Origin of the sequence: Pseudarthrobacter sp. AB1 (genome assembly GCF_014926485.1) — a bacterium.
In the GTDB taxonomy this organism is placed as follows: Bacteria; Actinomycetota; Actinomycetes; order Actinomycetales; family Micrococcaceae; genus Arthrobacter.
In genome coordinates this window covers 1-56,944 of sequence record NZ_PZKO01000042.1, presented here as the reverse complement: position 1 = coordinate 56,944, position 56,944 = coordinate 1, and the positions used below count along the sequence as shown (strand labels likewise).

Sequence of the window (56,944 nt, the reverse complement as noted above, 5' to 3'; positions counted from 1 at the left end):
CGGCCTGCATGACGAGGGCGTCTTCGGCTTCAAGTGCTTCCTGCTGCACTCCGGCGTGGACGAATTCCCGCACCTCGAAGCGGACGAGATGGAGGAGGACATGGCCGAGCTCAAGTCCTTCGACTCCCTGATGATCGTCCACGCCGAGGACTCCCACGCGATCGACCGCGCCCCGCACCCCGGCGGCGACCACTACGAAACGTTCCTGGCCTCCCGCCCGCGCGGTGCCGAGAACAAGGCCATCGCCGAGGTCATCGAGCGCGCCCGCTGGACCGGCGCCCGCGCCCACATCCTGCACCTCTCGTCCTCCGATGCGCTGCCCATGATCGCGAGTGCAAAGCGCGACGGCGTCCACCTCACCGTGGAGACCTGCCCGCACTACCTCACCCTGATGGCCGAGGAAATCCCCGACGGCGCCACCGCCTACAAGTGCTGCCCGCCGATCCGTGAGGCCTCCAACCGCGAGCTGCTCTGGAAGGGCCTGCAGGACGGCACCATCGACTGCATCGTCTCGGACCACTCCCCCTCCACCCTGGACCTGAAAGACCTGGAAAACGGCGACTTCGCCGTGGCCTGGGGCGGCGTCTCATCGCTGCAGCTGGGGCTGTCCCTGATCTGGACCGAGGCCCGGCACCGCGGCATCACCCTTGAACAGGTGGTGTCCTGGATGGCGGAGAAGCCGGCCGCGCTGGCCCGCCTGCACAACAAGGGCCAGCTTGCCCTCGGTTACGACGCGGACTTCTCCATCTTCGCGCCGGACGACGCTTTCGTCGTCGACGTCACCAAGCTCAAGCACAAGAACCCCATCACGCCCTACGACGGCAAGGCGCTCTCCGGCGTCGTCCGCAAAACGTTCCTTCGCGGCAACGAGATCGACGGCCGCACGCCCAGCGGCAAGCTGATCCGCCGCGGCGGCGTCTGAGGCGCAGCGCGATGGCCGTAAACGTCCACGCCCCCTACCCGCGGCCGCGCGCCGGCGCCCGCGTCGGTTTCAGTCCGGGAGCTCGTCCCGGCCTCCAGCCAGGGCTTCACCCGCGTGGCCTGGCGGTGTGGCTCCAGCCGTGCGAAGGCCAGGAGATCGACCCGGCGGTCTGGGCCCAGGCTGCCCAAGCGGTCCTGGCACGTGCCCGGCAGCTCGCTCCGGCAGCCGGAATCCACCTGTGGACCGCGGCCGCAACCGGAACGCCCGGCGTCGAAGGTTCGGATGCTCCCGCCGCTGCCGACCGTTCAGCCGTCTTCGACGGCGCTGGCGTTTCGGGAACGGCGTCCGACGCCGGAAACGGTCCCGCCGCCGTCGCCGCACCGCTGGTCTCCACGCCGGTCGCCCCGCCAGTCTCCCTGGCCGGGAGGCGCAGCGTCGTGGCTGTGGATCTGGCTGCGGACACCGTCCTGCTGGACGGTGTCCCGGTCAGCCTGACCTTCATGGAATTCAGCCTCCTGCGGTACCTCGTGGAGAACCAGTCGCGGCCGATTAAACGTGAAGAACTGCAACGCGTTCTCGAGTTGCTGGACTGCCCCGGCGCCGCATTCCGCTCCATCGACGTGTATGTTGGCCGCGTCCGGCGCAAGCTGGGCTCCGCCCGCCACGCAATCGCCACGGTGCGCGGTGGCGGCTATCAGTTTGTGCCCGGACCGGGCAGCACTGTCCGCGGACCCGCGGAATACTGCATCTAGGCAAAGCGTTGCACCCATAGATTTGATCGCCGGCCACGGCGGTCGCCCCACAAGTCAAGGATCCTCACATGACCCAGAAACTCCTCGCCGGAACACAGGCCCCCGATTTCGCACTGCTCAACGCAGACGGCCACAAGGTCTCCCTCTCCGATTACCGCGGACGCAACGTCATTGTGTACTTCTACCCGGCAGCCGCCACCCCCGGCTGCACCACCGAGGCCTGCGACTTCCGCGACAACCTCGCCAGCCTGCAGTCCTCCGGCTACGAGGTCTTGGGTATCTCCCCGGACGCGCCTGAGAAGCTGGCGGCCTTCACCGGCGACTTCGCCCTGACGTTCCCGCTGCTCTCCGACCAGGACCACGCCGTGGCGCTGGCCTACGGCGCCTGGGGCGAGAAGCTGGTGAACGGCGAAGTGGTTGACGGCCTGGTCCGTTCCACAGTGGTGCTTGACGCCGAAGGCAAGGTCACGCTCACCCAGTACCAGATCCAGGCGCAGGGCCACGTCGCAGCGCTCAAGGCAGAGCTCGGCCTCTAAGCTTCGCCGACCTGACACGCGCATGGCCCCAGCCGAGCGGCTACGACGCCGGGACTTCCCGGCGTCGTAGCCGCTTTTTGGGGACTATTTGTTTCGTCCGCGTGCGGCCACGTGCCAGCGGTCCACGATTTTGCCGCCGCTGACCACGGTGACGTCGTCGACGAGGTTCATGGCGATGCAGACGTGATTGGGGACCACACGCAGCCGGTCTCCGAGAGCCGGCAGCGTTGCCTCTTCCGGCCATACAACGGTGGCGTGGTGTTCTGACAGTGCGGTGATCCGGGCTTCCGGGTGATCCAGGAGCCGCCCGAATCCGGTGGTCCAACCGGGCCGGTCCCCGCCGAGGATCTTGCTGCCGGAGTCCAGGATGACCCTCCGCGGCATGAGGTCAGTGCCTTCATGGCGGCTGACAACAGTTGCGGCGATGGTCAGTGCGATGTCTTCGGCCGCACAGCGTTCCAGTTCCAGTTGTTGGGCGTCTCCGAAAACGTAGACGCCGGGCCGGACCTCCGTGGCTCCGGAGTCGCCGGCGGTGAGGGTGGCGGTGGGAGTGGATCCGCCGCTGCGTTGGGCGATGGGGAAACCTGCCGCGGTGAGCAGGCCTGCGGCTTCGCCGAGGGCCAGCCGTTCCTCGTCCATAGCCTTCAACGGCATGCCCGGAGCATAGCTGTGCCCTGGAAACGTGAAAATCCCCGTAACGCGCAGCCCACCCCGTGCTGCGGCCTGGGCGACGCCGACGACGGCGTCGGGTGCTATCCCGCTGCGGTGATGGCCGCTGTCGATCTCCAGCACCACTTCAATCTCCCCGACCGCACCGCCCAGCGACGCGGCCATGGTTCCGGCTGCTTCCCGTGAGTCCAGTCCAACCGCGATCCTGGCTTTTGCGGCAAGGCGCCGCAGCCGTTCAGCCTGCCGGGGACCGACCCAGAGAGGATACGCGATGAAGATATCTTTGGCCCCGTGCTCTGCAAAGACTTCGGCCTCTCCGAGGGTGGCCACTGTCAGCCCGACGGCTCCGGCAGCCAGCTGCATTTCAGCGATTTCGGGGACTTTGTGCGTCTTGACATGCGGCCGAAGGTGCAGGCCCTTTGCACGGACGGCGGTTGCCATGCGGTCGATATTTCGCTGCAGCACGTCCCGGTCAATGATGATCTCAGGTGTGTCGATTTCGGCTGGGATGGTCATCTTGACACTCTAGTGGAAAGAGTCATCGCATACTTTCTGTATACAGACTGACCGTCGTTGCGGACTGCAGAACTTGTAATGCGCAAACCAGAGCTGGAGTTCCTCCCGCCGCCGTCAGCTGACGTTTAGCTGGGCCCCGGATTTTTCGGCGTACCTATTGCCTCGGGGCAGGGGCTTCAGGCACACTGACTACAGATCCGCAGGAACAAATGCTTCCGCAGATCCAGCCCGCCGGACAATTCGGCCGGCCACCGCCCCATCAGAGATGCCGGGCAACCCCTCCTGGAACCACCGCTTTCCGCTACCCCGGGTGCACCCGGCCCCGGAAGCCTGTGCGAACCCCAGAGTCCCGGGATCCCGCCGAGAAAGAGACCACCATGATCAAGCGCCACTCTGACCTTGTCCTGGCAATCACAGCCCACGATCCTGACACCGTCGAAAACGACCTCAACACCGCCGTGGAAATGGCCCGCGAACACGCCATGACTGAAAGCCGCCACGGCATCCTGGTCACACAGCACAGCTTCACCAGCTACACCGTCGCCGTCAGCCGCGATGTCCCGTACGGGCAGACACACGAAAGGCGCGAACAGGCCCGGCAATAAGGCGAGCGGACGACGGCGGGACCTCCCGCCGTCGTCCGTTTGCGTTTAGGGCCGTTCCTCCGGTGCCGACCGGCCGGCCTCGGAGGGCGGTAGCTTGGTGGCATGACGGAAAGCTACCGCTACGACGTGGAGGTCCTGCATCTGCTGGTTTCGCCGGCGCATGCGTACTTCGGCCGGGCCCGCGAGGGTGCCGCGGAGGTCCCCACCACGGATGCCGCGCGAGCCGAACTAGTGGCGGGCAAGGGCATCGTGGGTGACCGGTTCTTCGGCAAGGCCGCGCACATGGACGCGACAGTCACGCTGTTTGCCATTGAGTCCCTCGAAGCCATCGCAGCAGAGCTGGGAACGGGGCCGTTTGACCCGCTCCTGACGCGGCGCAACGTTGTGCTCCGAGGGGCCCATCTGGCCCCGTTGCTGGGACACGACTTCACCCTGGAATCCCAAGGTGACCTGGTGCGCCTGACGGCCGGGCGGCCCGCACACCCTTGCGTCTGGATGGATGAGATGCTCGCCCCGGGCGCGCACAAAGCAATGCGCGGGCGCGGCGGCGTGCGGTGCCGGGTAATTTCCGACGGCGTCCTGCACCGCGGGCCGGCGGTGCTGGTCAGCCCCGTGCCGCTCGAGCCCGGGCGCGCCGGCGAGGCCACGGTTTTGCGGGCGTCGCGGCTGCCCTAGCTTAACGGCACCCTGGTGAGAGAGTGGGCCGCCGGCAGGTCAGACGTGCTGATCAACGAGCACCGGATTACCGTCGGGATCCACAACGATGAAACTGCCCGGCCCGGTTGTAGCTTCATCGGCCTCAGAAACGAACTCCGCGCCCTGTGCCTTGAGTTCCCGCTGGAGGTCGCGCACATCAGTGAAGGAATCCAGTGCTTCCGCGTTCTGGCTCCAGCCCGGGTTGAACGTCAGCATATTCTTCTCAAACATCCCCTGGAAGAGGCCAATAACGGTCTCGCCGTTCTTGAGGATCAGCCAGTTCTGCGTGATGTCGCCGCCAAAACTCGTGAAGCCGAGTTTCTCGTAGAACGCAGCCGACGCCGCGATGTCCTTAACGGTGAGGCTGATCGAAAAGGCGCCGAGCTGCATGGGTAACTCCACTCATAGAGGGACGGATGCTCCGATGATACCGACAGGCGCACGCGGACGACGGCGGGCGGTCCCGCCGTCGTCCGCGTACGTTAAGCAGCGCTCCCCCGCATTATTTCTCCTCTGTGGGTCCTTCGCCCTCGGTGGTCAGTGGACCCGCCTCCTCGGACTCAGGCACCGCATCGTGGTGCGGATCGTCTCTGTGGCGGGCTTGCTCGAGGTGCTGCTCTAATTTTTCCTCCGACTGCCGGCGGCGTTGACCTACGGTCCGCATTTGTTGCGTTGTCGGCGCGGCGTGGGCGTGCTGGTGCGGGCCGTGCTCCTGCGGGCCGTCAGCGATTTTCTCACTCATACTGAAATCGTCCCACCGCGAGTCAGTGTCGGGAAGACGCCACTTCATGTCCAACCGAACGACATGTCCAACCGAATGACGGCGGGAGGTCCCGCCTGCGTCCGCTTGTCCATGGCGCACCGCGGATTGCCGGGCTCCGGGGTTGCGATCACCGGCGGCAGAAACCCAGAGGCAGACTGAGGCCAGCACTGTGCAGGGTGCAGGGTGCAGGGTGCAGGCGAACGCTGGTCTTGGGCACCCCGTCAGGCGGTGGAGTGGAGGAACCGCTCCACCCCGTCCTCTCCCAGAGACAGCCCGGTGTGAACAAAATCCGGATCGCCGCTACCTTCACGCCGTGCTGGGAGCTGGCGCCCGTTCCCGCACGCTCCCGGGTTTGGTTCCGTGGGCCAATGTGGCGGTTCCCAGTCCTGGTGTTCACTCTTGTAGTGCCGGCCAGTGGGTGATATCCAGCCAGGTGGTTCGTTCTTGGTGCCTGGTGTGGGTTTCCAGGCGCTCGTGTGTCTCAAGCGGTGATGTTTGGGGCAGGGCTGACCCAAATTCGACACGCCGGTGGTTCCGCCCTTGGCCCAGGCAAGGAGGTGATCTGCTTCGTTGTCCAGTGAATGGTTGGAACATCCAGGGAAGGGGCACTTGCCGTCACGTAGCCGGAGCCAGTTCCGCATGGCCTTGGTGGGACGGTAGTTGGCGCGGCCGATCTCGAGAGGCGCCCCGTCGCGCGGGTCAACAAGGACCCGGTAGAACGAATCGGCCCCGTTCGCCACGAGGGCCCTGGCCATCGACGCCGGGATAGGACCGTAGCCGTCAAGCATCGCCGGTTCCTCGGTGGCGCCGAGCAGGGAAAACACAGGGACCGTCACGAGGACGTGAGCCCGCGGTGGCGGAACCTGCCCGGGTTCATGTCGTGCCGGGTTCCCGCTGCCGAGGATGGCCGCGGCGAAGACGTCGGCCCGGAGTTGCGTGAGGGTGCGGGGCTCGGCCGGACCCTGCAAACCCCGGGCGATCGCAGTGCTCCGGTTCCAGATCCCGGCCGCCTGGTCCGCGGGGAGGTAGGCCGAGAGCCAGGCCATCCCGTCCTGATCCGGGGCGTACTCGACCCGACGGTCCAGAACACCCTTTGCGTGCCGCTTCTCGATACTCTCCGTATGGTGGCGTTCGCGCCAGGTACGGGCCCTATGACGGAACCGGGACGCTGGCATTTCCCCTGCGGGACAACCAGCGGCCGCGTTCGGCTCATCCGGGTCCAGAAAGTGGGCCTCCAAGGCCGCGGCACCGGCCGGGTCAAGGGTTGCGGCTTCATCCACCATGGCCCGCGCGTGCTGCCACGAAATATTGCCCGCCTGCAGCGCGGACAGGGTCAGCGGCAAAGCAGTCGTGAGCATTTGTGACTGGTTCAGCAACGCACCCGCAGCCCGGTCACCGATGGTCAGCGCGCACGCGACCTCCGCGGTCACCGCCATCTCCTGCGCCTGCACCGGCGCACCCGGCGAAGCGACAGCTTGGACGGTGTCCGCAAATTTCACGGCGGCCCGGGCCTTCAGGGCAGCCATCCGCGCCTCCACTCCCGCGGCGCCGGAGAGGATGTCCAGGCACCTATCGCCCAAACCATCCAAAAGTTCAGCCTCCGGCGCCACTTCAGAACCGGACCGGCCGGCCCCGCTCAGGACGGAATTCAGCACAGCAATGGCAGCAATGATTTCCGCATATGCCTTCGCCACCGCCGCGTTTCCCATGTCTCCATCATCTAGTGAGGGTCTGACATTCAAGCGAAAACGGATCTGGGGGGGTGTGGCCAAAAATGGGAGCCGGTCCTTGGCGATCGATGCAACCGCCCGGACCATTTCTCTGTTGTGAAACCATGGGCCCCGCCGGCCCCGCCTCCCCGGATTGAGACAACGCGTCGTGTCGGGACGGCGCCACGAACGACGGCGCGAGGCCCCGCCGTCGCACGGCACGTGGAAGTATTCAGGTATGACTACCGATAATGATGCTGCCAACCCTCCGGCGCCAATGGACTCACACGGCACCGACGCCTCGACCGAAGCCAGCCGCGGTTGGGACCACATCGGCGCCATCATTGTCGATTCCACGCTCCAGCGCCGGCAGAACTACAACGAAACCGTCAAGCCCCGCGTCGAAGCCCTGGTCGCGGAATGGCCGGATGCCGCCACGACGAGCGGGTTCCGGCAGCACCTGAATACGGGGAAGCTCTCGGAAGTCATCGACTGGCCGTCGCCTGGCCGCCTGGCCCAAGTAGAGGACATCACGCGCGTGTTCGAGCGTCTCGGCATCGAAACGGTAGCGGAACTCCGCGGCGCGCTCAGTGATCAGACCAACGGTGCCGTCCTTCGGGAAGCCCTAGCGGAGGTGCGGCACGTCAGTCCCAAAACGCTGGATTACATTGGCACGCTGAGCGGGATCTCAACAGCTGCGCCCGAGTAGAAGCCCCCTGCACCTCCCGGCGAACTGAAGCCTGTGAACGCGAGGAACACCCTGGTCGGCAAGCGGTGGACCCGAATCCATTGAGTTCTGAGATTGGTGCGTTACGGTGAGCAGCACCATCAGTTTTTCAAGGGGGAAAAATGGAGTTTCCAGAAAAGCTCTCGGCTTTGGCAGCAAAGGTGCGCCAGCAGCGAGAAGTAATCCAGAGCGAAGAGGCAACAAAGAACGCGTTTGTGATGCCCTTCATTTCAACGATTCTTGGCTATGACGTCTTCAATCCAATGGAAGTGGTGCCGGAGTTCACCGCCGATGTCGGCCTGAAAAAGGGCGAGAAGATCGATTACGCGATCGTCAAAGACGGCGAAGTCCAGATCCTCATCGAGTGCAAGAAGTCCACCGAGCCGGTGAAAATCGAGCACGCGTCACAGCTCTTCCGCTACTTCGCCGTGACGAACGCGCGCATTGCGATCCTTACCAATGGCGAGGTGTACCAATTCTTCACGGATCTCGATGCTCCGAACCGGATGGACGCGAAGCCCTTCCTGGTCCTGGACCTCACTGATATCGATGAGTCCCTGATCCCGGAGCTGCAGAAGCTGTCCAAGGACGTCTTTGACCTCGACTCGATCATCAATGCCGCCGGTGAACTGAAGTACATCGGCGAGTTGAAACGGACATTGGCGGCGCAGTTCAAGGAACCGGAGGACGAATGGATCAAGTTCCTCACCGGCCGCGTCTACCCCGGCGCGTACACGCAGAAAGTGCGTGAGCAGTTCACGGCGCTAGTGACCAAAGCGTCCAAGCAGTTCCTCAACGACCAGGTGAACGAGCGTCTGAAGAAAGCCCTCGGCGCCCCGGGCTTCCCGCAGGCTGAGGACGCGGCCGCAAGTGTCACGAGCGCGCCGGTGGCGGAAGCCGACCTGGCAAACGCTGACTCCCTGGAGACCACCCTTGAGGAGATCGAGGGCTACCAGATCGTCCGCGCCATCGTCTGCAGCGAGGTCAAGCCCGCCCGCGTGGTCCAGCGCGATGCCAAGTCCTACTTCGCCGTGCTGCTGGACGATAACAACCGCAAACCGATCGCACGCCTGCACTTCAACCGGACGCAGAAATACATCGGGATCTTCGACGACAACAAGGAAGAAACGCGCGTCCCTATTTCCTCCCTCGAGGAGATCTACGAACACACCGAAGCCCTCCGCGCCAGCGTAAAGAGTTACCTCAGCGAGTCTCCCTCAATCAACTGAGCGGCCACGCGAGGCTTCGTGAAACTGGACAGGCGGACGACGGCGGGAAGTGCCGCCGTCGTCCGCTTGCGTTTGGTGCCGTTCCCTATGTAATGCCGCGCCGTTCGCGGTCAGGCCGCCAGTGGCACGTCGAAAAGCTGCTCGGCAAGCCGGATGAGGTGCCGGGGAGCGTCTGATTCATCCCCGCGGCGTCCGTTCCCGAGGAACACCGCCGTGCCGTTGAGGGTGTCGTCGAGAAAGACGCCCGCTTCGCGGATGAGCACTTCGGCCCGCGCGTTCTGGGGGAGGCGGGGTCCCGCGTCGTCCAAGTAGACATGCCAGTCTCTGCTGGTGATGGATTCGACGTTTCCTGCAACCAGTTTTTGCAGTGCCGCCATGACCGTGTCCACGGTTTCGATGCGCACCGGTTGAGTGAGGTGCGCCGGGACGATCAGGGCGTTGTATGTGGTCTTCATGGTCTTGTCCTTGCGACTGAAACGATGTTCTCAGCTGCGGCCTCAGGCCGGCAAAAAGTGGTGGCGGGCAGCCGAACGGGGCTAGGAGTCTCGCATCCGGCTGCCCGGGTTTATTAGCGCTGGTTTTTGCGCGGCTTTGCGAACAGAGTTTCACTGGTTTCGTTTTTAGCTTTTTTGTCGGCTCTTTTTTCGAGAATAGACTTTCCCGGCTTTTTGGCACTGACGCTCTTGGGCGATTTTCCTGACATTGGAATCACACCTTTCTTTGTTTGTATCTACCAGATACCATACACACTTATATTTTTTATGCTAGTTTCCAGAAAAAAGCACCACAAGGCGGTGAGAGAGGACTCCCTCGGGGCATACGCGCCGGCAGCGGGGCCCCGCAGGCGCGCTTTGCTGCCCCCACTGGCTGCCGTCGCGGCTTTTCGGATTTCCGGATTAAAAACTCCGTTAGGAAATGTAGATTTGCCCATCTGGCCGGGCGTCGACCTCTTGAGTTGACCGTCCAGAGTTTCGCTCCATAAATGCGTAGAGCACTCGCATGCTGATCAGGCTATTTCGTGCTGCTATTCAGAACATTAATTCCCGGATGCGAAATTTCACCCCGCACAAGTTTCCTTGACCGCGAGGACGACTCCTACCGCATCGGACTGAGGATGGCCTTCTGGGCGGCCCCGGCGACCCATGGAATGGAAGTTGTGGACGTCCTGAGCCCCCTGCTCAAGACCTGCGGGACACCCCGGGTGAGACCGCGCGTTTGTTCAAATCGGCACAGCCTAGCCGCGGGTGTGTGGCCATGCCGGTAACTCACCATGCGCTTCGCCGCGGGGTGCATCCGGGCAAGATTGCCCCGCTTTATGCAGGTTCGGCCGGGCTGGTCAACAGGAGTGGCGTGGCGCAGCCGGAACGGTCGCCAGTTGGCGCCGATACTGCCACACTGAGCCAATGAATGACGCCCTCTCACCCTCCCGCAGGCCAGGCATCCGGGCTGCGATGTTTGTTGATTTCGACAATGTCTTCACCGGCCTGCAGGCGCTGGACCCACTGGCGGCGAAGCGCTTCGCCGAAGACCCGAAGCACTGGGCAGACGCGTTGTCAGCAGGCGGTTCCGGGGAGGACGCCCGCAGGTTCCTGATCCGCAACTGCTACCTGAATCCGGTGGTGTACTCGAAATACAGAACATACTGGACCCGCGCCGGCTTCCGCGTGATCGACTGTCCGTCGCTGACGCAGCGGGGCAAAAGCAGCACGGACATCAACCTGGTCCTTGACGCCATGGACGCACTGTCCGGCAACGTTGGCATCGAAGAATTCTTCATCGCCTCCGCTGACGCCGATTTCACGTCCCTGATCCAGCGGTTCCGGGCCGCTGACCGGATGACCACAGTCATCGCGGCCGGCGCCGTGGCTTTCGCCTACCGGGAGATGGCGGATCACGTAGTGGAATCGCACGACTTCGTCGCCATCCTCAACGGCTCAACCGTGGAACCGGTCCATACGGTGGCGTCCGGGAAACAGCCGGCTGTCCAGCCGGCGGGAAAGGCGAAAGCCAAGTCCGCCTCGCCCGCCATCCGTGAGGTCCTCGGGTTTGTCCGCGCCGCCCCGGGTCCGGTGAACGGCGCGATGGTGGCCCACCGGGCCCTCACGGCCGAGCCCTCCCTGAAGACAGACTGGGGCGGCTGGGGAAAGTTCGGGACCTGGGTGTCCCAGATCGGCCAGGGTGTGGAATACTCCCCGGCGCAAGGCGGCTGGGTCTGGGACGCGAAGCGGTTCTCGAACGAGGATCTTCCGACGCCCGCTGACCTCCTGCCCGGCATCGAGGAGCAGGTCACCAGGGTCACGGATGTGCCAGCACTTTCAGCAGCCCAGTTCCGGCAGATGTTCCAGGCCATGGCAGCCAGGCTTCGCGAGCATCCCCTCAACCGCACCGAACTGTCCCGGCTGGTGCGGGATGACTGCGTCACCGCGGACCAGCCGGTCTCCCGCAACGCCGTGAGCTTTGTCCTTCAAGGCCTGGCCTACGTCAATTTCCCGCTCACCGACGAAGCGACGGCCGAAGGCCTGGCCGCAGCCTGGACCGCGAACGTGGAAGAACTCTGCCGGGTTGCACTCCTGGAGTTCGACGCCGCCGAGAAACTCGCCGTCCGGCGCTGGGCCAGCGGCGGACTGCTGGACGCCTGACACAGGAGAAGCGGACGACGGCGGGACCTCCCGCCGTCGTCCGTTTCCGTTTAGCAGGGCCCGGCTGAGGCGGGCCGCCAGCCGTCCAGCTTGAGAAGCCGCGCGGCATTTCCGCCGAAAATCTGCTGAAGCTCGGCTGCGGGCATTCCCATTTCCCAGCAGATCCTGAGCTGGTCCACGAGATACCGCCGCGCGAAACCGCGCGGGAACCACGACGAGTCCGAGCCGAAGATGATGCGTTCGGATCCCATGGTTTCGTAGAAGCGGCGGAAGAGGTCCTCCAGGGTCAGCCGATGCGCCATGTATCTGACCCATTGGTTGGAACCGGACGTATCCACCACTACGTTGGGGCAGGCCCACATCAGGAAGAGCACCTCCTGGACGTGCTGGATTCCGAAGTGCGGGATAACGAAGGTGACTTCCGGGTACCTCTTGGCGGCGCGTTCGAGACCGGCGGGGTTGCTGTACGCATTCTGCGCGATGCCGCCCGCTGATCCGCAGTGGCCGAAGTGGATCAGAACGGGGACGTTGCGGCGGGACGCGACCGGGCGGCGCCGGTTCCCGCGTGATCGACTGGCACTGGGCGAGAAACATCGCTGTGACCGTGTCCACGGCCGTCGGTTGTCACTAAACTGGGACGCATGACCGAGCACGAACCGGCCCCCGCCGGCGTCGCAGCGGCTCCAGGCCCGGCCGATGCCGACGCCATCGACACGTCGTTACGCACTTCGGCGCAGCGGTCCCGCACGTTCGCCGGAATCCTGGTGAACACCGCCCTCGCCAACATCACCACCAGCTACCTGTGGTTCGCCCTGACGTTCTGGGTCTACCTGGAGACGCGAAACGTGATCGCCACCGGGGTGATCGGGGGCGCGTACATGCTGTTGATCGCCCTTTCCAGCATCAGCTTCGGCACCTTCGTGGACCGCTACCGCAAGCTGGCCGTGATGCGCTTAGCCGCCGGTTTCACGCTGGTGATGTTCGTCCTGTCCGGGGTTATGTTCCTGCTGACACCTGCCGCCAGCATGCTGGACCTGACACAGCCGTGGTTCTGGATCTTCGCCATGATCATCCTGATCGGTGCGGTGGTGGAAAACATGCGGAACATCGCCCTCTCCACCACGGTCACCATCCTTATCGAGCCCGATCGCCGGGCCAACGCCAACGGGCTGGTGGGCATGGTGCAGGGGCTAATGTTCCTCGTCACCTCCGTGCTCTCGGGGCTGTCGGTGGGACTGCTGGGCATGGGCTGGACGATCGTCGTCGCCCTGGTGCTCACTGCGCTGGCATTCGCGCACCTGCTCACGCTGCGCGTGCCCGAGGAGATGCGCGTCGCAGCCACCGACGCGCACGGCGGATTCGACCTGCGCGGCTCCCTCGCCGCCGTGCTGGCCATTTCCGGACTGTTTGCGCTGATCCTGTTCTCAACGTTCAACAACTTCAGCGCTGGCGTATATATGGCGTTGATTGATCCCTACGGCCTGGAGATGTTCCCCGTGGAGCTGTGGGGGACCTACTTTGCGCTCGGCGCCACCGGGTTAATCTTGGGCGGTGCGCTGATCGTCAAGTTCGGGCTCGGATCCAACCCGTTGCGCACCATGCTCATCGCGGTGATTCTGGTGGGGTTCCTCGGTGCGGTGTTCACGCTGCGGGAGTGGGCATGGCTGTTCGTCGCCGGCATCTGGCTGTACAAGGTCCTGATGCCCTTCGTGGAGGCCGCGGAGCAGACGGTCATCCAGCAGTTGGTGCCTCTGCCCCGGCAGGGCCGGGTCTTCGGATTCGCCATGGCGTTCGAGTCCGCGGCAGCGCCGATCACCGCGTTCCTCATTGCGCCGATCGCCCAAGTCTGGATCATCCCGTACGCCCGGTCCGCTGAGGGCGCCGCCCAGCTGGCTCCGCTGCTGGGCGAGGGCGTCTCCCGCGGCATCGCCCTGGTGTTCCTGGGGGCTGGGATCATCATGATCGCCGCCGGCTTGCTGGCCTTCCTGACGCCGGTCTACCGCGGGGTCTCGGCGACATACGCGCAGGCGGCTGCCGAGGCGCCGGAGACGGCGGCATCGCCCCCTCCGGACGAGTAGGGACGTACCTGCGAGTCGTACTCACTCCGGCACTGCAAAGTGTCAGAGCGGACGACGGCGGTACCTCCCTCCGGCGTCCGCTTGCGTTACGGGCCGTTCCCCACCGCGCCAGGCACAAAGCAGCGTCAACTCCCGCCGTCGTCAGCTTTCGGGGAGGCGCCCGGCCAGTCCTTGGAGCGACGGTTCACGGCCCAGCTCCACATGCGCGAAGGCCAGCGCCGCCGCCAGGTCCGGCTTGCCGTCATAAATGGCCTGGCACAGGCTCAGGTGCTCCGCACACTGAACCTGGGGGTCACGGTGCCCGGTCAAAGTGAAGAGCCACTGCATCCTGCCCAGCAGGGGCTTCATGGAGGACTCCAGCAGCGAGTTGCCCCCCATCGCTACGATCTCTGCGTGCAGGGCCGTATTGCTGAGAGGGATCTGCGCATGGTCGTGGCGCAGGGTTGCTTCTTCTGCCTGGTCCATCATTTGCTGCAGCCGCGACGCCGGCTGGCCTCTTGCCGCGGCCTGTGCTGCGAGGCGTGCGGCGAGGACTTCCAGGCTGAGCCGCACCTCAAAGAGCTCGTTGACGTCGCGCAGGGTGATCTGCTTGACGGTGGCACCACGCCGGGGGGAGGCGTCAATGAAGCCTTCGGCTTCGAGCTGCTGGAGGGCTTCCCGGACGGGCACCCGGGAAACAGCCAGAGTCTGGGACAGGTCACGTTCCCTGAGCCGGGACCCTGGCGCGAAGTCACCTGAGATGATCAACTCCCGGATCCGTTCCCGGGCAGTATCAGCCGAGGACGCCGGGGCTTCCGCTTGGACTGCCATCCATTCCTCCCGTTATTGCTGCGACACCATACTTCCGCGCTTACTCAGTTATTCAGCTCCACGCGGGTGCCAACCCCCTGATGGAGCGCAGCGTCATACAGGAGCCGCCCGATGGCAAGATCCTGCAGACCGATACCAACCGAGTTGAACAAGGTTACGTCCTCATCACCCAGGCGACCTGCTTTTGTCCCCGCCGCCACGTCACCGAGCTCGGCTTGCACATCCTCAAAGCTCATCACACCTTCGGCCACCGGGATGATCAGCCCCCCGGATTTGGCCCTGGCCGTGGCCAGGCTGTCCACGAAGACCCTGGCCCTCACCATGCCCGCCGAATCAATCTCCCGGTGGTCCGCCCGCGGACGGGATCCGACGGCGTTCACGTGCAGCCCGGGCTGGAACCACTCGCCCCTAACCACCGGCTCTACCGCAGGAGTGAGGGTGCACAGCACATCGGCAGCCTCCACCACTTCCCGGACGCTGGCCGCCCTCGTGACGTTCAGGCCGTAGTGGGAAATCTCGTCACAGAAGGCGGCGACCGTGTCCGCGGAACGGGACCACACCACGACGTTTTCAATCGGGAGGACGGCCAGCATGGCTTCCACGTGGGCAACGGCCAGGGCGCCTGCACCGACCAGTCCCAGGGTGGTGCTGCCGGGCCTCGCGAGGAGCTTCGTTGCCACGGCACTGGCAGCGGCAGTGCGGACCCGGGTGGGGACTTTGCCGTCCAGGATGGCCAGGGTTTCGCCGGTTAGCTGGGAGACAAGCATGATCGTGGACCGCTGCGTGGGCAGGCCGGACTCCCGGTTTTCCGGGATGTCCGCCAGTAGTTTGACGGACGCGAGCTCCTCCGCGCTGGACAGCGCTGCCATCGGCAGGAATCTCGCGTCCGAGGACGGCAGGAAGAGCGAGTCCGGCGCCGGCTGAAAGGCGGTGCCCCGGCTGAGGCCGGCAAAGACGCGTTCGACGGCGGCAATGGTCCCCGGCATATCGGCCAGGGTCTGGAGCTCGGAGGCTTTAAGAATCAAGGTCATGGGTGGCTTTCTGGGTTGGGAGGGCGCGCTTGCCGGGTAGCTCAGGCGGCTCGGGCAGGAGGAAGGTGGCAGGGGACAGCGTCACGTTTGTCCGTACCGACCGATCAGAGGTCATTCCGTACAAGGACTCCCTGCGCCACCACTGCCCTTATTTCTTCCAGGGCCGAGGCACTGTTCAAGGGATCAGAATCCACGATGATCGCGTCTGCAAAGGAACCGCGTACCAGGCGTCCTGCACTCTCACTCCAGCCGAGCAGGGCGGCGGCGTTGACTGTCGCGGCCCGTAGCGCGTCCAGTGGTGAAAGCCCGGCCTCAGCAAGCAGACGCGCTTCTGTGCCTATGGGGGTCACATCGGATCCGAAGGAGTCCGTCCCTGCCACCACCGTCACACCGGCTTCATGGGCAGCCCTCACGGCTGCTTTGATGATGGGCGTGAACTCCGTGCCGCGGGCGGCAAGAATCGGGTTGGAAGAACCAGCCATGCTCGTGATGGCGTCCAATGTGGGTGTGAAGTAAGTGCCACGGCGGGCCATCAGCGAGATGGTCTCCTCGCTGACGAAGACGCCGTGCTCGATGCTGCGCACACCGGCCCGGACGGCACCGTCTATCCCCTCTGCGCTGTAGGCGTGGCAAAGCACGCCTGCTTTGCCTGCGGCCTTAACCACTGCAGAGAGCTGTTCGTAGGTGTAGACCAGTTCGCGGGGGTCCTGTTCCGCCAGGCCTGCCCGGGGATTGGCCCGGGTCTTGATCACCTGTGCACCGCGTTTCAGGTTGACGCGGGTGATGTAGGCAAGGTCCGTCGGTGCGGTGACTCCCCCGACCAGGGATGCAAGCGGTGCAAGGTCCGGGTCTGCAAGAAGCGAGGCCCCAAGATCGGGTGAGATGAACAGCCCGGCGGGGCTCATCCGGGGTGAGGCGCCGGCGGCCCAGGCAGGCAGGGCAGCGAGGGCCACGTCCTGGTAGAAGCTGCTTGAACCACTTCTGACGCTGGTCGCTCCGCCCTGCAGGATGGCCCGCGCATCCGAAAGCGCGTTCGCATGGACATGCACGTCGATGAGGCCGGGAAGCACCCACCGCCCGGAGGCATCCACGATGCGGGCACGGCCTGCAAGGGCGGCTACCGCACGCCGTGTTTCGTCCCGGGTGCCGGCCGCGGTGACCTTGCCTCCTTCCAGCACAAGGACCCCGTCCTGCACTGCGTTGCCCGTTTTGGGGTCCACTATGGTGCCGCCCTCGATGATCATCGGCGGGGGCGAAGCGGGGCGGTCAGGATAGCCGGGGCCTGATGTGTTGCCCGCTGCCCTCGCCGCCGGGGCACTTCCGAGCTGGGCAGCCAGGCTTGCCACCGAGATTCCCGCCAGGGCGGCCGCTCCGGCCAGGATGCCGCGGCGGGGAACAGCAGTTGGTGGCAGGACAGCGGAGGTGTGATCGTGCAGGCACATTGTTCTCTCCAATGAGAAAGGCCCTGAGGCAGGGGCGCGGGTCCGGTGTCGATAGGTCAAAGTGGTGGTTCCACCGAGGGCGGAGCGGCTTCCACCGCAGTGTGCTGGAAGCCCTCGAGTAACTTCATTCTATCGCCTTTGGTATACCAAACCAAGAGTGACCGAATGAAGAGGCGAAGGTTGCGGTCGTTACCGGACAGCGATCGGCTGAGCGATTTCCGCGTGTAGATAGGTGGGCGGAAACAGCTCGTCAGGCTCCCGGAGCCGGGCGTCCCGTACCGAGTAGGCCGCCCGCATCGCGTCGAACAGCCGCTGCCCCTCAACCCGCAGCGCGACGAGATCTATGCCGGGAAGGGCGCCGCCAACCACGACCGGGCGCCCTGCCACGAAGGTGTCGGTCACCTGGCGCGCTGTCCCGTTGAGCACAAGCGTCCGCAGCGGGTCTTCGACGACGCCGTCGCCGAAGTCGGACAGGGAGACCACCGTGATGTCCGCCTGCATGCCGGCGGCAAGCCTCCCCAGGTCAGCGCGCCCAAGGGCCCGCGCGCCGCCGAGGGTGGCGGCGTCGAAATAGTCGGCCAGGGTCCCGGCGTCAGGCCTCCCCTCGTCCAGCCGGGTCAGGTGCATGCCCGCGTCCATGCCGCGCACAAGATCCGGCGGGAAGGAGTCAGTACCCAGGCAAATGTTGATGCCTGCCTCGCGAAAACGGTCGAATGACACAAGCTGCTTCTGGTAGCGGAACGATGTCAGCGGGCAATGGACAATGCTGACGCCGTGGCGGGCCAGCGTGTCAAGCGGGCCGCCCGGCGCTGACGCGGCAGGGTCCTTACCGTCGATCACCACACCATGCGGGATCAGAAGCCGCGTGCCGAACAGGCCGGTGGATTCGAGCAGTTCCAGGACGCCGCGTCCGGCGGATTGCTGCAGGAGCCCGTCCTCGAGCGGGGACTGGAGGCAGTGCAGCCGGACCAGCGAGTCCCGTTCCCTGGCGATCTGCGCCGTCCGCCGCATCAGGTCTTCGGACAGCGTCTCAATGCGGCACGGCAGCAGGGCCCCGGTGACGAGCGGGTCCGCGAGACCCGCGGCATAGTCCATGAAGCGCTCTGCGTCGCGCAGGCCTGCAAGCCCCCGGGCCTCGTCGAAGTGGACCTCGCGGTCGCCTGCTGCGGTGATGACATGGACCCCGGAACGGTAGGCCGGCCCCAGGTAGCCGCGCAGTCCGATCCGGCGGCTTGTCTCCGCCATGTCCACAAGCTCATCGAGGCCTTCGGCCCAGGAACTGTGGATTTCCGAGGCGATCGGCATGTAGGTCGTAATGCCGTGCAGGGCGAGCTGCGCCAAGGCGAACTCGCGGACCGTGGCGCGCTCCGAGGGCGTGAACACGTCCCGGCGACGGTTGGCGAAGTAGTCCTCCGACCACAGGTGGCCGGCGGCGGCATCGGGCGAAGGCCACGAGTCCAGGATGAGGTGATCGATGTCGGCGAGGGCGTCGAGGTCTATCAGGCCAGGCATAACCAAACTCTGGCCATAGTGGTGCTCCTCATCGACCGGGCCCACATAGCCGCGCCCCACGAAAACGATGGAATCCCCCTCGAAGACAACTTCGCCGTCCTCGATGAGCGTGTGCCCTGTTCCGTCGAACCCCAGAACGTACCGGGCCGAGATTTTCTTGTACAACGTGCCTCCTTGGCGAACAGCGGATAAATGTGACTTGCCTCTCAATGAGTACGAGTATACAGTCACTTGGTATACCAAGAACCAGGTTCCGCAATGCGGGATGTTTTAGTTCTGATTCCTGATCCCCCCTCGAAAGGCCTGCGTCATGCGCAATGAAGCGAAGACCACAGGCGGCTCCGTGTCCGCCCTTGTGGACGCGCCGCCGTCCCGTTCTTTCCGCGCCCGCCCCGCCCTGTGGCTGGTGATGATCGCACTCTCCACCGCCATCTGTGCCGCAGCCATCTTGATCGGCACTCACAAGTTCCAGCTCGGCCCGGCCGCAATCGTCCTGATGCCCATCCTGTGGACCGTGCTCATCGGCGGATTCCTCGGTGTCCAGAAATGGAAACCCATCGGCGGGCGTGCCCGTGCGGTGTCCACCCACCTGATGGACGTATCCATAGTTTTCTTCCTGGCAGGTCTGGGCACTCAGATAGGTCCGTCGCTGACGAAGTTCACCGGCCTCGGCCCTGCAATACTCCTGCAAGAGGTGGGGCACGTGCTCGGCACGGTGATCCTGGCCCTGCCGGTCGCGGTGGCCCTTGGCCTGGGCCGCACTGCGATCGGCGCCACCTGGTCGATCGACCGTGAGTCGTACCTTGCCTTCGCCATCCAGCGCTTTGGTGTCCGCTCCCCCGAGTACCGCGGCGTGTTCGCCGTGTGGGTGCTGGGCAGCGTCTTTGGCGCCGTGTTCATCTCCCTCCTGGCCGGTCTGCTCGGCGGAATGGACTTCTTTGATCCCCGGGCCCTCGCGTTGGGCCTGGGACTGGGGTCCGCCTCCATGATGCTCGGGGGCGTGGGCGCCCTGTCCATCCTGTATCCGGAGATGGCCGGGGAGATCATGGCCCTCGCCGCACTGTCCAACCTCGTCACCAACATCGTCGGGTTCTACGCAGGTGTCTTTATCGCGCTGCCGATGTGCCAGAAGCTTTACAAAATGTGGTCCCGCATTTTCGGGCGGGACGACCTTGGCCGCCGTGTCCCCCGCGGCGCCCTCATAGGCGCTGCGGCTGGAACCCAAGCGGGCAGCTCAGGCCAGGCACGCCCGGGCGCCGCAGCGCTCGAGTCCCGTGGGGCCTCGGGCATCGACACCGTGGACGTCAACAGCATCGAAGAGGATCCCGTTGTTGTCCGGACACCCAGGACGTGGCTGATCGCGTTCGCCGCGACCGGGGTGGCCGGCTTCCTGCTCAACGCCCTCGGTACAGGTTCACTGCTGCCACTGGATGCCGTCGGCATCCTCATCCTGCTGGCCCTCACCGCCGTCGCCCTTGTGCTCGCCAAGCTCGTCCCGGTGGTTCCGTCCAGCATCTGGGTCCTGGCTCTGGCAACCATCGCCTCCGCGACTTTCCTGCCCATGGGCCCCTTCGTTGCCTCCGCTACGCAGCACATCAGCGTCCTCTTCGCCGGCCTGCCCATGATTGCCCTGATCGGCATGTCGCTTGGCCGTGACGTCAAGGCCCTGCGCTCACTGAGCTGGAAGATCGTCATCGTCGCCCTGATGACGTTCACGGCGAGCTTCGTCGCCGCAGCAGCTATCGCGCAGGCTGCCTTTCACTTCTAGCTGGTACATGCTTCTTCCAGTACATACTGCGGTAGGGGAGGCACCGGTCCCGCGGGATCGGTGTCTCCCCAGCCGTCATTCATAGCCCAGCCGAAAGGAATGAACAATGCTCATTACCAACGTCCGCCCCTGGGGCGGGGACGCCGTCGACCTTGAAGTTCGCCAAGGACGGATCGCGGCCGTTCACCCCGCGGGGACCGCTGTCGTAGCTGCAGACGCCGCCGGCGCGGACGTCGACGGACGGGGCCGGATCGCCGTGCCCGCGTTCACGGACGTGCACGTCCACCTCGACTCGACCCGGATCGGGCTGCCGTTCCGGGAGCACACAGCCTCTCCCGGTGTGTGGAACATGATGCGCAACGACCGGGAAAACTGGCGCGACACCCCCATCCCCTACGGCGATGTAGTGCGGGGAACCCTGGAACGGATGATTGCGCGGGGCACCACCCGCGTCCGTTCCTACGCCCAGATCGACGTGGACTGCAAGCTTGAGCGCTTCGAGGCAGTCATGACCGCCAAACAGCACTTTGCCTACGCCGCCGATGTAGAAGTCATGGCCTTCCCGCAGGCAGGCCTGCTGCTCGAGGACGGCACTGTCCCGCTCCTTGAGGAGGCCCTCCGCGCGGGTGCGACAACCATCGGCGGCATTGATCCCTGCCAGCTGGACCGTGACCCGGTCCGCCATCTGGACATCGTCTTCGGTCTGGCGGAGAAGTACGGCGTCGACGTCGACATTCATCTGCACGAGCCTGGCCACCTGGGGGTTTTCAGCGCGGAACTTATCTTCGAACGCACCCGCGCGCTGGGGATGGAGGGTCGCGTCTCGCTGTCCCACGCGTACGATCTCGCCAATGTCCACCCCGATGTGACCGCTCGGCTGGTGGAGCAGATGGCCGATCTCGACATTGCCTGGGCGACGGTCGCCCCGGCAAGCGGCGGGTCGCAATTCGACCTCGCCCGGATGACCGAGGCGGGGATCCGTGTCGGGTTGGGCGAGGACGGGCAGAGGGACTACTGGAGCCCCTACGGCAATTGCGACATGCTCCACCGCACGTGGCAGTTGGCCTTCACACACCGGCTGCGCAAGGACCGGCTGATCGAGCACTGCGCGGCGATCGCCACCATCGGAGGCGCGTCCATCATGGACCGGACCGTCCAGCGCCTCACCAGCCCCGACGACCGGCCGGGCCTGGCTCCCGGAGACCGGGCGGACATCGTCCTGGTTGATGGCGAGACCATCACGAGCACCGTCATGGACCGCGGCACCGACCGCACCGTCATCCACGATGGCAGACTCGTCGCCGACAGCCTGATGGTTCTTCCGAACCCGGCCGCATAAGGAAGCCCGGCGGCTCCCGTGCCTAGCGGTCTGCCGGCAGCTTCACAGGTTGGCCGCTTCTTGCTCCGCCAGCCTGATCATCCGAAGTTCGTCCTCCACCGCACGGGACGGCCAATAGTCCTTCGACAGCTCAGTTGCCCGGGTCAGATCCGCTGCCGGGAAGAGCTTGCCGAGCAGTCCGGCCGCCTGCAGCAGGGCGATCAGCACGATGGTCCTCGCGTCGGGTGCCTTGGCATCAGGCTTGGCGGCGGGCTCCGGGGAATCGGTCGCCACAGCATCAGTCGCCACATCGTCAGTCGCCACGGCATCACTGGTCCCGGAATGAGGCGCCGTAGTTTCGGGCGCCTCAAGATCGGACGGCGCACCGCTGAGTGCGGCCTGGATCTTTTCGAGGAGGGCCGCCTCCGGAGCGTGGTCCTTCTCCGGGTACCGCACAGCCCTGAACCGCCCCAGATGCTTTTCGCCGACATGTTCCACGATGCCCAGTGACGCCATCGCTTCGTAGACACGCTGCACTCCGGCGCGGCCCTCCAGCATGCCCACCCACCCCTTGGGGGTGTGGAGCCGGGATTTGCCACGGATGACTTCGAGCTCGCGCTGGAATTCTGTTTCCGGGGCCTCGCCGGTGGCCCTGACGCGCTTCCCCTGCAGCTCGATCGCACCGATCAGGTCCAGCTCGGCCAATATTGCCCCCGCCACAGTTGTCCTGAGTGCGAACACCGGCACTTCGGGCTTTCCGTTCACGTCGTTCGTTGCCAGAAGGAGGAAGGCCTGGGGAAGGTTCAGCTCCGTCGCCTTTGGGGTTTCAACGTCCATACGAACATGGTGGCCCTGTTGGGCGCCCACCACAATGGCGAATTAGCGGAGGCAGAAGCGGACGACGGCGGGACGTCCGGCCGCTAGATGCGCAGAGTTTCTTCAAGCGTTTCGGCCCGCTGCTGAAGAAATGTGCCAACAATGGCGGAGCTCTCGGCAATGGTCGATGAGGTTAATGCGTCGCTTGCAGGAATCGACGAGGTAACAGATGCCAGGAGTGCCTGGGCCGTCCCGTCAACAAATACTTTTGAGTAGAGCTCCTGGTAAGCGGAATCGTAAAGACCTTTGTAGACCGTCGAGGCCAGAAAGCGGCTCTTGAATGTGGTGCTGTTCGTTCCGGCGGCCGCGCCTTGTCCGCCCCCCATGGTCAACACTGTGTCGGGGCTGGCCGTGGCGTTGTTGATCAGAGCTTCGTTCAAGTCCCACGAGATGACAGTAATTTTTTTGGTTGTGAGGTCGTAGCTAAGGTAGTAATTCTGCCCAGCGCCCGTCATATCGTCGGCGTTGGCCAACAGATTCTGCGTTGCGGCGTACTTGGCAAATGAGTCCACGTCCACCCAGGTACTCAGCTCTGCATCGAATGTGGCATCATCGGCGTCGTCCAACCACTTCAGAAAGCTGACAATTGGCGTAGCGTCCTGGGAGTCAGTTTTGTTCAGTTGCTTGAATTGTTCCTCGTACGTCTCAAGGTCGTCGCCTTGGTAGGTAAAGCTGGATTCAGAATCTGCCTTGAACACCACGTTGTTTCCGTTATCCAGGTTCTCCGCGTACTCCTCATCCGGGTTTTCCAGCAACAGACGAGTCTGCGTTGGTGATCCGTTGACCGAGTACGTTGTGTAGGTGTAGCGCTGGGTAATCTGGTCAGTTGCTGCAGTTATAGACAACGCTAATGCCTCGTTGATAACGGGGGTGCTAGGGCGAAGAGCCAGTTCCGTCAGACCTTCATAGTCAGCATCATCGACATACTTGTCGAAGCGGATCAGCAGAGGTAAAGAGGCCGGATCATCGGCGGAAATAACGTTCGAATCATCTTGGGTGAATCCGGCGGGAGGTCCGCCATCTGCGACTTCTCCAGGACGTATGCCGCCGCCCGCACCCGCGGGCGGCCCGGACTCGGTTCCACCCAGAGTCCTCAGCGTGGAGTTTCCTTTCAGCCGTACTCCGACGTTTTCGATCAAGGTCCCGTCAATGGTGATGTCGGCGCTGATCCAGGACTTATCAGAATCGTTCTCATAATCAGCGATCATGGCGGCATAGTCGGCTTCGTCCCACTCGATGCTGATCTCGTGAGAGGTCGCTGTGTCGAATAGGTCCACTGTCCCGGCGAGCGATGTTTCTGTGCCCGACGTTCCGGTAACAGAGCTCTGCATCTGACCGGTCTGCGTTGAATCGGTGGTGGCTGGACCAGAGCATCCAGACAGCATCAGGGCAAGAACTCCAGCAGTTACCGTGACAGTAGTTGCTTTGGTTCGAATTTTCTTGAAAAACGATGACTGGGTCATGATGACGTCCTTTGGTTCAGGGGAAGTGCGAAGGGACTTGGCAGGCTTCTCTGCAGTGCACGATGCCATCGGCTGGCAGGAAGGCACCGGCTTTTCCTAGGCCCTGGCCAGTGGTCTGCGCCGGCGTTCCTGAGGCGGTCCCCAGTTTGCTGGCTGCGTCTGGGGGTGGATCTCAAATTGCACATTTACCAGCGTCTTGTCATTGACCAGATCCAATGACTCAACTATCACCGTGTGGACGGTGCCGCCAGAGATCTCTTCGAGCCTGGACTTCAGTGCTGACGGTTCTGCAATTGCCTGATCGAGAACTACGCTCTGATGACGGTATGCGGGGAGCACCCGTGGATTATCGGCCAGAAACATGACTACGAGGATTAAGGCCATCAGGGATACGGAGATCCATACCGGCTCAACACCCAGGCCACCAATCAGGCCAAGAGCCAAAGCCGAAAAGTAGTAGGCAACTTCATGCTGGGACAGTTCTGTAGAGCGAAGTCGAATGATGGAGAGGACCCCAAACAGTCCTAGGCCAAGCCCGACGCCAGCACTGGAACTTGAGAGGGCCGTCGCCACAGCGAGGACGCCTACGTTGATCCCGAGGTAGGAAACCACGAGGTCTCTGCGCCGGTGTCGGCGAAGATACAAGAAAAATGCCAGTACTGCGATGGCCAAAAGATCGGCGGCAATGAAAATTAGTGTATTAATGAGCGTCTCCAGGTTCAGCGTTCAGGGGGTATGTATCTAAACTTCCGCCTTACCCTGTGCTGATTCTGTGTGTACGGACAGCTTGGCTTATGAATGGATCCGAGTCGGGTTGGGCGAGGACGGGCAGAGGGACTGCCGGAGCCCCTACGGCAATTGCGACATGCTCCACCGCACGTGGCAGTTGGCCTTCACACACCGGCTTCGCAAGGGGAGGGCTGATCGATCACACACACCAGCGCCTCACCAGCCCCGACGACCGGCCGGGCCTGGCTCCCGGAGACCGGGCGGACATCGTCCTGGTCGATGGCGAGACCATCACGAGCACCGTCATGGACCGCACGGGACGGCCAATAGTCCTTCGACAGCTCATTTTGCCCGGGTCAGATCCGCTGCCGGGAAGACCTTGCCGAGCAGTCCGGCCGCCTGCAGCAGGGCGATCAGCACGATGGTCCTGGCCTCGGGTGCCTTGGCAGCAGGCACGTTGGAATCAGGCGCTGCCCTCCAGCATGCCCACCCACCCCTTGGGGGTGTGGGGCCGGGATTTGCCACAATGACGAATCAGCGGAGGCAGGAACGGACGACGGCGGGACGTCCCGCCGTCGTCAGCTGGAGTTGGGTACCGCTCCCCTACAGGGCCGACCAGCCGCCGTCGGAGGCGAGGATGGCGCCGTTGATGTTGGTGCCGTCGTCGCTGAGCAGGAACGTGATGGACGCGGCGAGCTGCGCGGCGGTGGCGGGCGTGGGGACGGTGGCCTGCATCAGCGGGCCGAGGCGTTCGGCCGCGAGCTGGGATCCCCAGTTGGCCACGATGCCGGTGATGGTGGGGCCTGGTGCCACGGCGTTGAAGCGCAGTCCCTTGGGCCCGTACATCACGGCGGAGTTTTTGGTCAGGCCGACGACGGCGTGCTTGGACGCGGTGTAGGCGGCGCCGGCGGCGGACCCGCGCAGGCCGGCCTCGGAGGCGACGTTGACCACGGAGCCGGTGCCGGCGTCGAGCATCAGGGGCACCACGGCGCGGGTGAGGCGCATGAGGGCGGTGACGTTGATCCGGAAGACGCAGTCCCAGAGCTCGTCGTCCACTTCATGGATGGGTGCGATGTTGTCCATGATGCCTGCGACGTTCGCCAGGGCATCGTCGCGTCCGCCGGCGGCAGCGACGACGGCGGCCACGGTCTCTTCGGTGGAGATCTCGCCCGCGATGGGGACCAGGTCCAGTCCGGCGTTCTCAAGAATCAGGTCGTCGAGCCGTTCCTTGCTGATGTCGGCGGCGATGACCCGGCCGCCTTCCTTCCGCGTGTTCGCCGAGCGCGGCTACGAGCGGACGTCCTTGACCTATCGTCCCACGGACCACGCTGGCGGGGATCGAACGACCAGCCGCCATCGGACGCTAGGATGGCGCGCCAATTCCAAGGCGCCCGTGCGGATCAGCAGGCATAAGCTGATATCAGCACGTCTCTTCCAGCGCCGGGAAGGTCATCATGGACACTGAATCCGCCGAAGTGATCGGCCATGATGTCACCACCATTGTCTGCTTGTGCGGGAACACTGTCAGCAAGGACGGGTTGATTCAGGCCAACTCAGACGGCGTCCCCGTCTACATCGGGGAGAACATCCCGGTCCCCGCGGAGCTGGCGGAATGGCCTGCGGATGAGGATCTCTATACTCTGTGTCCCTCCTGCGGCCGCGTGTACAGTGACTCGGTCATCGAAGAGACGGGGACCGCGCCTGTTGCTTTCCGGGTGGACGTCACGGCCGGCCCCATGGCCGAGGCCATCCGGGTGCACTGGGACCTCAGCTCCTGACGACGGTGGTGTCCCCGTCAGGCCCGTGGCCGCTGGTGTAGACCGCGCTTCGGAGTTTTGTGACTCTCTGCCGTCAGCGCTTCACCGCGGCGCTACTGTGGATCGCTGAATCCGTTGCCCGCCCGTCGCGCAGGCTGGCCTGGCATTCTGCCGCGCGTGCGGCGACGTCGCCATGAACGGCAAAAGTAATTGCCTCGACAACAGCGATTTGGCCTGTTGTGTCAGGAACACCCGGAAATTGCACCTGCGGCGCCTCAACTGGGGCCACCGGCGACTCTTGCGTGGACCGCATACGAAGAATCGCGATGGCGGAAATAAGGCACCAGGCAACGTTCGTGACCACTGAGGGCCACGCTTCGTGGACCGCACCGTTGATGATGAAGGCACATGCGCCGATGAGGTTGGCTACTTGGAAGTGCTTGCCGGCCTTCAACCAACCCATGGAGACAGACAGGTATGCCGACAGGATCAGAACTGCCCCTGACCAACCTGCAATTTCCCACAGCAGTTCCATGATGTCCTTTCAGAGGTGTTGCCCGGCTGCCGTAGCTGGGCGGAGCGTAAATGGCCGGCTATGCGTGTGTTTGGAAGGCCCGGATGCTCCCCCAGACCTGTGCTTTAACAGCAATTATGAGGACGATGCACCTTTAGGGCAATTGCATTCCACTGAAGACATGGTTTAGAACTACTTAACATGGACATCGATCCGCGCAGGCTGCGCGTGCTTCTCGCGATTGCCCGCACGGGCGGGGTGCTGGCTGCCGCCGACGAGCTGGGAATCAGCCCCTCGGCCGTCTCACAGCAGCTCACCAAATTGGAAGACGAAACCGGGCATGCCTTGGTGGTGCGCACGCCCAAAGGATCAGTTTTGACACCCGCCGGCCTGGCAGTAGCGGAAGCCGGCGAGGAGATTGAACGTGCTCTCAACGTTGCCCGCGCCCGGATCGACGGCGGGGCCACGGTGGCTGGCATTGTGCGCGTGGGCGGATTCACCAGTTTTGTCCGGACGGTGGTGATCCCGCGCCTGCCCGAGTGGCGCACACAGTACCCGCAATTGCAGATCCGGATCGTCGAGGATGACTTTCCGGACCTGATGCGGCTGCTCCGCCAGCGCCAGCTCGACGCCGTGGTGGTGGAGCTCGATTCGACCACCGCCGAGCAGCGTTCGCTCTCCGCCGGGATCATCGAGGAGCCCTTGCTGGACGAGCCGTGGAAGCTGGTGGTCCCCTCGGGCGCCCTGCTCACCACCGAGAACATCGACCTGGCCCGGCTGCCCCTTCCGTGGCTCGGCGTCGACCCAACAGCCGCGAACGCTGCGGTGCTCGGCCGGCTCCGTCAGTCAACGGGCGCTCAGATGGAGAGTGCGCACCAGTACCAGGAAACGCTGACCGCACTCGCACTCGTGGCCGCCGGCGAAGGAATTGCGATCGTGCCCACCCTGGCATTAAGTGGCGTCGCCCACGACGGAGTGGACGTCCTGGACGTCCCCGGACTCGGAACCCGTCGCATCGTTCTGCGACGGTTCGACCGGCGGCGATCAGCCAGCACGCCGGTGGACACCGTCGCACGCCTGCTGCGGGAATCGGCTGCGGCGTTCGACACACGGTCGGCATCTTGAACCACCGCGTGGCGGTGAGCGGACGACGGCGGGACCTCCCGCCGTCGGCGGCTTCCTCCAGGCCGCGGTTCGCGAAGAACAGTGCCACGCGACCCGTTTCCTCGTTCCATGTTGCACTGACGTCCACCAGGTCCGTGCCGCCGAAGCGGGCATTCTCGTACTTGTCCGAGTCAACGGACAGTCGCAGGATCTGGCCCTTGGCCAGCTCTGCCATGCGGGCGAACGGGTGGAAGATGGTCTGCTTCCAGGCCGGACCGTTCTCCTCGCTGAGGATCGGGGCAATGACGTTGACCAGCTGCCCCTGGTTGGCGATCTTGACGCGGTCGCCGTGGCGGAGCAGCGAGTTCAGCAGGGTGCCCACCACCACCGCGTCCGTCACGTTGTACTTGTCCTCGATGACCCGGGGTGCTCACGCCAGCCCGCCTTGGCGACGTTGTGCGGCTGGTCCTCGGTGTCCAGGCCGCGCTGGTGCCAGACGCTCCACTCGTCGAAGGACAGGTTGATGTGCTTTTTGTGTTTGCCCTTGGCACGCACGGCGTCAGCGGTGGCGATCACGGACTCGATGATGCCGGACCCGGGCGAGGCGCCCGGCCGGGAAGATTGGGTCCAAGTGGACCGGTTCATGGTGGCGTGAACAGCGATTGGGTCGTGTGGTGGAAAGAGCCGCCACACGACCCAAACGCTTAGTCACAAATGGTCACGGCACGGACCCGTGTGTCATTGGTTTAGCCCTTGATCGCCCCGCCTGTCAGCCCAGTGACCAGGAACTTTTGGGCGAGGAAGGCCAGAGCAATGATCGGGAGAGCCAGCAGAATACTGGCGGCGGCGATCAGCTGGTAGAGGGCGGTGTCTTCAGCAATCCCGAACGATGCGATGAACACCGACAGGGTGGTCGCATGCTGTTGTGTCAACACGACCGGAATCAGGTATTCCTGGATGGCCAGCAGGAACGTGAAGATGCCTGCGGTGACCAGCCCGGGGCCGGCGAGGGGCATGATGACCCGCCGGAATGCCCCGAAGCGGCTGCAGCCGTCGATCTGGGCCGCTTCTTCCAGTTCCCGTGGCAGCTCGGCGAAGAAGTTCCGCAACAGCCAGATCGTGAACGGCTGGTTCACCGCGACCAGGGCGATGATCAGCATCAGCTGGGTGTCGTAGATGTTGAGGGCCTGTGCGATGGAGTAGAAGGGCAGGACAACGACGAAGCGCGGCAGTGAGCGGAAGACGAGGGCGAGAACGAGGAGCCATAGTGAGATCCGGGAGTCAAAACGGGACAGCGCATAAGCCGCAGGTGCCCCCACGATCAGGGAAATGATGACTGTGACCACGCCGACCACGATGGTGTTCATACCGAATGAGGCGAATTCGGTGGCGTACCAGAGCTGTTCGTAGGCCGTGATCTGGGGGGTAAAGCTCCAGACGGGGGGCGAGATGAACGCGTCCGTGTAGGGCTTGATGGAAGTCAGGAAAGCCCAAACGAACGGGAAGACTGCCACAAACGCCGCCACCGACAGCCCTGTGTACGCCAGTGCGGTCCGCCACCGGGGGCGGCGTCCTATGGTGGTGTTGCTCAGGGCCCCGCGGGTCCGACGTGGCGGACGGTCGTTGACCGACCTGTCCGGGACAGGTACCGGCGGCGAAGCCGGGGTGAGCATGCTGACGTTATTGGGTGCACTCACGCTGTTTTCATCTCCCGCCATGTTTGGCGTATGAAGGGTACGAGGAAGGTCAGAATGATGATGATCGTGATGACGTTAATCGCGCTGGCGAGTCCAAGTTGTTGGGTTTCGCCTAGGGCGACGTTGTAAACATAGGTCATGAGGGACTCGGTGCCGACCGTTGAGGCGGCCGGGGTAATCATCCGGATGCTGTCGAAGACCCGGAAACCGTCCATGATTGAGATCAGGGCGATGAAGCCGATAAATCCCCGGATGGAGGGCATCACGATGCGCCATTGGGTCTGCCACCAACTGGCCCCGTCGAGGGCGGCCGCCTCGATCCGTTCGCGGGGGACGGACTGCAGGGCCGCCACCAGGACGAGGATGCCGAACGCCGACTCGTGCCAGATGCTGTGGGAAATGAGTAGGAACTTTGCCGCCGTCGGATCGGTGAACCAGTCCGGTGCGATACCCAGGGGTGCCAGCAGGACATTGACGAGGCCGCCGAATGTGCTGTTGAACAACCAGGAGAAAACGAGTGCACCGATTACTGTCGGCACGACATAGGGCACCAGAAGCAGCCCAAGGAAGAAGGCCCGGGCCTTGGCGCGGACGGCGTTGAGCATGAGGCCAACAACGTACCCGCCAACGATCTTTCCTGCCGTCATCGCGGCGGTGTAAGCGGTTGTGAACCCGGCGGCGGCCCAGAAACGCTGGTCACCCAACGTGGCCGCATAGTTGGCGAACCCGACGAACAGACCAGGGTCGCCATAGCTGACCTTCCTGAAGCTGTCGAAGGCCGTGATGAATAAGGGCCCGGCCATAAGCAAAGTCATGACCAAAATACTGGGGCCGACGAAGATGAAGAATTCGCGTCGTCTCAGTGGACCCACCTCCTAAATCTGTTGTGGCGGATACGCCGCGGAAAAGCTACTTGAGGTACCCGGCGGACTTCAGCGCGGAGTTCGCCGCTGCGTCTGCCTTTCCGAGTGCTTCCATCGGGTCCCCGGCGCCGTTGACTGCCTCGACAATGAAGGACCGGGTGCTCTGCTGGATGGTGGGCATGAACGGCTTCAGCGGCAGCGTGTCCGCGCCCGCTTCAAGGGTATCCAGTGCTGCCTGCCAGTAGGGTGCTTTGGCCTGCAGCGTGGGGTCGTTGAGCTTGCTGGTCCGGGAAATGACGGCGAAGGGGGCGCCGTTGGTCATGGCTGAGTCTCCGACCGAGGTGGCCAGGACTCCGGCGAGTGTGTCGAATCCGACCTTGGAGTTCTTTGCGATGGCGAAACCGTCCTGGGTCCACTGGGCGGCCGGCTTCCCGCCTGCCTTTGCCGCCGGCGCAGGCGCGAAGGCGAAATCGTTGGAGAACTTGGACAGGGCCGGGTCGATCAGGGTGGCACCGCGGCCAGCATAAATGATACCCATAGCTGCCTGCCCGTTCTGCAGGGCGGCGACGGCCTTGGCGTTGTTCAGGGTCAGGGCGTCGCTGGACATGTAGGACTTGAGCTTGCGCAGGTCGTTGATCGCGGCTGCACCTTCAGGGGAGGCAAGTGTGGGCCGTCCCTCGTTGTTGACCCAGGAGCCACCTTGGCTGGTCAGTGCGTTGTTGAACGCAGTGGAGATATCGCTGTCCGCGTTGAAGGAAGCGACGAACGGTGTCTCAGACTTTTCCGCTGCCCTGATCTTGTCGGCCGCTGCAAACAGTTCGTCATAGGTCGTGGGGGCCTGGATACCCAGGCCGTCGAGGATATCCTTGCGGTACATCAGAATGTGGACATTCTGCTGGTTAGGCAGGGCGTAGAGGTGGCCGTCGTATTTCATCTTCTCCAGCAGTGCCGGATCAATATCGTTGACACCGGAGGCTTCACCATTCTTGGCCACCCACTCGTCCAGAGGCGCCAGCCATCCTTTGGAGGCGTACTCGACCAGGGTGGTGTTATAGACCTCCACAATGTCATAGGACGCGCCGTCGGCCGGCTGGGAAAGCGAAAGTGGCGCCTTTTCGAGTTGGGCCGAGAAATCCACCGGTGAGTGGTTTACCTTGAGATTCTTGACTCCGTTACAGGCGCTCGTCATGGCCCTGGTAAACGGGTCCATGCCAGGGGCACCGTAAGCCAACACATTGACGGTGGCAGAGGCCGCGGGTTCCGGAGCAAGACAGGTCCCCTGGGCGCCGGATGCACCGGGAATCTGACTGCCGGCGCCACAGGCAGCCAGGGACGCCACCGTAAGGGCGGCTACAGCCAGCAACAGGGGAGATCGACCGATTCTTTTGGGAAAGTTCAAAACGTCACCTTATTGATAGGTGCCCCTATGGGCATGAATACGTATGTAATAGACTGTGGCATAGCTAACATGCTTGTCAATAGGCTTGCCGTGAGATGTTTACATCGAAGCATCCGCCCGAACCCGGAAAGTGAGGCAACAATGGTTGCCACCAGTCGTGACGTCGCCCGCTTGGCGGGAGTATCCCAGCCGACGGTTTCGCGTGCCCTGCGCGGGGATCCCCGGGTCACCTTGGAGACGCGCCGCCGCATTGCGGACGCGGCGGCGGCCCTAAGCTACGTTCCCAGCCAGATGGGCCGCTCACTCTCAACGCAAGCCACACAGCGGGTGGCCATGGTCGCCGATCTGGCCAACCCCCTCTACCCCCTGATACTTCCGGCGATCCACGACGCCCTGGCCTCCCGCGGCTACCGGATGGTTCTGATGGCCGAACGCGAGGATGACGATGCTGCCTACTCGCCACTCCTGGACCGCTCCGTGGACGGGGTGCTGCTCACGACCACGCGGCGGGAGTCCACGATGCCGTTTGAACTCCAGCAGCGAGGCATCCCCATGGTCATGCTGAACCGCATTGGCGGCATCGTGGCAGCCGACAGCGTGGTAGCGGACAACCTGGCAGCGGGTCGGGTAGCAGCCCAGATGCTTGTGTCTGCAGGCCACACCGAGATCGGGCTGATAGCGGGACCGGCCGCAGCCTCCACCAGTACCGACCGCGAGACCGGAATCCGGGAGGCGCTCGCTGACTCCGATATCCCCTTGCGTTCCTCGCGGATCGCACGCGGTTGGTTCGGACATGATTCCGGGGTTTCGGGGATGCGCAAGCTTATGGCACTCGAGCGCCCACCCCGCGCCGTCATCTGCATCAGCGACTCGGTCGCCATCGGCGCGCTGAACGCGGCCCGGGAACTTGGCCTCCGGGTACCCGAGGACATTGCCCTGGTCGGGATCGATGATATCCCCACCTCCGGCTGGCCGATCTGCAACCTCAGCACCGTCGCCATCCCCTTGGCCGACATGGCCCGGGATGCCGCGAATCTTCTGGTGGACAGGCTGACGGGGGCTCTGGCCGAGGACCCGGTTCGCCGCGTCCACCCGGTGACCGCCGTGCCCCGCGGCACTCACACCGTCTCCTAGTCGACGCACGTCCCAATCCGCGAGCGAAACCTTGACATGCATGCGATACATACGTATACATGACCCATGGACGTTAACGTGAAGCAGAAAACAGCAACCCAGGTCGTCGATGAAAATGAGCTGAGGCGCCGGACCATCCGCCGCAGTGACTATGTCAGCTGCAACCAGGCCTTCATCGACTGCCGCACCCCCGGGAGCGACACCAAGGAGAACTACTCGATCATTGGGCCGGGGGTGACCCAGAGCGCACAACAGGTCGTGAACCTTCGGGAACCGCACGGCTTCAATATCGGGGCCGCCGCCATGCCGGATGGCGTGGTGAACAACCTCCATCTCCACTTCACTGCCGAAGTGTTCCTGAACTGGAGCGGAACCTGGCAGATGCGCTGGGGCGCGGACGGCAGCGACGGCGAATTCATCTGCGAAGAGGGCGATATCGTCAGCGTTCCCACCTGGATCTTCCGTGGATTCACCAATGTGGGAGGTTCGCACGGTTGGCTGTTCACTGCCTTGGGCTTCGACAACACCGGAGGCATCATCTGGGGACCCTCGGTGCTGAAGGAGGCCGAAAAGCATGGCCTCTTCCTGACCCTGGACAACGACCTTATCGATACGGTGGCCGGCGACACGATCCCGGAAAACGTGGAGGTCGTCCCGCCCCTGCCCCAGGCCGAGATCGACAGGCTGCGCACCTGGACCGCCGAGCAGATGCAGCAACGTGTGGTCCGCCAGCGCGATCTGAAGTGGAGCAGCCAACCGTTCCTGTGTAATGAACTGCCCGGCGGCGGGGCTGAGCTGGCCACGGTCATCGGTTACGGAATGACAGAGGACCGGGACCAGGTACCGCCGATACACTACCCGCACAACTTCAACCTCGCGTGGCTGCGTGCGGTCAAGGACGAGGGCATGCTCCAGCACCGCCACGACCACAGCCAGGTGTTGATGGGCTACCGCGGCACATGGCTGGTGACCCTGAACGACGGCGACCATAAGGTGGCGACCGTCCTCCGTCCCTACGACACGATATCCGTGCCGGCGGGAGCCTGGCGGACCTTCACCGCAATGGATGACGAGGCCCAGATGCTGGTCGTGAACAGCGGCGACGGGCGCGTCCGTCTCGAATGGCCGTCCGAAACTATCCGGCACGCCGAAGACAAAGGCCACGCCGCCGACGCCGCCGGCTACGTCGCCGCGTGGAACGTCGTCCGATACTCCACAATCGACGACTGAGCGGGCAGATCATGGGGCTTCGCCCAGCGACACAACGGATCCGTACCTGGATCAGGGTGCCGGGCATGCTGTGTACCGCCGAAATCTTTACCGCTATGGATCCCTACCTCTGCCTCGGCGGCGCGACAGTGGACACACGGATCGAGGGCACCACCTTGGACGAAGGGGCGGAGCATCTCCTCGAGCTTGCCCGGAGGCAGGAGGGGCCGGTGGGAATCATCGGACTCTCACTCGGTGCAATCGTTGCGATGGCCGCGGCAGTGAAAGACCCGTCAATCTTCCACGCCGCAGTGCTGATCTCGACCAACCCCCGGGGACCCAGGCCCGAACAGATGCAGGCCTGGGAAGAATTGGTCCGACGCAACACGGCTGGTGCCTTCCCCGAAATCGCCAGTGACCTCGCGCCTGCCCTGTTCGCGCCGGCACGCATCACCGCCGCCCTACTCAGGACTGGAACAGCCATGGCCGAACACCTCGGACCGCGAGTCTTCGCCGACCAGCTGGGCATCCAGCGAAGCCGCCGGGACCTTCGTCCCGACTTGCAGCGGGTCACTGCACGGACTCTGGTCCTCGCCGGATCCGAAGATCAGCTCTGCACCCCGGAGATGCACCACGACATTGCCACTGCCATGCCACACGCCGAACTCCACACCATGTCCGGCGCCGGCCATCTCATGCCACTTGAGGGTCCGGAAGCAACGGCCAACACCATCAACCACTGGAACCGAAGGAAAACTTCATGACAACCACCCCCCCGGGGCTGCGGGCCTACGGGTTCGACGGCCCCGTCGACTACATCGAACGCATCACCTACGACATCTGGAACCTGCCCCACCGCGATCTCGAACTCATCCGCAAGTACTACGCGCCCAGCACGGCAATCCACCTCGACGCCGGCGACCTGGTGGGCGACGAGATCGTCATCGCCAACACCCACGCGCGGCTGCGCACCTACCCGGACTTCCACGGCGTCATCGATGACACGATCTGGACCGGTTCCGAAGAGGAAGGTTACCGGACCTCCATGCGCTGGACCTGGACCGGGACCGACACCGGCGGCACCGTCTACGGCCCCGCCACCGGCCGGCCGGTGACATTCACGGCGATAGCCAACTGTATTGTGCACGGCGAAGTCATCGTCGAGGAATGGCTGGGCGCCAACCCGCTCGCTCAGGCACGCCAGCTGGGATACTCCCATGAGGACGCCGTGCAGGCTACTGAGTATCCCTCTGCAACCCGGGTGGCCCGTCCGTCCTTTGACTTCACCCGGACGGCGGAGGGAGACCTGGTCCGGAAGGCATTCACCAATGCTTTGGAAGGCCGGTTTGAATCCGGGCTCTATGCCGCCGATTGCGCCACCGCGTTCGCCCCGGACGTCCAGCGTGACGGAGCCGGCGCAGTGGTGGAGTGGGCTACCGGTCTGCGGGCCGTCCTCGGACTTCTGACCGTGACGGTGGATGACCAGTACTCGCTGCCCGCGTCGGACAAGCTGCCGGTGCGCGTTGCCACCCAGTGGCGGATCGCCGGTACTGGGCCCAAGGGCCCTGTCGAGTTCAGCCTCATCAGCCACCACCATCTCGTTGAAGGCCGCGTTACGGCGCAGTGGCTGGCCTACGACGAACTCGCCCTCGCCCACCAAGGCATCGCCTTGCCCCAGCCAGCCACCGCCGCCTGACCACCAACCTTCCCGGAGAACACTATGTCGCAGATACTTAAATCAGCCCTCCCGACCGGCCATACCGGCAGCAGCAAGCCGGAAGTCCGGGCCACCGTCGAGGCAATCATTGACGATATCCGTACCCACGGGGACGTCGCCGTCCGCGAATACTCAGAGAAATTCGATGGTTGGAGCCCCGAATCTTTCCGGCTCACCCTCGAGCAGATCGAGGAGATCATTGCCACCCTGCCCCGGCAGGTGATCGATGACATCACGTTCGTCCAGGACCAGGTCCGCCGCTTCGCCCAGGCCCAGCGTGATTCCATGACGGACATTGAAATCGAGACGCTGCCCGGTGTCCGGCTGGGTCACCGGCACCTGCCCGTCGCTTCCGCCGGGGCCTACATCCCCGGCGGCCGCTACCCCCTGACCGCTTCCGCGCACATGACCATCATCACGGCCAAAGTCGCGGGCGTGCCCCGGGTGGCCGCCTGCACCCCGCCCATCCGCGGTAAGATCCCCGCAGCGACCATCGCGGCCGCACACATGGCGGGCGCGGATGAGATCTATCTGCTCGGCGGCGTTCAGGCCGTGACGGCCCTCGCCGTTGGTACCGAGGAAATTCCCAAAGTGAATCTCATTGCCGGCCCGGGCAATGCCTTTGTGGCCGAGGCCAAGCGTCAGTTGTTCGGCGAGGTCGGCATCGACCTTTTCGCCGGTCCGACCGAGATCCTGGTCATTGCTGATGAGTACGCGGACCCGTTCATTGTCGCCGTGGACCTGCTCAGCCAGGCGGAGCACGGGCCCGATTCCCCGGCTGTGCTCATCACCACCAGCGCCGCACTGGGCGCCCGGGTGCTGGAACATATTGAGCAGATCCTGCCGGGCATGCCCACCAACGACTACGCCGGGCCGGCCTGGCGGGACCACGGCCAGATCCATGTAGTCGATACCCTTGACCAGGCCTATGCCTTGGCGGATACTTTCGCCTCCGAGCATGTCGAGGTCCTGACCCAGGAGCCCCGCGAGGCCTTAGATAAGATGCATGAGTACGGCGCGCTGTTCCTCGGCGAGGGCACCTGCGTCTCCTACGGCGATAAAGTTATCGGCACCAACCATGTCCTTCCCACCAAGGGCTCAGCCCGCTACACCGGCGGCCTTTGGGTGGGCAAATACCTGAAGACCGTCACCCACCAGGAAGTTACCGACACCGCATCCTCGGCGCTCCTGGGCGAGATCTGCGGCCGCGCCAGCAGGGTCGAATCCTTCGAAGGCCACGCCCGGTCCGGTGACGTCCGGGCCACTAAGTATGCCGGCGCCGACCTGCCCTGGGCCACCATGCCAGTGACCGTGGACCAGCCGTGACAGGGCCATTGACAGGCCGCACCGCCCTGGTTACCGGCGCCGGCAACGGGTTGGGCCAAGCCATGACCCAGCATCTGGTGGATGCTGGCGCCCGTGTGATCATGGTCGGCCGGAACCTGGATAAACTCGTCCAGGCCCGCCAAGAACTTGGACTGACCGGGGACCAGTGCAAGCTGGCAAGCTGCGACGTCTCGGATTCGGCCTCGGTCGATCAGCTGGCGCTGACCCTCAAGGACGAATCCGTTTCCATTCTGGTAAACAACGCCGGGATTCCCGGGCCGGTGTCCGACTTGGTCGACATCGATCCGGACGACTGGGACAACGTCTTCGCCACCAACGTGCGTGGCGTCTACCTGATCTGCCGGGCCTTTCTTCCTGCCATGATGAAATCCCGCAGCGGCGACATCATTAATATCGCATCAGTGAGCGGGAAACGGCCCCTGGTTGGGCGGACTCCCTACTGTGCATCAAAGATGGCTGTGATCGGACTGACCACGACTCTGGCTGCCGAGGCCGGCCCGTATGACATCCGCGTCAACAGCCTCTCGCCCGGCCCGGTCCGGGGACCACGGATGGAACGCAACTTCCGGCTGGAAGCTGAACGCTCAGGAACCTCCTACAATCAGGCCGAGGCAGATTTAGTCTCCCGGGCGGCCCTGGGCCGAATGGTCGAGGAAGAGGAAGTTGGCCAGGCTTTGGTCGGAATTCTGCAGATGCGGGGACTGACCGCAGCAGACATCGACCTGTCTGCCGGGATGGTGGCCCGATGAGCTCCCCGCTGTCTCCGGAGCCGCTCAAATCACGACTCGCCGCCGGCGACCGATTGCGAGGTCTGCTCGTACGGGTGCCGGCACCGATGCTGATAGATATGGCCGGGACCAACGGCTACGACTTCATCTTCCTCGACACCGAACACGGGATCGCCGATCAGAAGGACATCGCAGATCACATCACCGCCGCCCGGGCCGCGGGGTTGCCCACGCTGATCCGCATCGGTGAAGGGGAGGCCGCCCTTGCGCTGCGGGTTCTCGACGCCGGCGCCGAAGGCATTATTGTTCCGCACGTCCGCACAGCCGAAGAAGCTTCAGCCGCGGTCCGCATGTCCCATTACCCGCCTCTCGGGGACCGCGGCTTCGCCACCTACACGGCTGCGGGCCAATGGGGCAAAACCTCCCCGGCAGACCACGCCGCTCAGACCGCAGCCCGGACCCTAGTGATTGCAATGATTGAGGACGCCGAAGGCGTTTCCAACGCCGGCGCCATCGCACAGACCCCCGGTGTAGACGTCATCTTCGTCGGGCCTTCGGATCTGGCCGCGGCTTTGGAATATGACGCATCCCGGGCGGACGACGCCCGGCTGCAGGTCTGGGCTGCTGCGTCAGGGCGCCCGGTCATGGCAATCGTCTCCACCGCTTCCCAGGCCCGCAAGGCCTGGGAACAAGGAGCCGCGATGGTGGTCCTGAACGCGCAATCAGCCATCGACGACTGCCTGGCTGACTGGGCGGCCACGTCCTGAAGACATCAAAAGGAGAGGCTCCGGTTGGCACAACCGGAGCCTCTCCTTTCGTCATGTAGTGACGGCGTCAGTCCGTCACCGACCTCCGGGTCGCCGCATCGGCAAAGTCGCCAAGATAGTCGACGGTGAAGTGCATCAGCTTCTCCACAGAACCCACCGTGAAATACTCGTCAGCGGCATGGGCCCGATCGCCATGGCCGAGTCCTGCCACACTGAACGGGATCTGCTTGCCCAAAGCGGTGAAGAGCGAGGCCGGGCAGCAGTTGTTCGCGATCGGCCACACCGCCGTCTCCACCTCGTATCGGGCGGCCGTGACGATCCCCGCATCCAGCAGGACATCATGGTCATCGGGCATCGACGGCGCACCGGCATAACCGCGCGGAATGTCAATGTCCACGTGGCCGAAGCCTCGCCGGTCCAGATGCCCGCGCAGGGCCTGGACAAACTCCTCTGGAGTCAACCCGGGCGGAAACCGGAAATCAACTCTAGCGCTGGCTTCCCCGGGGAGCGAGGTATAGAACGTCGGACCCTGGTAGCCCCCGGTAATACCCTGGATGTTCATATTGACACCGGTCATGTAATTTTCCACATGGTCCGCAATGTCTTTACCGGCCAGCGCCCGTTCAACGTGCAGGTTGCCCAGCATATTTGCCGACCATGCTGGATTCTCACGGAAACCGGCCGATACCTTGGCGATATCGTCGGCGAACTGCAGCGAGGCCGCCTCCGCGACAGCTCCTACCCCATCGATGGTGACCCGTTGCTCATCGTCGTACATCGTGCCCAGGGCCCGCACCAGCTGCATCATGGGCGCGTCGATCCACGCCGAATTCCCAGCCCAGATATGCCGTCCATCGGCAGGACCGCCCCATGCACCGCCACGGCAAGTAATCTGTGCAAACACACACCCCTTAAACCCACGGCGGACCGTCATGACGCCCGAGGAATTCTGCTGCATGCAGGGCAGCCAGATGCCGTCGGCACTCAGCAGCAGCTCCCGGTGTTCCTCCACAAATCCCGGCAAGCTCGGGCTGCCGATCTCCTCTTCTCCTTCGATCACGAAGATCAGGTTGACCGGCAACTCCACACCGGCCTGCTGCATGGCCTCGACCGCGAGAATCGCGGCGATCACAGGTCCCTTGTGATTATTGGCACCCCTGCCGGCCACCACCGGGCCAAGGTGGGGCAACAGTCCGAGATCGCGGGCATCAATAACCTCAGCTGCCAGCGGGTCCACCGTCCACTCATGCGCCATTGTCGGCGTCACATCGTACAGTCCATACACAATCAAGGTGGGAGCCGACGGCATAGATGACCGGGCCGTCCCCAAAACGACCGGATAGCCTGCCGTGGGAACGATCGCGGCATCAGGGCACACACGGCCCAACAGTGCGGAAAAATACTCCGCAGCAGCTCCGATCCCCTCACCGGTGTCGCTGAATGAAGGCATGCGCAACGCGCGGCGCACCTCCTCCAACGCCGCATCGCCTCCGGCGTCGATGATCTGATGGGCCGGAGTGAACTCCGCACGTGGACCTCTGATTTTTGCATTCATCCAGTAATTATCAGCTATGCATACGTATACCTCAATCCCTTGCCATGTGCGGTCCCGACACAGCTGAGTTAAATAGTTCCGCGTACGGCGTCCGGCCGGAGACGGAAGAAGTCAGAACGACCTGCTCCGGAAACGCCGGGTAGCGGAAGTGCGAGCCACCTGGATCACCGGTATTGCTCCGGGGAGCCATGCACCCAACACGGCCAGCGCACTAATTCAGGTCTTTATCCGCCGTTTCCCGCCTGTGGTGGTTCCCCAAGTCAGCCCTCCAGGACCTGCCTGATCCCGAACTCGCCCACGGCGAACATCCGCGGGTTGTCGTCGGAGTTGCTCAGCATGGCGGTGGCTAATAGGAGAGCCCAGCCCCTGGCCCTCATCCAGGTGTCCCCTTGCACCGCAGGGCCAAAGGGGTCGATCAAGCGCTGGCGGGCGCCGGCGTCGAACACCAGCCACGCCACCGCAAGATCGACAGCCGGGTCCCCGGCCCCTACGTCGCCGAAATCGATAACACCCGACAGCGTGCCGTCGTCCGCCAGCAGAATGTTGCCCGGGTGAAGGTCCCCATGGAGCATCATCGCCGGACCCTCCCAGGCATTTGCGGCGCAGGCCTGCGCCCATACGGCGCCGCGTGCTGCCGCCTGAGGGTAGCGCTCGCGGTCCCGGAGCCGTTCCACCACCGCCGAGTCACGATCTGTCAGCGGCACACCGCGGAAAGGATTCACCGGGACGCCGGTTTCGGCGGGCATGTGGAGCGACAGGAGGAATTCGGCCAGGCCTTCAGCGGCCGGTCCGCGCTCAGCTGCGTCGACGTAGGCCGGCCGGCATGGACGGGTACAGGAACCGCCACCGGGGAGCAGCGGGCTATGCCGGGAAGGTAGCGCTGCTCTTGCAGTATCAGCGGCACTGCTTCCGCCCTGCGCGGCAGCCGGACGGCCAGGTGATGGCCGAGCCGGAAAGTCGTGTTGTCCCAGCCATTCGCAACCCGTGCTAGAGGAAGATCGCGGAGGTCGGGACGCTGCTGCCGGACAAGGCACTGGACGACCGTCTCGCTCACGTCCACCGTGGCTGGTGGCATTTCCGCCATTCGGAGATCCGCCTTCCCTGTCCCGCAACGCACGCTGGCCCTTTCTTGTCCGAATATAGTTCAGGTCGCCGAGAGCGTGCACACGCTGGACCATTCTGCGATTTCCGCACGGCCGATCAGTGCCGAACGGGCGCCTATTTGACCCAGTCAGCGTCGTCGTAGGGACGGCCGCGGAAGTGGGCGCGGAGGTACTCCCCCACCACGGCAGCCCCCAGATCATCGGTCTCGGGCGCCACCACCCGGCCGCCAACCCGGCGCGCCATCCGCTGGACGAACCGTTCCAGGCCCGGATCGGCGCCGAGCCGGAAGAACGTGACCTGCGTGCTGGCACGCCCTATGCGGTCCAGTTCGGCCACGGTAATCCGGATGGTCTCCGGGTCCGGCGGGTAGTCGAACCAGGTCTCACCGTCAGCCAGCAGGTGCGCGGTTGGTTCGCCGTCGGTCACCACCAGGAGGACCGGCTGCATGGACGGGTGCTTGCGGAAGAACCGGCCGGCCAGCAGTAGGCCGTGGTGCAGATTGGTTCCCTTGTTCTGGAAGGGCGGCAAGGCGGTGAGCTCGCCGATGTCCGTGGTCTGCGCGTAGCGGCCGAACGTGATCAGCTGCAGCCGGTCGCCGCGGAAGCGCGTTGAAATGAGGTGGTGCAGGGCGAGCGCGGTGCGTTTCATGGGCACCCAGCGTCCTTGGGCGGCCATCGAGAAGGACACGTCCACGAGCAGGACCACGGCGGCCTGGGTGCGCGCCTCAGTTTCCGCCACTTCGATGTCGTCCGCGGCGAGGCGCAGTCCGCTTCCCGGGTCGCCGCCGTCAGCAATGGTGCGGCGGATCGCGTTGGTGATGGTTCGCGTGACGTCCCACGGCTCGGCGTCGCCGAACTCCCACGGGCGGCTGGAGCCGGTCTGCTCCCCGGCGGCCCCGGCAACGCGCGTGTCCCGGCGCCCCTGCCGGCTGGAGAGTTGCTTCGCCGTATCCCGCAGCAGCGCCCGCCCGAGCCTCCGCATGGACTGCGGTGACAACCGGAGATCCCCGTCCGCCCCGCGTTGGAGGTACCCGCCGTCGTGCATTGCACGCTCAATCTCCGCCAGGGTGCGTGCCGTCACGGCGGCATCCTGCCCGAGCTGGCGGGCCAGGGCGTCGAGGTCCAAGTCGTCCAGGCTGGACCCGTTGTAGGACTGGGAGAGCTGCTCGGACAGCTCGTCCAGCTCAGCGAGGTCCTGCAGCATACCCGTGCCGTCGCCCAGGCCGAGCCCCTCCTCGCCCTCGAAGCGTTCGGAGCCGGTCCAGTCCTCGCCGGGGCGCAGGGCGCGCAGGTTGTCGTCGAGTTGGCCGAGCTGGGCCATGAGTTGCGGCGAGCCGAACGCCTGGGCGGAGAGGTTCATCAGCTCCTCCCGCTGCTCCTTGGACATGGATTGCAGCATCCGCTGGGCTGCGGCCGCGCGCTGGGCGAGGGCGTCGATCAGTTCGTCGACGGACTGTGGATTCTCGGGAAAGTAGTGGCCGTGTTTTGCCATGAAGTTCTGGAAGTCCGCGTCGGTGTCCTCGCCGCGCCGGTGTTTGTCGAGGAGCCCGTTGAGGTCCTGCAGCATTTCGTTGACGGCCGCACGGTCCTCGTCGGTGGCGTTCTCGAGTGCCTGCTTCATGCCGGCGAACCGCTGGTCAAGGACTTCGCGGCCCAGCAGGTCCTTGATCCGTTCGAACGCCTCGCTGGCTGTCGATGACTGCCAGTCGTAGGAGGCCAGTTCGTTGACCGCTGCCGCCGTGGACCGGGGCAGGTTCTGCAGCTGCATCTCCCGGAAGGACCGGTCGGTGTTGTCCATCATCGCGTCGCGGGCCAGCTGTTTGCGCTCCTCCAGCACCGCGGTGTCCAGCAGCTTCCGGACTTCGTTCAGGGTGCCGTCCAGCTTGTGCCGGCCCAGGAGGTCCTTGCGGCGCTGCTGGACGCGGCCGGCGAGGTCGTCCAGGCCTTCGCGGCTGCGGCCGCCGCGGCGCAGGTACTCCTGCAGAGCGTGCCGGGGTGAGTAGCCGGCCATGACGTCCTCGGCCACGGCGTCAAGCGCTTCCGCCAGGTCCACCGGCGGCGCGAGCGGATCCGGTCCGCCCCTGTACCGGCTGTACCTGGACCGGTTGTGAACGCTCATGGCCCTCCTGTCCTCAAGCTTTCGAACTACGCGAGGTAGCTTCTAGCCGTAAACCGTCGCCTCGTCGTCGGACTCCTTGGCGATCCGCCGTGCGAGGTAGAGGCCTTCCAAGGCCAGTTCGACGGCGGCGGCTCGCTGCCCGTCGTTCGTCGCCCCCAGGCGCTCACCTATTTCGTCGTAGAGGCGGGAGCCGTTGAGCGACGGGAGGTTGTCCAGGAACTCCCGCGCGGTGACCAGTTCCCCGGTGGTCACCGTGGTGTGGCCGTCGAGCGCGGCCACAAGCTGCCCCATGTCGATGCCATGAAAGTGCGCTTGCACGGCTTCCGCGGTGGCCATGCGCAGGAGATGGTCCAAAATCTCCTGTTCACGCCCTTCCTCACCGGACTCGAACTCAATCTTGCCGCCAAGGACCTCCACCGCCGCGTCCAGGTCGATGATCCGGGCCACGGCCTCGTCCTCGCCGCGCACACTGGCACGGCGAAGGGCTGCGGCGGCCACGGTTTCGGCGCCCGCGATGGCGAAGCGTGCGGACACCCCGGAGGTCTGGTTGATCGCCGGGGACTGCCGCAGCGCCCGCGTGTAACGGGCCAGGATCTCGAGGATGACGGGCGGGACGCCGGCCACCAGCTGCCCCTCCTGCTTGATGACGGCCACCTCGTCGTCAAGCTCCAGGGGGTAGTGGGTGCGGATCTCGGCGCCGAAGCGGTCCCGCAGCGGCGTGATGATCCGGCCGCGGTTCGTGTAATCCTCCGGGTTGGCGGACGCGACCACGAGGACGTCCAGCGGCAGCCGCAGCACGTAGCCGCGGATCTGGATGTCGCGTTCCTCCATCACGTTCAGCATCGAAACCTGGATGCGCTCGGCGAGGTCGGGCAGCTCGTTGATGGCGATGATTCCGCGGTTGGACCGCGGGACCAGGCCGTAGTGGATGGTTTCCGGGTCCCCGAGGCGTCGGCCCTCGGCCACGCGCATCGGGTCGATGTCGCCGATCAGGTCGGCGACGGAGGTGTCCGGCGTCGCGAGCTTTTCGACGTACCGTTCGGAGCGGTGGCGCCAGGCCACCCGCAGCCGGTCCCCTTCGGTGAGGACGCGGGCACGGGATTGCTCGGTGATGGGTTCGTACGGGTGTTCGTTGAGTTCCGATTCCTCGATCACCGGGGACCACTCGTCCAGGAGCCCGGCCAGGGTGCGCAGCAGCCGGGTCTTGCCCTGCCCCCGTTCGCCGAGCAGGACGATGTCGTGGCCGGCGAGCAGGGCCCGCTCGAGCTGGGGCAGGACGGTCCGGCTGAAACCGTACATCCCGGGCCAGGGATCGGTGCCGGCGGCGAGCGCGGCGAGCAGGTTGTCGCGGATTTCGCGGCGCAGGTCCTTGTGCACGTGGCCGGAGGCACGCAGTTCACCAACAGTGAAGATATCGGGGCGATCACTCACTCCTCTACGGTAGACCTCCACCGGGCGGGGATCGAGGGATTTGTCCAGATTCCCTGCTCACTTGCCTCGGGTGCGGAATACGCTTGATCCTGATGACTGCAGCCATGCCGCCGGAATCGCCGGCACCTCCTTCGGGTCCGTCTGGCACCCTGCTTCTTTGGTGCGCCACGGGGAGATCGCGGTCATGCGGCCCCTGAAAGTGCGCTCGGTACGGCTTAGGCAATAGTCTGGCCAGATGGGGACCAATGCCGTGAACACCGGCGAACAGATGGACAGGCAGTCGCGTATTCTCGAGGCGGCGCTGGATCTGCTGTCCCGCCACGGGATCTCGGGCGTGAGCATGCGGGCCGTGGCCCGCGAAGCCGGCGTCGCGCTGGGCCTGGTGAACTACTACTACGACGACAAGACGAGCCTGATACGGGCTGCCCTGCGACGGGTCGACGAGCACGACCTTCTGCTGGTGGCGCCCGACCCGTTGTCACCCCCGGAGGAACAGCTGCGCCAGGCCCTCCGGCGAGTGGCAGCCGCTGACTTGTTGACCACCCGCTATCTGTCCCTGCGCCTGCACCTTTGGGCCCTCGCTCAAGCGGACGAAGGCTATGCCCAGATCAACGCTGAGGCCTTCGACCGCTATCTCGACGGCCTCGCTGCGCTGGTTTCCAACGCCCAACCCGGCCTCTCCTGGGAGGCCTGCCGGGAGCGGGCGGCTGACATTGTGGTCATCCAAAACGGCATGTGGCTGACGACGCTTCTCGGCGTTGATGAGGCCGCCATCCAGAGAAGTATCGCCCGCACGGAACAAATCGCCTTCGCGCCGCGTCAGGAGTAAGCCCGCCAAGTAACATTGAACGACTGTTCAAAAAAGCATTGAACACTCGTTCAATGTCAGCTACTGTCCTTTCTATGACTTACGCCACACCCCTTCGGGACGTCCCCCACACCAAAAAAACTGAAACAGCATCCACCCTGTTCATCAACGGCGCTTGGGAGGCAGCTGCCTCCGGCGCTGTCCGCGAAATCCGAAACCCCGCCGACGGCGAACTGGTGGCCACGGTCTCGGAGGCCGGCCGGGAGGACGCGGAACGCGCCATTGCCGCAGCCCGTGCAGCCTTCGACTCCGGAACCTGGTCGAACATCCCGGCCCCCGAGCGCGGCACCTTCCTCCTGAAAGTCGCCGCCGGACTGCGCGAACGCCGGGAAAAGTTCGCCCGCGCCGAGTCGCTGGACACCGGCAAGCGCATGGTCGAAAGCCGCATCGATATGGACGACATTGCCGCCTGCTTCGAGTACTTCGGCAGGCTCGCCGGGCAGCAGGCGGGCCGCATGGTCGACGCCGGGAACCCCGCCGTCGTCAGCAAAATCGTCTACGAACCCGTAGGCGTCTGCGGCCTGATCACGCCGTGGAACTACCCCCTGCTCCAGGCGGCGTGGAAGATCGCGCCCGCACTGGCCGCCGGCTGCACGTTCGTCCTCAAGCCCTCCGAGCTGACACCGTCCACAGCCATCCTGGCCATGCAACTGCTGCAGGACCTCGGCCTGCCGGACGGCGTCGCCAACCTCGTGACCGGCGCCGGCGCGGAGGCGGGCGCACCGCTCTCGGAACACCCCGCCGTCGACCTCGTGTCCTTCACGGGCGGGCTGGAAACCGGCAAGCGCATCGCGGCGGCCGCCGCCGGCACCGTCAAGAAGGTGGCCCTCGAGCTTGGCGGCAAGAACCCCAACGTGGTGTTCGCGGACGCGGACTTCGACGCCGCCGTCGACAATGCACTGAACGGCGCGTTCGTCCACTCGGGGCAGGTCTGCTCCGCCGGGGCGCGGCTGGTTGTGGAGGAATCGATTGCCGAACGCTTCGTGGACGAGCTGGTCCGGCGTGCCCGGGACGTCCGGCTCGGCGGCCCCTTTGATGACGCGGCAGAAACCGGGCCGCTGATTTCGGCGGCCCACCGTGACAAAGTCCACGCCTACGTCCAGCGCGGCATCCAGGAGGGTGCTCGGCTGCGGACCGGCGGCGCGGCGCCGCAAGGAGAAAAGTACGACGGCGGGTTCTACTACCAGCCCACCATCCTGGACCGTGTGGAAAGAGGCATGTCCGTGGTCATCGACGAGGCGTTCGGCCCGGTGGTGACGGTGGAAACGTTCCGCACCGAGGACGAAGCGGTAGCTACCGCCAACGACACCATCTATGGCCTGGCCGGCGCAGTCTGGACCCAGGATGCCGGCAAGGCGCAGCGCGTGGCATCCCGGCTGCGGCACGGCACGGTCTGGATCAACGACTACCACCCCTACCTCCCCCAGGCCGAGTGGGGCGGCTTCGGCCAGTCCGGCGTCGGCCGCGAGCTGGGCCCCACGGGCCTGGCCGAATATCAGGAAGCCAAGCACATCTACCAGAACACCAGCCCGCAGGTGACCGGCTGGTTCGCCGACCACGGCAAGGAGAACTAGATGCACTACGACACCATCGACGACGCCACCGAGCGTGGGTTCGACTACATCATCATCGGCGGCGGATCCGCAGGTGCCGCAGTCGCGGCCCGGCTGAGCGAGGATCCGGACGTCACCGTGGCCCTCGTGGAGGCCGGCCCGGATGACCGCAACCTGCCCGAAATCCTGCAGCTGGACCGCTGGATGGAACTGCTCGAATCCGGCTACGACTGGGACTACCCGGTGGAACCGCAGGAAAACGGCAACTCCTTCATGCGCCACGCCCGTGCCAAGGTGATGGGCGGCTGCTCGAGCCACAACTCCTGCATCGCCTTCTGGGCACCCCGCGAGGACCTGGACGAGTGGGAGTCCAAGCACGGCGCCACCGGCTGGAACGCCGATGCCGCCTGGCGCCTCTACAAGCGGCTGGAAACCAACGAGGACGCCGGCCCGGACGCACCCCACCACGGGGACTCCGGACCCGTGCACCTGATGAACGTGCCCCCGGTGGACCCTGCCGGCGTCGCGCTTCTGGACGCCTGCGAACAGACGGGCATTCCCCGTGCGAAGTTCAACACCGGCACCACCGTGACCAACGGGGCCAACTTCTTCCAGATCAACCGTCGCGCGGACGGCACCCGGGCCTCCAGCTCGGTCTCCTACATCCATCCCATCATCGACCGCGAAAACTTCACCCTGCTGACAGGCCTCCGCGCCCGCCAGCTGGTGTTCGACGCGGACAAGCGCTGCACCGGCGTGGACGTGGTGGACTCCGCCTTCGGCCGGACCCACCGGCTCTCCGCCCACCGCGAGGTCATCCTGTCCACCGGCGCCATCGACTCCCCCAAGCTGCTGATGCTCTCCGGCATCGGCCCGGCAGTCCACCTGGCTCAGCACGGCATCGAGGTGCTGGTGGACTCCCCCGGCGTGGGCGAAAACCTGCAGGACCACCCCGAAGGCGTGGTCCAGTTCGAGGCCAGGCAGCCCATGGTGCAGACCTCCACCCAGTGGTGGGAGATCGGCATCTTCACCCCCACCGAGGAGGGCCTGGACCGCCCTGACCTGATGATGCACTACGGTTCCGTCCCGTTCGACATGAACACCCTGCGGTACGGCTACCCCACCACGGAGAACGGCTTTTCCCTCACCCCGAACGTCACGCACGCCCGCTCCCGCGGCACCGTCAGGCTGCGCAGCCGCGATTTCCGCGACAAGCCCATGGTGGATCCGCGCTATTTCACGGATCCCGACGGCCACGACATGCGGGTCATGGTGGCAGGCATCCGCAAGGCGCGCGAAATCGCCGCCCAGCCCGCCATGGCCGAATGGACCGGCCGCGAGCTATCGCCCGGCGTCGAGGCGCAGACGGACGAGGAGCTGCGGGACTACATCCGCAAGACCCACAACACCGTGTACCACCCGGTGGGTACGGTCCGGATGGGGCCGCCCGACGACGGGATGTCACCGCTTGATCCCGAGCTGCGGGTCAAGGGCGTCACCGGCCTGCGCGTGGCGGATGCATCCGTGATGCCTGAACACGTCACCGTCAATCCCAACATCACCGTCATGATGATCGGCGAGCGCTGTGCCGACCTCATCCGCGCCGGCCACACCGATGGCGCTGTAAGGGAAGGGGTGGAGCTCAGCCCGTCCTTCGCCTGAGAGGCGAACTCTGGAGGCTTTTTGATCCCGCGTCCAATGGCGGCCGCGGGTTGCATCGCGCGTACTTTTCTGACATAGGAGTTCACATTTTGGAACCCAGCAAGAGTATTGATTCAAGCGGCATGGACGAATTTGGCTATACGCAGACCCTGGACCGGAGCATCGGCAAGTTTGCCAGCTTCGCCGCAGGCGTCAGCTACATCTCCATCCTCACCGGCGTCTTCCAACTGTTCTACTTTGGTTTTTCCATGGCCGGCCCGGCGTACGCCTGGTCCTGGCCCATCGTCTTCGTCGGCCAGCTGATGGTGGCCCTGTGTTTTGCCGAACTGGCGGGCCGCTACCCCGTTGCCGGGTCGGTGTACAACTGGGCCAAGCGGCTCTCGTCCGGGACCTCGTCCTGGCTGGCCGGCTGGCTGCTGATGCTGTCCTCCATCATGGCGCTGGGGTCAGTGGCGCTGGCCCTGCAGCTCACCCTGCCGCAGCTCTGGTCCGGCTTCCAGTTCGTCGGTGACGGCACCGGCCCCTACGACTTCGCCATGAACGGCGTGGTGCTGGCCACCATCATGATCACCATCTCCACGCTCATCAACGCGTTCGGCGTGAAGCTGATGACCAGGATCAACAGCATCGGCGTCTTCGTGGAGCTGACCGCGGCCGTGCTGCTGATCCTTGCGCTGGGCTGGCACGTGGTGCGGGGCCCCGAGGTCTTCTTCGACACCGCCGGCTTCGGCGAGGGCCACGACCTGGGCTTCTTCGGCGTCTTCCTGATCGGCGCCATGGCGTCCGGCTACGTCATGTATGGCTTCGACACCGCCAGCTCCCTCGGCGAAGAAACGAAGGACCCCAAGCGCACGGCACCCAAGGCCATCCTGCGCGCCGTCACGGCCTCGTTCGTGCTGGGCGGGCTGATCCTGTTCTTCGGCATCTTGGCCGCACCGGACCTGAACGACCCCCTGGTGGGATCTGCCGACGGCGGCCTTCAGTACATCGTGCTCTCTGTCCTCGGCGGGCCTTTCGGCAAGGCCTTCCTGGCATGCATCGTGGTGGCCGTTGTGGTCTGCACCCTGGCTGTCCACGCTGCGGCCATCCGCATGATGTTCGCCATGGCCCGGGACAACAACCTGCCGTTCAGCCGGCAGCTCAGCAAGGTGGATCCGGTCCGCAAGACCCCCAAGGCCGCGGCGATCGTGATCGGCGTCATCGCCGTCATCCCGCTGCTGGTCAACGTCACGCAGCCTGCCATCTTTACCATTCTGTCCAGCATCAGCATCGTCCTGATCTACCTGTCTTACCTCCTGGTCACGGTTCCCCTGCTGCGGAAGCGGCTCCTGAAGCAGTGGCCGCTGCGGGATGAGCAGTCCGAAGCCGGGTTCACAACAGGCAAATGGGGACTTCCGATCAACATCGTGGCGGTCCTCTGGGGCGGGGCCATGACGGTGAATCTGGTGTGGCCCCGCCCGGAGATCTACAACTCGGTGCCGCCCTTCGAGTGGTATCTGCAGTGGGGCGGTGTGATATTCGTGGCCGCCGTGATCATTGGCGGGACCTTGCTCTACCGCCTGAAGATCCGCCACCAGACCGGGGTGCTGGCCGAGCACGCCGCGGCAGTCGCAGCGCATCCGTCGTCGGCGGGCGCCGCGCCGCACGAAGACCCGGAGGATGCCCTAAAAGTCAAGGTGTCCGCTTCGGAAGCGCAGTAACGCCCAGCAGAAAGGCCGACGACGGCACTCACGTGAGTGTCGTCGTCGGCCTTTTGTGCCGGTGGCCCCCGCGTACACGCGTGACCTGGCGTCACACAACGTGACGGCCTCCGCATCCGGATCAGCAACGTCCTACCCTTGACAGGTGACTTTGACTACGATCCGCACCGCCGCCGCGAGCTCCCTCGCCGCCGCCGGTCTCCTGTTTACCCTCGCCGCCTGTTCCGCACCGGCCGCGACCCAGCCAACTACCTCTGCCCCGGCGACGACGGCAACGGCCTCACCCAGCGCCTCCGGACCCTGCGCGGGCGTGAAGGTGATCGTCGATTCGGGCGCCCTGAAGCAGGCTGCTGCTGACACGTCCGTCTGCGTGGCTGTGGACGCGGCGACGCCCGTTTCCAAGGTGCTCGACGAGGCTAAGGTGAAAACCGTGGGCACTACCGAATACCCCAACGAACTGGTGTGCCGTGTGAATGGTGTGCCCGCCGCAGACTTCGACATCACCCACAAGGGCGGCACGTACCGGGAAGAGTGCGGCAAGATGCCCGCCGCCTTCGCCTACTGGTCTCTCTGGGTTAAGCCGGCCACCGGCGACTGGGCCTACGCGCAGGAAGGCCTCGCCACCCTCCAGGTAAGCCCGGGCGAGAGCCTGGAACTGCTTTACACGGTCGACGGCGAACCGGCCGCACCGGCAGCATGACCTTTCGACCCGCGCCGTTACGCGCAGCGGCGGCCCTGGCCGTCGTCTTCATCGCGGCGCGGGTCATCTACCGCATCCTTTTCAACGGGGCGGGCATTGGCGAACCGGTTCTGCTCGACCTGCCGGCGGTTCGGCTGCCTGCCCCGTACGCGCATGTGGTCTTCCTCGGTCCGGTCACCGGAGCTGGCCTGTGGCAGGCGGTCCTGTCCGCCCTGCCGATTGCCGGGATGTTCCTTGCTTTCGGCCTGCTCAACGCCTGGGTGGATGTGGCCCGCGGCTTTGTCCACCTGGCCCGCCGCGGTCCCATGCAGGGCCTGGCCCGGACGCTTGTGGTGGCGTGGGCGGCGCTCCCGGCGCTTGCCGACGCCGTGACCTCCGTCCGCCTGGCGTTCCGGTTGCGGGGCGAACGCTTCGGACCGCGCGCCCTGGTCCCCGTGCTCGAGCGCACCCTGGAGCACGCCAGCCGGGTTGCCGCGGCCCTGGAGCTGCGCGGCTTCGGGAGCCGGGCAGCACACCACCCCGGACAGGGTACCGAAGCGCCGGTTACCGTCCGGGACGCAGAATTCCGCATTGGTGACGCGCAGGTGCGCGTTGCTGGTTTCACGCCGTCCAGCGGGTCCATGACGGTCATTACCGGGCCGACGGGCTCCGGCAAGTCCACCATTCTGCGGGGCATCGCAGGCCTCCTCTCACACGTTGACGGTGGAGAAATTGCCGGCACGGTGTGCGTCGCCGGAACGGACCGTGCCACCACGCCGCCGCGCGATACCGCCCGCCTCATCGGCGTCGTCCTGCAGAATCCCCGCGCCGCGTTCGCCTCCACCCGGGTCCGGGACGAAATCTCCCTGGCCCTTGAGCTGCGCGGTGTGGCTTCCGGTACCGCTAAGGCCAGGGTGCTGGAGGTCGCCGAGCGGATCGGTGTGACGGCGCTGCTGGACCGCACCATCAGCACCCTCTCCGCGGGTGAGGCAACGCTCGTGGCCATCGCCGCCGCGGTGGTGGAGCATCCGGCCCTGCTTTTGGTTGATGAGCCCCTGGCCGACCTTGACACCGCAGCACGCGGACACGTCATCGCCGTGCTCGACGCCCTCGCCCGGGACGCCGGTGTCTGTGTCATCGTGGCGGAGCACCGGGCCGCGCCGCTCGTCCCGGTTGCCGGCTCCTGGTGGAGCATCGACGACGGCGCCCTGGTGCCAGGTGCCGCGCCGTCCGCTTCCCCGACGGTTGGGCACCCTACGCCAGCGCCGCCAGCGGAGCACGCGCCCGTGCTGACGGCGGCAAACCTTGCGGTGCACCGCAAGGGCAAGCCGCTCGTAGTGGATGCGTCCCTGACCCTGCACCGCGGCGAAGTGGTGGCCTTGGTGGGGCCGAACGGGGCCGGGAAGTCGTCCCTCCTGGTGGCGCTCGCCCTCGGTGAAGGGACGCTTCGTGAAGGGACGGGCGGTGTAAGAACGGTCGACGGCGGCCGCGTCGCCCTCGTGCCGGACGCCTCGGACGACCTCTTCACCAGGGATACAGTGTCAGCAGAGCTCCGCGCGGCCGAACGGCGCCAGGCTCGCCGAAAGTACGTCGGGCACCCTGCGCCTGGTTCCGCGGCGTCACACCTGGCCCGTTTGCGGGGAGACGTCCGGATGCCCATTGGGCACGAGCATCCCCGGGACCTCTCTGCCGGGGAGCGCAGGATCCTGGCCATCGCGCTGCAGACCATGGACAATCCTCAAGTGCTCCTCATCGATGAGCCCACCCGCGGACTCGATCCTGCGGCGCGCACCGCAGTCTCGGCGGCGCTGCGGGCCGCAGCGGACTCCGGTGCGGCGGTCCTGATCGCCACGCACGACCACGACTTTGCCCACGGCCTCGGCGCCCGGATCCTCCCGATGCGTGACGGCGTCGTGCCCTCCGTGGTGGCCGAAGTCCCGGAACCGCACCTACCGCTTCCCCGGCCAGCAGGTGCAGGACCAAAACCACGGGTCATCGAACCAGACTCTCCGGTCCCGGCAAGACAGCACCGCATCCGGATGCCGCGCGGCGTTGAACTCCCGGTCCTCGCGGCGGCCAATCTTCTTGCCCTGGCAGCGTTCTGCTGGCCGCTGCTCGCGGCGGCCTTACCGGAGGATGCCGCCGCGGCGCTCCCCTACGCGGCGCTGGCCATCGCACCAGTCGCTGCCGTCGCCGTCGTTGTGGCCATGGATGGCTCGGTCCGCTCCGCACACACGGTGGCGCTGCTCGGCGTCCTGGCCGCCGTAGGTTCCGCAGTTCGGGTGGCGAGCACCGGCGTCGGGGGCGTGGAGGCAGTCTTCATCCTGCTGATCCTGGCCGGCCGGGCGTTCGGTGCCCGTTTCGGCATGCTCCTCGGTGCCGCCACCATCGCCCTCTCGAGCGCCCTGTGGGGTGGCATCGGGCCCTGGACACCGTTCCAGATCTTCGCCTGTGCGTGGGTGGGCGCCGGGGCCGGCCTGCTCCCGCGCCGGGTGCGCGGTAAAGCAGAACTGTGGATGCTGTGCGGCTACGGCGCCGTGGCGTCGTATCTGTTCGGCCTGCTCACCAACCTGTGGTTCTGGCCCTTCTCGGTCGGTGCCGGCACGGGCATCTCCTACGTGCCCGGCGCGCCGCTGGGGACCAATATGAGCAGCTTCCTGCTCTACTCGCTGGTGACCTCGACGGCGGGCTGGGACACCCTGCGTGCCATCACCACCATCATCGGAATCGCTGTGGTGGGGCGGGCCATTCTGGCCGCCCTGCGGCGGGTGAAGCCGGTCTCCAGTGCGGGCGGAAGTGCGGGTGGGCAGGCCGCGCAGGCCCAACCCGCCCAGGAGCGGGGCCAGCTTCAAAGCCGGGTCTGAGGACACCGCTGGGAAACGCGGCCAAGAGCTGTCTCGGACCTATCGGCGGAACATCTAGTGCAGACGTCGGGCTGGTGGGCGTCGCCGAAGAAACCCTCAGTCCTGCCTGGATGCACGAGGACTCGGCCAAAACCGCCAAGACGTTGGGCCTCACGTGCTACGACACCCTGGAACCGCTGCTGGATCCCGCAGCCGTCGACGCCGTCATTGTCTGCAGCGAACCCGCACGCCACGCTGCACTGGCAGCCCGGGCCCTGAAAGCAGGCCTGCACGTCCTGGTGGACAAGCCCATCGGAACCGGCTCGGAGGACATTGCTGCCCTGGCAGCCGCCGAGGCAGCGGCCGGGAAGTCCCTGAGCGTGATCAACCGGCTCCACTCACCGGCCGTCCAACGGCTGCGGCGCTGGATCGATGCCGGGAACATGGGGCTGCCGTTGCATGTTGATGTGGAGTGGTTTGCCAGCGGCGCCCACTTTGCCACCTCGGTCGAGCGCCCCGAACTGGTCGTCGCTCCGGCACTCTCCGGAGGCGGGGAAATCCTCAATTTCCTGCTCTACCCCGTGGACTACATCCGATTCCTGACCGGACTGGAAATTGTGGAAGTTCACTGCGAAGCCTCCACGCTGTTCAGCGAACTCCACCGGGACAACGCTGTGGAGGACACCGCCATCGCATCCCTGCTCCTGGAAAACGGGGTCACCGCCACCGTGACTTTAGGGCGCCTCCCCGCTGCCCCCGGGCTAGGGCCAGTCTCCTCCAGCATCCGGATCCTCGGATCCCACGGCAACGCCAGCTCCGACGACGACAAACCCCAGGTCAGCCGATTCGACACCGCCGGCGGCGTCTCCGCACTGCCGGTGGAGGGGCCGAGTTCCATCGCGATCCTCCGGCGCATGCTCAACCAATGGGTGCAGGACGTTCGCGGCGGCCGCCGTCCCTCCTACGGTCTGGCCGACGCGGCGGCAAGCCCACCCTCCAAACTCACAGCGTTTCGAAAGGAACTACCATGTCTGAGGTCCGATACGGCCTGGTTGGCGCCGGATACTTCGGTCTGGTGGCCATCAAAGCGCTACCAGAAGCTGGGTCTGAGGTCGCCTCAGCTCTAAATCAAAAAGCTTAAGCGCAGTGAGATAGTTGACTCCGACTCCGGGCCTAATCCCGCTCTCATAGCGAACGGATTCCCCTTCCGCCCAGGCGTGCGGTGACTTTCTGGGCTGCAACGGCGCAGGATTCGCCTAGTGCCTGCAGGCGGTCACTGGAGACGCGAAACCTCGGCGCAGGGATCAGGACTGCGGCTACTACGTCGCCGCGATGGCCGTAGACGGGTGCCGAGATCCCCACTTCGTCAATGGAGGTTTCGCCGTAGTTTATGGCCCAACCGCGCCGAGCGTCGTCCTTGAGCCGGACCATGTAGGCATCCAGGCTGGACTCATCCAACCCTGCATAGGTGATGGCCCCGCTGCGAAGGAGGACACGGACGCGTTCTTCCGGTTCCTGCGCGAGGAAGACCTGCACGGAGGAGCTCATGGCGTCCCTGTAGCGGGCGCCGAGCGGGGTGGTGTGCTTTATCTGGTGATGGCTGGCGATCTGTTCCACACACATTGACTCGCTACCGTTCCACACCATGAGTGCGCTGGTTTCGCCGGTCTGTTCGGTGAGTTCCTGTAAGACCGGATAGGCGACGCGCCGTTCCTCCAGTTCGGCGAGCAGCGGTCCGGCGACGGCGATCAGGCCCAGTCCGAGGTGGAACCGGCGCGTTTCCGCATCACGCTCCACCAGGTGTTCCTGTTCGAAGGTAGCCAGGATCCGTGACACGGTGCTCTTATGCAAGCCCACCCGGTTGGCGATCTCGGTGACGCCAAGGAGCGGTTCGTCAGCCGTGAAGGTCCGGAGGACGGCGATCGCATTAACGATGACCGAGGCGCCTTTGGCATCGCCGTCGCCTGTGGTGTCACTGGGTTTTGTTGCGCTCATGGTGCTACCCATCATTCCCTATTAGAGCCGGAAGGCGGCGCCGCCTGGTGCGGCGCCGCTCCCGTGCGCGTAAATCGGCAGGGTTAGGCTCCGATGATGTTGTATTCCGGGCCGAACGGGAACTTGGTGATGTTCTCGGCACCGTTTTCACCGACGACGAGGATGTCGTGTTCGCGGTAGCCGCCGGCGCCCGGCTGGCCATCCAGGACGGTAATCATGGGCTCCATGGAGACCACCATGCCCGGCTCCAGCACGGTGTCGATGTCTTCGCGGAGCTCCAGTCCGGCTTCGCGGCCGTAGTAGTGGCTGAGGACGCCGAAGGAGTGTCCGTAGCCGAAGGTGCGGTTGGCCAGCAGTCCGTGGCCCACGTAGATTTCATTGAGCTCGGCGGCGATGTCCTTGCAGACGGC

50 protein-coding genes and 4 pseudogenes (1 of these 54 cut by a window edge) are annotated in these 56,944 nt (G+C 65.0%); 28 read left to right on the top strand and 26 right to left on the bottom strand.

The window, feature by feature from the left end; genetic code table 11:
- The 3 genes from allB to bcp all read left to right on the top strand — a co-directional run.
- Positions 1-922, top strand: the 3' portion of a protein-coding gene (allB, locus tag DAD99_RS11220) for an allantoinase AllB (RefSeq protein WP_193341595.1). 440 nt of this gene lie to the left of the window's left edge; 922 of the gene's 1,362 nt are visible here — the last part of the coding sequence; the start codon falls outside the window, past its left edge; the stop codon is at positions 920-922.
- Between the two features lie 11 nt (positions 923-933).
- The gene (locus tag DAD99_RS11215) at positions 934-1,674 is read left to right on the top strand and encodes a winged helix-turn-helix domain-containing protein (protein ID WP_193341594.1); all 741 of its coding nucleotides are present in this window, start codon (positions 934-936) and stop codon (positions 1,672-1,674) included.
- A gap of 68 nt (positions 1,675-1,742) precedes the next feature.
- A complete protein-coding gene (bcp, locus tag DAD99_RS11210) occupies positions 1,743-2,210 on the top strand; it encodes a thioredoxin-dependent thiol peroxidase (RefSeq protein WP_193341593.1) in 468 nt (155 codons plus the stop codon).
- An 84-nt stretch (positions 2,211-2,294) separates the two neighbouring features.
- Here the strand turns inward: bcp and DAD99_RS11205 are convergent, their stop codons facing one another.
- Positions 2,295-3,395, bottom strand: coding sequence for a D-TA family PLP-dependent enzyme (locus DAD99_RS11205; RefSeq protein WP_193341592.1), 1,101 nt, complete (start codon positions 3,393-3,395; stop codon positions 2,295-2,297).
- A gap of 377 nt (positions 3,396-3,772) precedes the next feature.
- Between DAD99_RS11205 and DAD99_RS11200 the strand changes: the two genes are divergently transcribed.
- Entirely contained in the window at positions 3,773-4,000 is a 228-nt protein-coding gene (locus DAD99_RS11200) for a hypothetical protein (RefSeq protein ID WP_185263850.1), read from the top strand.
- Positions 4,001-4,102: 102 nt separating this feature from the next.
- Complete coding sequence (locus tag DAD99_RS11195) at positions 4,103-4,675, top strand: MOSC domain-containing protein (protein WP_193341591.1); 573 nt, start codon at positions 4,103-4,105, stop codon at positions 4,673-4,675.
- Between the two features lie 39 nt (positions 4,676-4,714).
- Here the strand turns inward: DAD99_RS11195 and DAD99_RS11190 are convergent, their stop codons facing one another.
- From DAD99_RS11190 to DAD99_RS11180, 3 genes are all read right to left on the bottom strand, one after another.
- Entirely contained in the window at positions 4,715-5,086 is a 372-nt protein-coding gene (locus DAD99_RS11190; protein ID WP_193341590.1) for a VOC family protein, read from the bottom strand.
- Between the two features lie 112 nt (positions 5,087-5,198).
- On the bottom strand, positions 5,199-5,438 hold the full coding sequence (locus DAD99_RS11185; RefSeq protein WP_193341589.1) for a hypothetical protein: 240 nt from the start codon (positions 5,436-5,438) through the stop codon (positions 5,199-5,201).
- Between the two features lie 242 nt (positions 5,439-5,680).
- On the bottom strand, positions 5,681-7,168 hold the full coding sequence (locus tag DAD99_RS11180) for an HNH endonuclease signature motif containing protein (protein WP_193341588.1): 1,488 nt from the start codon (positions 7,166-7,168) through the stop codon (positions 5,681-5,683).
- A 238-nt stretch (positions 7,169-7,406) separates the two neighbouring features.
- Here DAD99_RS11180 and DAD99_RS11175 point away from each other — a divergent pair, with 238 nt between their 5' ends.
- Together DAD99_RS11175 and DAD99_RS11170 are read left to right on the top strand one after the other, a co-directional pair.
- Complete coding sequence (locus DAD99_RS11175; RefSeq protein WP_193341587.1) at positions 7,407-7,877, top strand: hypothetical protein; 471 nt, start codon at positions 7,407-7,409, stop codon at positions 7,875-7,877.
- A gap of 140 nt (positions 7,878-8,017) precedes the next feature.
- The gene (locus DAD99_RS11170; protein ID WP_193341586.1) at positions 8,018-9,124 is read left to right on the top strand and encodes a type I restriction endonuclease; all 1,107 of its coding nucleotides are present in this window, start codon (positions 8,018-8,020) and stop codon (positions 9,122-9,124) included.
- 110 nt (positions 9,125-9,234) lie between these two features.
- Here DAD99_RS11170 and DAD99_RS11165 read toward each other — a convergent pair whose 3' ends face one another.
- Together DAD99_RS11165 and DAD99_RS22035 are read right to left on the bottom strand one after the other, a co-directional pair.
- A complete protein-coding gene (locus DAD99_RS11165; protein WP_193341585.1) occupies positions 9,235-9,579 on the bottom strand; it encodes a hypothetical protein in 345 nt (114 codons plus the stop codon).
- Between the two features lie 113 nt (positions 9,580-9,692).
- On the bottom strand, positions 9,693-9,827 hold the full coding sequence (locus DAD99_RS22035) for a hypothetical protein (RefSeq protein WP_255482169.1): 135 nt from the start codon (positions 9,825-9,827) through the stop codon (positions 9,693-9,695).
- Between the two features lie 700 nt (positions 9,828-10,527).
- Here DAD99_RS22035 and DAD99_RS11160 point away from each other — a divergent pair.
- Complete coding sequence (locus DAD99_RS11160; protein WP_193341584.1) at positions 10,528-11,763, top strand: NYN domain-containing protein; 1,236 nt, start codon at positions 10,528-10,530, stop codon at positions 11,761-11,763.
- A gap of 50 nt (positions 11,764-11,813) precedes the next feature.
- Here DAD99_RS11160 and DAD99_RS11155 read toward each other — a convergent pair whose 3' ends face one another.
- A complete protein-coding gene (locus tag DAD99_RS11155; RefSeq protein WP_309233250.1) occupies positions 11,814-12,416 on the bottom strand; it encodes an amidohydrolase family protein in 603 nt (200 codons plus the stop codon).
- Between DAD99_RS11155 and DAD99_RS11150 the strand changes: the two genes are divergently transcribed.
- Entirely contained in the window at positions 12,405-13,841 is a 1,437-nt protein-coding gene (locus tag DAD99_RS11150; RefSeq protein WP_193341583.1) for an MFS transporter, read from the top strand. The two genes, DAD99_RS11155 and DAD99_RS11150, sit on opposite strands and share 12 nt — an antisense overlap.
- A gap of 141 nt (positions 13,842-13,982) precedes the next feature.
- Here the strand turns inward: DAD99_RS11150 and DAD99_RS11145 are convergent, their stop codons facing one another.
- From DAD99_RS11145 to DAD99_RS11130, 4 genes are all read right to left on the bottom strand, one after another.
- On the bottom strand, positions 13,983-14,651 hold the full coding sequence (locus DAD99_RS11145; RefSeq protein WP_193341582.1) for a GntR family transcriptional regulator: 669 nt from the start codon (positions 14,649-14,651) through the stop codon (positions 13,983-13,985).
- 44 nt (positions 14,652-14,695) lie between these two features.
- A complete protein-coding gene (locus tag DAD99_RS11140) occupies positions 14,696-15,682 on the bottom strand; it encodes an ornithine cyclodeaminase family protein (protein WP_193341581.1) in 987 nt (328 codons plus the stop codon).
- 104 nt (positions 15,683-15,786) lie between these two features.
- Entirely contained in the window at positions 15,787-17,124 is a 1,338-nt protein-coding gene (locus DAD99_RS11135) for an amidohydrolase family protein (RefSeq protein WP_193341580.1), read from the bottom strand.
- 189 nt (positions 17,125-17,313) lie between these two features.
- Complete coding sequence (locus DAD99_RS11130; protein WP_193341579.1) at positions 17,314-18,801, bottom strand: amidohydrolase family protein; 1,488 nt, start codon at positions 18,799-18,801, stop codon at positions 17,314-17,316.
- A gap of 145 nt (positions 18,802-18,946) precedes the next feature.
- Here DAD99_RS11130 and DAD99_RS11125 point away from each other — a divergent pair, with 145 nt between their 5' ends.
- Positions 18,947-20,404, top strand: a complete 1,458-nt coding sequence (locus tag DAD99_RS11125; protein ID WP_227007929.1) for a DUF3100 domain-containing protein — start codon at positions 18,947-18,949, stop codon at positions 20,402-20,404.
- 106 nt (positions 20,405-20,510) lie between these two features.
- A complete protein-coding gene (locus DAD99_RS11120; protein ID WP_193341578.1) occupies positions 20,511-21,743 on the top strand; it encodes an amidohydrolase family protein in 1,233 nt (410 codons plus the stop codon).
- Positions 21,744-21,785: 42 nt separating this feature from the next.
- Here DAD99_RS11120 and DAD99_RS11115 read toward each other — a convergent pair whose 3' ends face one another.
- The 3 genes from DAD99_RS11115 to DAD99_RS11105 all read right to left on the bottom strand — a co-directional run bounded on the left by DAD99_RS11115 (position 21,786) and on the right by DAD99_RS11105 (position 24,706).
- Positions 21,786-22,559, bottom strand: a complete 774-nt coding sequence (locus DAD99_RS11115) for a GPP34 family phosphoprotein (protein WP_193341577.1) — start codon at positions 22,557-22,559, stop codon at positions 21,786-21,788.
- A gap of 83 nt (positions 22,560-22,642) precedes the next feature.
- Complete coding sequence (locus DAD99_RS11110) at positions 22,643-24,061, bottom strand: CotH kinase family protein (RefSeq protein ID WP_193341576.1); 1,419 nt, start codon at positions 24,059-24,061, stop codon at positions 22,643-22,645.
- Between the two features lie 96 nt (positions 24,062-24,157).
- Positions 24,158-24,706, bottom strand: a complete 549-nt coding sequence (locus DAD99_RS11105; protein ID WP_375372213.1) for a DUF4956 domain-containing protein — start codon at positions 24,704-24,706, stop codon at positions 24,158-24,160.
- A 157-nt stretch (positions 24,707-24,863) separates the two neighbouring features.
- Between DAD99_RS11105 and DAD99_RS21690 the strand changes: the two are divergent.
- Positions 24,864-25,104, top strand: a pseudogene (locus DAD99_RS21690) (N-isopropylammelide isopropylaminohydrolase); the annotation flags it as partial.
- A gap of 289 nt (positions 25,105-25,393) precedes the next feature.
- Here DAD99_RS21690 and DAD99_RS11100 read toward each other — a convergent pair.
- A pseudogene (locus DAD99_RS11100) lies at positions 25,394-26,047 on the bottom strand (SDR family oxidoreductase); the annotation flags it as partial.
- Between the two features lie 197 nt (positions 26,048-26,244).
- Between DAD99_RS11100 and DAD99_RS11095 the strand changes: the two are divergent.
- Positions 26,245-26,568: a hypothetical protein gene (locus DAD99_RS11095; protein WP_193341575.1), complete on the top strand. Its 324-nt coding sequence runs from the start codon at positions 26,245-26,247 to the stop codon at positions 26,566-26,568.
- A gap of 73 nt (positions 26,569-26,641) precedes the next feature.
- Here the strand turns inward: DAD99_RS11095 and DAD99_RS11090 are convergent, their stop codons facing one another.
- Positions 26,642-27,082, bottom strand: a complete 441-nt coding sequence (locus DAD99_RS11090; RefSeq protein ID WP_193341574.1) for a hypothetical protein — start codon at positions 27,080-27,082, stop codon at positions 26,642-26,644.
- Between the two features lie 180 nt (positions 27,083-27,262).
- Between DAD99_RS11090 and DAD99_RS11085 the strand changes: the two genes are divergently transcribed.
- Positions 27,263-28,186 (top strand): LysR family transcriptional regulator, encoded by a 924-nt coding sequence (locus DAD99_RS11085; RefSeq protein WP_193341573.1) that lies wholly within the window; start codon positions 27,263-27,265, stop codon positions 28,184-28,186.
- 43 nt (positions 28,187-28,229) lie between these two features.
- On the opposite strand, the pseudogene DAD99_RS11080 reads toward DAD99_RS11085, so the two are convergent.
- The 4 genes and pseudogenes from DAD99_RS11080 to DAD99_RS11065 form a co-directional block, all read right to left on the bottom strand.
- Positions 28,230-28,750, bottom strand: a pseudogene (locus tag DAD99_RS11080) (alpha-L-arabinofuranosidase C-terminal domain-containing protein); the annotation flags it as partial.
- A gap of 161 nt (positions 28,751-28,911) precedes the next feature.
- Entirely contained in the window at positions 28,912-29,862 is a 951-nt protein-coding gene (locus tag DAD99_RS11075; RefSeq protein WP_193341572.1) for a carbohydrate ABC transporter permease, read from the bottom strand.
- Positions 29,859-30,677 (bottom strand): carbohydrate ABC transporter permease, encoded by an 819-nt coding sequence (locus tag DAD99_RS11070; RefSeq protein WP_185261691.1) that lies wholly within the window; start codon positions 30,675-30,677, stop codon positions 29,859-29,861. The genes DAD99_RS11075 and DAD99_RS11070 overlap by 4 nt, the downstream gene beginning before the upstream one ends.
- A gap of 94 nt (positions 30,678-30,771) precedes the next feature.
- Positions 30,772-31,935, bottom strand: coding sequence for an ABC transporter substrate-binding protein (locus DAD99_RS11065; RefSeq protein ID WP_185261692.1), 1,164 nt, complete (start codon positions 31,933-31,935; stop codon positions 30,772-30,774).
- 330 nt (positions 31,936-32,265) lie between these two features.
- Between DAD99_RS11065 and DAD99_RS11060 the strand changes: the two genes are divergently transcribed.
- The 7 genes from DAD99_RS11060 to DAD99_RS11030 all read left to right on the top strand — a co-directional run bounded on the left by DAD99_RS11060 (position 32,266) and on the right by DAD99_RS11030 (position 39,026).
- The gene (locus DAD99_RS11060; protein WP_185261693.1) at positions 32,266-33,258 is read left to right on the top strand and encodes a LacI family DNA-binding transcriptional regulator; all 993 of its coding nucleotides are present in this window, start codon (positions 32,266-32,268) and stop codon (positions 33,256-33,258) included.
- A 66-nt stretch (positions 33,259-33,324) separates the two neighbouring features.
- On the top strand, positions 33,325-34,488 hold the full coding sequence (locus DAD99_RS11055) for a hypothetical protein (RefSeq protein ID WP_185261694.1): 1,164 nt from the start codon (positions 33,325-33,327) through the stop codon (positions 34,486-34,488).
- A gap of 65 nt (positions 34,489-34,553) precedes the next feature.
- Positions 34,554-35,231, top strand: a complete 678-nt coding sequence (locus tag DAD99_RS11050; RefSeq protein WP_193341571.1) for an alpha/beta fold hydrolase — start codon at positions 34,554-34,556, stop codon at positions 35,229-35,231.
- The gene (locus DAD99_RS11045; protein WP_193341570.1) at positions 35,228-36,163 is read left to right on the top strand and encodes an ester cyclase; all 936 of its coding nucleotides are present in this window, start codon (positions 35,228-35,230) and stop codon (positions 36,161-36,163) included. Before DAD99_RS11050 ends, DAD99_RS11045 begins: the two co-directional genes overlap by 4 nt.
- A 24-nt stretch (positions 36,164-36,187) precedes the next feature.
- Entirely contained in the window at positions 36,188-37,510 is a 1,323-nt protein-coding gene (hisD, locus tag DAD99_RS11040; RefSeq protein WP_193341569.1) for a histidinol dehydrogenase, read from the top strand.
- On the top strand, positions 37,507-38,280 hold the full coding sequence (locus tag DAD99_RS11035) for an SDR family NAD(P)-dependent oxidoreductase (protein ID WP_193341568.1): 774 nt from the start codon (positions 37,507-37,509) through the stop codon (positions 38,278-38,280). The genes hisD and DAD99_RS11035 overlap by 4 nt, the downstream gene beginning before the upstream one ends.
- The gene (locus tag DAD99_RS11030; protein ID WP_193341567.1) at positions 38,277-39,026 is read left to right on the top strand and encodes an HpcH/HpaI aldolase/citrate lyase family protein; all 750 of its coding nucleotides are present in this window, start codon (positions 38,277-38,279) and stop codon (positions 39,024-39,026) included. Before DAD99_RS11035 ends, DAD99_RS11030 begins: the two co-directional genes overlap by 4 nt.
- Before the next feature lie 67 nt (positions 39,027-39,093).
- Here the strand turns inward: DAD99_RS11030 and DAD99_RS11025 are convergent, their stop codons facing one another.
- The 4 genes and pseudogenes from DAD99_RS11025 to DAD99_RS11010 form a co-directional block, all read right to left on the bottom strand.
- The gene (locus tag DAD99_RS11025; protein WP_193341566.1) at positions 39,094-40,581 is read right to left on the bottom strand and encodes a M20/M25/M40 family metallo-hydrolase; all 1,488 of its coding nucleotides are present in this window, start codon (positions 40,579-40,581) and stop codon (positions 39,094-39,096) included.
- 260 nt (positions 40,582-40,841) lie between these two features.
- A pseudogene (locus DAD99_RS11020) lies at positions 40,842-41,656 on the bottom strand (aminoglycoside phosphotransferase family protein).
- A gap of 143 nt (positions 41,657-41,799) precedes the next feature.
- Entirely contained in the window at positions 41,800-43,803 is a 2,004-nt protein-coding gene (locus DAD99_RS11015; RefSeq protein WP_193341565.1) for a VWA domain-containing protein, read from the bottom strand.
- Between the two features lie 42 nt (positions 43,804-43,845).
- The gene (locus DAD99_RS11010) at positions 43,846-45,234 is read right to left on the bottom strand and encodes a sigma 54-interacting transcriptional regulator (RefSeq protein ID WP_193341564.1); all 1,389 of its coding nucleotides are present in this window, start codon (positions 45,232-45,234) and stop codon (positions 43,846-43,848) included.
- Positions 45,235-45,469: 235 nt separating this feature from the next.
- Between DAD99_RS11010 and DAD99_RS11005 the strand changes: the two genes are divergently transcribed.
- From DAD99_RS11005 to DAD99_RS10975, 7 genes are all read left to right on the top strand, one after another.
- Positions 45,470-46,063, top strand: coding sequence for a TetR/AcrR family transcriptional regulator (locus DAD99_RS11005; RefSeq protein ID WP_193341563.1), 594 nt, complete (start codon positions 45,470-45,472; stop codon positions 46,061-46,063).
- Positions 46,064-46,137: 74 nt separating this feature from the next.
- Entirely contained in the window at positions 46,138-47,676 is a 1,539-nt protein-coding gene (locus DAD99_RS11000; RefSeq protein ID WP_193341562.1) for an aldehyde dehydrogenase family protein, read from the top strand.
- The gene (locus tag DAD99_RS10995; RefSeq protein ID WP_193341561.1) at positions 47,677-49,317 is read left to right on the top strand and encodes a GMC family oxidoreductase; all 1,641 of its coding nucleotides are present in this window, start codon (positions 47,677-47,679) and stop codon (positions 49,315-49,317) included. It begins immediately after the preceding gene.
- 122 nt (positions 49,318-49,439) lie between these two features.
- On the top strand, positions 49,440-51,017 hold the full coding sequence (locus DAD99_RS10990; RefSeq protein WP_193341560.1) for an APC family permease: 1,578 nt from the start codon (positions 49,440-49,442) through the stop codon (positions 51,015-51,017).
- Between the two features lie 145 nt (positions 51,018-51,162).
- Complete coding sequence (locus DAD99_RS10985) at positions 51,163-51,717, top strand: hypothetical protein (protein ID WP_185261707.1); 555 nt, start codon at positions 51,163-51,165, stop codon at positions 51,715-51,717.
- Complete coding sequence (locus DAD99_RS10980; protein ID WP_193341559.1) at positions 51,714-54,560, top strand: ATP-binding cassette domain-containing protein; 2,847 nt, start codon at positions 51,714-51,716, stop codon at positions 54,558-54,560. The genes DAD99_RS10985 and DAD99_RS10980 overlap by 4 nt, the downstream gene beginning before the upstream one ends.
- A 74-nt stretch (positions 54,561-54,634) precedes the next feature.
- Complete coding sequence (locus DAD99_RS10975) at positions 54,635-55,666, top strand: Gfo/Idh/MocA family oxidoreductase (protein ID WP_309233248.1); 1,032 nt, start codon at positions 54,635-54,637, stop codon at positions 55,664-55,666.
- A gap of 58 nt (positions 55,667-55,724) precedes the next feature.
- Here the strand turns inward: DAD99_RS10975 and DAD99_RS10970 are convergent, their stop codons facing one another.
- Both DAD99_RS10970 and DAD99_RS10965 read right to left on the bottom strand, forming a co-directional pair.
- Positions 55,725-56,546 (bottom strand): IclR family transcriptional regulator, encoded by an 822-nt coding sequence (locus DAD99_RS10970; protein ID WP_375372212.1) that lies wholly within the window; start codon positions 56,544-56,546, stop codon positions 55,725-55,727.
- Positions 56,547-56,617: 71 nt separating this feature from the next.
- Positions 56,618-56,944 (bottom strand): M24 family metallopeptidase (locus DAD99_RS10965; RefSeq protein WP_193341061.1); only part of this gene is annotated, 327 nt, incomplete at its 5' end.

Excerpts from the sequence above, each read along its gene's own strand:
- DAD99_RS11045 (WP_193341570.1), top strand. The coding sequence starts at position 35,228 with ATGACAACCACCCCCCCGGGGCTGCGGGCCTACGGGTTCGACGGCCCC.
- DAD99_RS11110 (WP_193341576.1), bottom strand. The coding sequence starts at position 24,061 with ATGACCCAGTCATCGTTTTTCAAGAAAATTCGAACCAAAGCAACTACT.
- DAD99_RS11115 (WP_193341577.1), bottom strand. The coding sequence starts at position 22,559 with ATGGACGTTGAAACCCCAAAGGCGACGGAGCTGAACCTTCCCCAGGCC.
- DAD99_RS11195 (WP_193341591.1), top strand. The coding sequence starts at position 4,103 with ATGACGGAAAGCTACCGCTACGACGTGGAGGTCCTGCATCTGCTGGTT.
- DAD99_RS22035 (WP_255482169.1), bottom strand. The coding sequence starts at position 9,827 with ATGTCAGGAAAATCGCCCAAGAGCGTCAGTGCCAAAAAGCCGGGAAAG.
- bcp (WP_193341593.1), top strand. The coding sequence starts at position 1,743 with ATGACCCAGAAACTCCTCGCCGGAACACAGGCCCCCGATTTCGCACTG.
- DAD99_RS11065 (WP_185261692.1), bottom strand. The coding sequence starts at position 31,935 with ATGGACCCGTTTACCAGGGCCATGACGAGCGCCTGTAACGGAGTCAAG.
- DAD99_RS11015 (WP_193341565.1), bottom strand. The coding sequence starts at position 43,803 with ATGAGCGTTCACAACCGGTCCAGGTACAGCCGGTACAGGGGCGGACCG.
- DAD99_RS11120 (WP_193341578.1), top strand. The coding sequence starts at position 20,511 with ATGCTCATTACCAACGTCCGCCCCTGGGGCGGGGACGCCGTCGACCTT.
- DAD99_RS11085 (WP_193341573.1), top strand. The coding sequence starts at position 27,263 with ATGGACATCGATCCGCGCAGGCTGCGCGTGCTTCTCGCGATTGCCCGC.
- DAD99_RS11200 (WP_185263850.1), top strand. The coding sequence starts at position 3,773 with ATGATCAAGCGCCACTCTGACCTTGTCCTGGCAATCACAGCCCACGAT.
- DAD99_RS11135 (WP_193341580.1), bottom strand. The coding sequence starts at position 17,124 with ATGTGCCTGCACGATCACACCTCCGCTGTCCTGCCACCAACTGCTGTT.
- DAD99_RS11160 (WP_193341584.1), top strand. The coding sequence starts at position 10,528 with ATGAATGACGCCCTCTCACCCTCCCGCAGGCCAGGCATCCGGGCTGCG.
- DAD99_RS11005 (WP_193341563.1), top strand. The coding sequence starts at position 45,470 with ATGGGGACCAATGCCGTGAACACCGGCGAACAGATGGACAGGCAGTCG.
- DAD99_RS11070 (WP_185261691.1), bottom strand. The coding sequence starts at position 30,677 with ATGACTTTGCTTATGGCCGGGCCCTTATTCATCACGGCCTTCGACAGC.
- DAD99_RS11140 (WP_193341581.1), bottom strand. The coding sequence starts at position 15,682 with ATGACCTTGATTCTTAAAGCCTCCGAGCTCCAGACCCTGGCCGATATG.
- DAD99_RS11150 (WP_193341583.1), top strand. The coding sequence starts at position 12,405 with ATGACCGAGCACGAACCGGCCCCCGCCGGCGTCGCAGCGGCTCCAGGC.
- DAD99_RS11090 (WP_193341574.1), bottom strand. The coding sequence starts at position 27,082 with ATGGAACTGCTGTGGGAAATTGCAGGTTGGTCAGGGGCAGTTCTGATC.
- DAD99_RS11055 (WP_185261694.1), top strand. The coding sequence starts at position 33,325 with ATGGACGTTAACGTGAAGCAGAAAACAGCAACCCAGGTCGTCGATGAA.
- DAD99_RS11175 (WP_193341587.1), top strand. The coding sequence starts at position 7,407 with ATGACTACCGATAATGATGCTGCCAACCCTCCGGCGCCAATGGACTCA.
- DAD99_RS11215 (WP_193341594.1), top strand. The coding sequence starts at position 934 with ATGGCCGTAAACGTCCACGCCCCCTACCCGCGGCCGCGCGCCGGCGCC.
- DAD99_RS11125 (WP_227007929.1), top strand. The coding sequence starts at position 18,947 with ATGCGCAATGAAGCGAAGACCACAGGCGGCTCCGTGTCCGCCCTTGTG.
- DAD99_RS11205 (WP_193341592.1), bottom strand. The coding sequence starts at position 3,395 with ATGACCATCCCAGCCGAAATCGACACACCTGAGATCATCATTGACCGG.
- DAD99_RS11180 (WP_193341588.1), bottom strand. The coding sequence starts at position 7,168 with ATGGGAAACGCGGCGGTGGCGAAGGCATATGCGGAAATCATTGCTGCC.
- DAD99_RS11170 (WP_193341586.1), top strand. The coding sequence starts at position 8,018 with ATGGAGTTTCCAGAAAAGCTCTCGGCTTTGGCAGCAAAGGTGCGCCAG.
- DAD99_RS11145 (WP_193341582.1), bottom strand. The coding sequence starts at position 14,651 with ATGGCAGTCCAAGCGGAAGCCCCGGCGTCCTCGGCTGATACTGCCCGG.
- DAD99_RS11185 (WP_193341589.1), bottom strand. The coding sequence starts at position 5,438 with ATGAGTGAGAAAATCGCTGACGGCCCGCAGGAGCACGGCCCGCACCAG.
- DAD99_RS11030 (WP_193341567.1), top strand. The coding sequence starts at position 38,277 with ATGAGCTCCCCGCTGTCTCCGGAGCCGCTCAAATCACGACTCGCCGCC.
- DAD99_RS10995 (WP_193341561.1), top strand. The coding sequence starts at position 47,677 with ATGCACTACGACACCATCGACGACGCCACCGAGCGTGGGTTCGACTAC.
- DAD99_RS11165 (WP_193341585.1), bottom strand. The coding sequence starts at position 9,579 with ATGAAGACCACATACAACGCCCTGATCGTCCCGGCGCACCTCACTCAA.
- DAD99_RS11050 (WP_193341571.1), top strand. The coding sequence starts at position 34,554 with ATGCTGTGTACCGCCGAAATCTTTACCGCTATGGATCCCTACCTCTGC.
- DAD99_RS11000 (WP_193341562.1), top strand. The coding sequence starts at position 46,138 with ATGACTTACGCCACACCCCTTCGGGACGTCCCCCACACCAAAAAAACT.
- DAD99_RS11060 (WP_185261693.1), top strand. The coding sequence starts at position 32,266 with ATGGTTGCCACCAGTCGTGACGTCGCCCGCTTGGCGGGAGTATCCCAG.
- DAD99_RS11095 (WP_193341575.1), top strand. The coding sequence starts at position 26,245 with ATGGACACTGAATCCGCCGAAGTGATCGGCCATGATGTCACCACCATT.
- DAD99_RS10990 (WP_193341560.1), top strand. The coding sequence starts at position 49,440 with ATGGACGAATTTGGCTATACGCAGACCCTGGACCGGAGCATCGGCAAG.
- DAD99_RS10980 (WP_193341559.1), top strand. The coding sequence starts at position 51,714 with ATGACCTTTCGACCCGCGCCGTTACGCGCAGCGGCGGCCCTGGCCGTC.
- hisD (WP_193341569.1), top strand. The coding sequence starts at position 36,188 with ATGTCGCAGATACTTAAATCAGCCCTCCCGACCGGCCATACCGGCAGC.
- DAD99_RS11190 (WP_193341590.1), bottom strand. The coding sequence starts at position 5,086 with ATGCAGCTCGGCGCCTTTTCGATCAGCCTCACCGTTAAGGACATCGCG.
- DAD99_RS10970 (WP_375372212.1), bottom strand. The coding sequence starts at position 56,546 with ATGGGTAGCACCATGAGCGCAACAAAACCCAGTGACACCACAGGCGAC.
- DAD99_RS11025 (WP_193341566.1), bottom strand. The coding sequence starts at position 40,581 with ATGAATGCAAAAATCAGAGGTCCACGTGCGGAGTTCACTCCGGCCCAT.